Origin of the sequence: Micromonospora sp. NBS 11-29 (assembly GCF_002140155.1) — a bacterium.
Taxonomy (GTDB): domain Bacteria; phylum Actinomycetota; class Actinomycetes; order Mycobacteriales; family Micromonosporaceae; genus Micromonospora.
Window position 1 is genome coordinate 7,840 of record NZ_NAPR01000003.1, and the last position, 57,105, is coordinate 64,944.

The 57,105-nt window shown below is 72.9% G+C and carries 48 protein-coding genes and 1 pseudogene (1 of these 49 only partly in view); 22 read left to right on the forward strand and 27 right to left on the reverse strand.

Features of this window, described 5'->3' with window-relative positions; all coding sequences use genetic code 11:
• Positions 1-21: 21 nt before the first annotated feature.
• The 5 genes and pseudogenes from B1205_RS30655 to B1205_RS01320 form a co-directional block, all read left to right on the forward strand.
• Positions 22-1,680: pseudogene (locus B1205_RS30655) on the forward strand (acyltransferase domain-containing protein); the annotation flags it as partial.
• Between the two features lie 1,045 nt (positions 1,681-2,725).
• Positions 2,726-4,258, forward strand: coding sequence for an alpha/beta fold hydrolase (locus B1205_RS32680; protein ID WP_176308387.1), 1,533 nt, complete (start codon positions 2,726-2,728; stop codon positions 4,256-4,258).
• A gap of 88 nt (positions 4,259-4,346) precedes the next feature.
• The gene (locus tag B1205_RS01310; protein WP_089153941.1) at positions 4,347-5,381 is read left to right on the forward strand and encodes an ABC transporter ATP-binding protein; all 1,035 of its coding nucleotides are present in this window, start codon (positions 4,347-4,349) and stop codon (positions 5,379-5,381) included.
• Positions 5,382-5,485: 104 nt separating this feature from the next.
• Complete coding sequence (locus tag B1205_RS01315) at positions 5,486-6,262, forward strand: ABC transporter permease (RefSeq protein ID WP_441338437.1); 777 nt, start codon at positions 5,486-5,488, stop codon at positions 6,260-6,262.
• Positions 6,175-7,530: a glycosyltransferase gene (locus B1205_RS01320; RefSeq protein ID WP_089153942.1), complete on the forward strand. Its 1,356-nt coding sequence runs from the start codon at positions 6,175-6,177 to the stop codon at positions 7,528-7,530. Before B1205_RS01315 ends, B1205_RS01320 begins: the two co-directional genes overlap by 88 nt.
• Positions 7,531-7,621: 91 nt before the next feature.
• On the opposite strand, the gene B1205_RS01325 is transcribed toward B1205_RS01320, so the two are convergent.
• Together B1205_RS01325 and B1205_RS01330 are read right to left on the reverse strand one after the other, a co-directional pair.
• Positions 7,622-10,555: a helix-turn-helix transcriptional regulator gene (locus tag B1205_RS01325; RefSeq protein WP_441338429.1), complete on the reverse strand. Its 2,934-nt coding sequence runs from the start codon at positions 10,553-10,555 to the stop codon at positions 7,622-7,624.
• Positions 10,556-10,896: 341 nt separating this feature from the next.
• Positions 10,897-13,665, reverse strand: a complete 2,769-nt coding sequence (locus B1205_RS01330; protein WP_089153943.1) for an AAA family ATPase — start codon at positions 13,663-13,665, stop codon at positions 10,897-10,899.
• 1,253 nt (positions 13,666-14,918) lie between these two features.
• Here B1205_RS01330 and B1205_RS01335 point away from each other — a divergent pair.
• Positions 14,919-16,307, forward strand: a complete 1,389-nt coding sequence (locus B1205_RS01335) for an AMP-binding protein (RefSeq protein ID WP_089153944.1) — start codon at positions 14,919-14,921, stop codon at positions 16,305-16,307.
• Positions 16,308-16,359: 52 nt separating this feature from the next.
• Positions 16,360-17,022, forward strand: coding sequence for a 4'-phosphopantetheinyl transferase family protein (locus tag B1205_RS01340; protein WP_089153945.1), 663 nt, complete (start codon positions 16,360-16,362; stop codon positions 17,020-17,022).
• Here B1205_RS01340 and B1205_RS01345 read toward each other — a convergent pair.
• Complete coding sequence (locus tag B1205_RS01345) at positions 17,019-18,422, reverse strand: acyl-CoA synthetase (RefSeq protein ID WP_089153946.1); 1,404 nt, start codon at positions 18,420-18,422, stop codon at positions 17,019-17,021. The two genes, B1205_RS01340 and B1205_RS01345, sit on opposite strands and share 4 nt — an antisense overlap.
• A 319-nt stretch (positions 18,423-18,741) precedes the next feature.
• Between B1205_RS01345 and B1205_RS01350 the strand changes: the two genes are divergently transcribed.
• Entirely contained in the window at positions 18,742-19,668 is a 927-nt protein-coding gene (locus B1205_RS01350; protein WP_089153947.1) for an ABC transporter ATP-binding protein, read from the forward strand.
• Positions 19,665-20,405, forward strand: a complete 741-nt coding sequence (locus B1205_RS01355) for an ABC transporter permease (RefSeq protein WP_089153948.1) — start codon at positions 19,665-19,667, stop codon at positions 20,403-20,405. Before B1205_RS01350 ends, B1205_RS01355 begins: the two co-directional genes overlap by 4 nt.
• 63 nt (positions 20,406-20,468) lie before the next feature.
• Here B1205_RS01355 and B1205_RS01360 read toward each other — a convergent pair whose 3' ends face one another.
• Complete coding sequence (locus B1205_RS01360; protein WP_089154341.1) at positions 20,469-22,175, reverse strand: hypothetical protein; 1,707 nt, start codon at positions 22,173-22,175, stop codon at positions 20,469-20,471.
• 188 nt (positions 22,176-22,363) lie between these two features.
• On the opposite strand from B1205_RS01360, the gene B1205_RS01365 reads away from it, so the two are divergent.
• Both B1205_RS01365 and B1205_RS01370 read left to right on the forward strand, forming a co-directional pair.
• Positions 22,364-22,630, forward strand: coding sequence for a DUF5988 family protein (locus tag B1205_RS01365; RefSeq protein ID WP_254909628.1), 267 nt, complete (start codon positions 22,364-22,366; stop codon positions 22,628-22,630).
• Positions 22,631-22,648: 18 nt separating this feature from the next.
• A complete protein-coding gene (locus tag B1205_RS01370) occupies positions 22,649-23,014 on the forward strand; it encodes a VOC family protein (protein ID WP_089153950.1) in 366 nt (121 codons plus the stop codon).
• A 74-nt stretch (positions 23,015-23,088) separates the two neighbouring features.
• On the opposite strand, the gene B1205_RS01375 is transcribed toward B1205_RS01370, so the two are convergent.
• On the reverse strand, positions 23,089-23,925 hold the full coding sequence (locus tag B1205_RS01375) for a glycosyltransferase family 8 protein (protein ID WP_176308388.1): 837 nt from the start codon (positions 23,923-23,925) through the stop codon (positions 23,089-23,091).
• Positions 23,926-24,101: 176 nt separating this feature from the next.
• Entirely contained in the window at positions 24,102-24,518 is a 417-nt protein-coding gene (locus B1205_RS01380) for an ASCH domain-containing protein (RefSeq protein WP_089153952.1), read from the reverse strand.
• Positions 24,519-24,625: 107 nt separating this feature from the next.
• Here B1205_RS01380 and B1205_RS01385 point away from each other — a divergent pair, with 107 nt between their 5' ends.
• The gene (locus B1205_RS01385; RefSeq protein ID WP_089153953.1) at positions 24,626-25,162 is read left to right on the forward strand and encodes a GNAT family N-acetyltransferase; all 537 of its coding nucleotides are present in this window, start codon (positions 24,626-24,628) and stop codon (positions 25,160-25,162) included.
• A gap of 7 nt (positions 25,163-25,169) precedes the next feature.
• Here B1205_RS01385 and B1205_RS01390 read toward each other — a convergent pair whose 3' ends face one another.
• The gene (locus B1205_RS01390; protein WP_089153954.1) at positions 25,170-25,580 is read right to left on the reverse strand and encodes an MmcQ/YjbR family DNA-binding protein; all 411 of its coding nucleotides are present in this window, start codon (positions 25,578-25,580) and stop codon (positions 25,170-25,172) included.
• A gap of 169 nt (positions 25,581-25,749) precedes the next feature.
• Between B1205_RS01390 and B1205_RS01395 the strand changes: the two genes are divergently transcribed.
• The 4 genes from B1205_RS01395 to manD are packed head-to-tail and all read left to right on the forward strand — an operon-like array spanning position 25,750 to position 30,383.
• Complete coding sequence (locus tag B1205_RS01395; protein ID WP_089153955.1) at positions 25,750-26,865, forward strand: WD40/YVTN/BNR-like repeat-containing protein; 1,116 nt, start codon at positions 25,750-25,752, stop codon at positions 26,863-26,865.
• Complete coding sequence (locus tag B1205_RS01400; protein ID WP_089153956.1) at positions 26,862-27,158, forward strand: MoaD/ThiS family protein; 297 nt, start codon at positions 26,862-26,864, stop codon at positions 27,156-27,158. Before B1205_RS01395 ends, B1205_RS01400 begins: the two co-directional genes overlap by 4 nt.
• Before the next feature lie 46 nt (positions 27,159-27,204).
• On the forward strand, positions 27,205-29,133 hold the full coding sequence (locus tag B1205_RS01405; protein WP_254909629.1) for a beta-propeller domain-containing protein: 1,929 nt from the start codon (positions 27,205-27,207) through the stop codon (positions 29,131-29,133).
• A 41-nt stretch (positions 29,134-29,174) separates the two neighbouring features.
• A complete protein-coding gene (manD, locus tag B1205_RS01410) occupies positions 29,175-30,383 on the forward strand; it encodes a D-mannonate dehydratase ManD (RefSeq protein WP_089153958.1) in 1,209 nt (402 codons plus the stop codon).
• Positions 30,384-30,393: 10 nt separating this feature from the next.
• On the opposite strand, the gene B1205_RS01415 is transcribed toward manD, so the two are convergent.
• From B1205_RS01415 to B1205_RS01440, 6 genes are read right to left on the reverse strand one after another with little or no spacing between them, the layout of a single operon-like run.
• The gene (locus B1205_RS01415) at positions 30,394-32,502 is read right to left on the reverse strand and encodes an alpha-glucuronidase (RefSeq protein WP_254909630.1); all 2,109 of its coding nucleotides are present in this window, start codon (positions 32,500-32,502) and stop codon (positions 30,394-30,396) included.
• Between the two features lie 40 nt (positions 32,503-32,542).
• Entirely contained in the window at positions 32,543-33,232 is a 690-nt protein-coding gene (locus tag B1205_RS01420; RefSeq protein ID WP_089153959.1) for a DUF624 domain-containing protein, read from the reverse strand.
• On the reverse strand, positions 33,229-34,779 hold the full coding sequence (locus B1205_RS01425; RefSeq protein ID WP_089153960.1) for a GH39 family glycosyl hydrolase: 1,551 nt from the start codon (positions 34,777-34,779) through the stop codon (positions 33,229-33,231). The genes B1205_RS01420 and B1205_RS01425 overlap by 4 nt, the downstream gene beginning before the upstream one ends.
• Positions 34,780-34,785: 6 nt before the next feature.
• Positions 34,786-36,429, reverse strand: coding sequence for an ABC transporter substrate-binding protein (locus B1205_RS01430; protein WP_089153961.1), 1,644 nt, complete (start codon positions 36,427-36,429; stop codon positions 34,786-34,788).
• 39 nt (positions 36,430-36,468) lie between these two features.
• Positions 36,469-37,365: a carbohydrate ABC transporter permease gene (locus B1205_RS01435; RefSeq protein ID WP_089154343.1), complete on the reverse strand. Its 897-nt coding sequence runs from the start codon at positions 37,363-37,365 to the stop codon at positions 36,469-36,471.
• Entirely contained in the window at positions 37,362-38,288 is a 927-nt protein-coding gene (locus tag B1205_RS01440) for an ABC transporter permease (protein WP_089153962.1), read from the reverse strand. The genes B1205_RS01435 and B1205_RS01440 overlap by 4 nt, the downstream gene beginning before the upstream one ends.
• Before the next feature lie 121 nt (positions 38,289-38,409).
• Here B1205_RS01440 and B1205_RS01445 point away from each other — a divergent pair, with 121 nt between their 5' ends.
• Positions 38,410-39,390: an acetylxylan esterase gene (locus tag B1205_RS01445; protein ID WP_089153963.1), complete on the forward strand. Its 981-nt coding sequence runs from the start codon at positions 38,410-38,412 to the stop codon at positions 39,388-39,390.
• Here B1205_RS01445 and B1205_RS01450 read toward each other — a convergent pair.
• From B1205_RS01450 to B1205_RS01465, 4 genes are read right to left on the reverse strand one after another with little or no spacing between them, the layout of a single operon-like run.
• Positions 39,383-40,546 carry an SGNH/GDSL hydrolase family protein gene (locus tag B1205_RS01450; RefSeq protein WP_089153964.1) on the reverse strand — a complete coding sequence of 388 codons (1,164 nt, stop codon included), beginning with the start codon at positions 40,544-40,546 and terminating at the stop codon, positions 39,383-39,385. The genes B1205_RS01445 and B1205_RS01450 overlap by 8 nt on opposite strands.
• 51 nt (positions 40,547-40,597) lie before the next feature.
• A complete protein-coding gene (locus B1205_RS01455; protein ID WP_089153965.1) occupies positions 40,598-41,437 on the reverse strand; it encodes a sugar phosphate isomerase/epimerase family protein in 840 nt (279 codons plus the stop codon).
• Complete coding sequence (locus B1205_RS01460; protein WP_089153966.1) at positions 41,434-42,597, reverse strand: dihydrodipicolinate synthase family protein; 1,164 nt, start codon at positions 42,595-42,597, stop codon at positions 41,434-41,436. The genes B1205_RS01455 and B1205_RS01460 overlap by 4 nt, the downstream gene beginning before the upstream one ends.
• Complete coding sequence (locus tag B1205_RS01465; RefSeq protein ID WP_089153967.1) at positions 42,594-43,745, reverse strand: Gfo/Idh/MocA family protein; 1,152 nt, start codon at positions 43,743-43,745, stop codon at positions 42,594-42,596. The genes B1205_RS01460 and B1205_RS01465 overlap by 4 nt, the downstream gene beginning before the upstream one ends.
• Before the next feature lie 106 nt (positions 43,746-43,851).
• Between B1205_RS01465 and B1205_RS01470 the strand changes: the two genes are divergently transcribed.
• Complete coding sequence (locus B1205_RS01470) at positions 43,852-44,886, forward strand: LacI family DNA-binding transcriptional regulator (protein ID WP_089153968.1); 1,035 nt, start codon at positions 43,852-43,854, stop codon at positions 44,884-44,886.
• 15 nt (positions 44,887-44,901) lie between these two features.
• Here the strand turns inward: B1205_RS01470 and B1205_RS01475 are convergent, their stop codons facing one another.
• The 7 genes from B1205_RS01475 to B1205_RS01505 all read right to left on the reverse strand — a co-directional run bounded on the left by B1205_RS01475 (position 44,902) and on the right by B1205_RS01505 (position 50,816).
• Positions 44,902-45,861 (reverse strand): sugar phosphate isomerase/epimerase family protein, encoded by a 960-nt coding sequence (locus B1205_RS01475; RefSeq protein ID WP_089153969.1) that lies wholly within the window; start codon positions 45,859-45,861, stop codon positions 44,902-44,904.
• Between the two features lie 211 nt (positions 45,862-46,072).
• Positions 46,073-46,804 carry a class I SAM-dependent methyltransferase gene (locus B1205_RS01480; protein ID WP_089153970.1) on the reverse strand — a complete coding sequence of 244 codons (732 nt, stop codon included), beginning with the start codon at positions 46,802-46,804 and terminating at the stop codon, positions 46,073-46,075.
• 46 nt (positions 46,805-46,850) lie between these two features.
• On the reverse strand, positions 46,851-48,737 hold the full coding sequence (locus tag B1205_RS01485; RefSeq protein WP_089153971.1) for a DUF2075 domain-containing protein: 1,887 nt from the start codon (positions 48,735-48,737) through the stop codon (positions 46,851-46,853).
• Positions 48,738-48,865: 128 nt separating this feature from the next.
• On the reverse strand, positions 48,866-49,201 hold the full coding sequence (locus B1205_RS01490; protein ID WP_089153972.1) for a nucleotide pyrophosphohydrolase: 336 nt from the start codon (positions 49,199-49,201) through the stop codon (positions 48,866-48,868).
• A gap of 50 nt (positions 49,202-49,251) precedes the next feature.
• Entirely contained in the window at positions 49,252-49,863 is a 612-nt protein-coding gene (locus B1205_RS01495) for a DUF4352 domain-containing protein (RefSeq protein ID WP_254909631.1), read from the reverse strand.
• A 505-nt stretch (positions 49,864-50,368) separates the two neighbouring features.
• Positions 50,369-50,551 carry a helix-turn-helix transcriptional regulator gene (locus tag B1205_RS01500; protein WP_254909632.1) on the reverse strand — a complete coding sequence of 61 codons (183 nt, stop codon included), beginning with the start codon at positions 50,549-50,551 and terminating at the stop codon, positions 50,369-50,371.
• Between the two features lie 28 nt (positions 50,552-50,579).
• Positions 50,580-50,816, reverse strand: a complete 237-nt coding sequence (locus tag B1205_RS01505; RefSeq protein WP_089153974.1) for a GntR family transcriptional regulator — start codon at positions 50,814-50,816, stop codon at positions 50,580-50,582.
• A 319-nt stretch (positions 50,817-51,135) separates the two neighbouring features.
• Here B1205_RS01505 and B1205_RS01510 point away from each other — a divergent pair, with 319 nt between their 5' ends.
• A complete protein-coding gene (locus tag B1205_RS01510; RefSeq protein WP_089154345.1) occupies positions 51,136-52,017 on the forward strand; it encodes a helix-turn-helix domain-containing protein in 882 nt (293 codons plus the stop codon).
• A gap of 41 nt (positions 52,018-52,058) precedes the next feature.
• Here B1205_RS01510 and B1205_RS29465 read toward each other — a convergent pair whose 3' ends face one another.
• Together B1205_RS29465 and B1205_RS01515 are read right to left on the reverse strand one after the other, a co-directional pair.
• On the reverse strand, positions 52,059-52,199 hold the full coding sequence (locus tag B1205_RS29465) for a hypothetical protein (RefSeq protein ID WP_176308390.1): 141 nt from the start codon (positions 52,197-52,199) through the stop codon (positions 52,059-52,061).
• A 70-nt stretch (positions 52,200-52,269) separates the two neighbouring features.
• Entirely contained in the window at positions 52,270-52,887 is a 618-nt protein-coding gene (locus B1205_RS01515; RefSeq protein ID WP_089153975.1) for a DUF6879 family protein, read from the reverse strand.
• 241 nt (positions 52,888-53,128) lie between these two features.
• On the opposite strand from B1205_RS01515, the gene B1205_RS01520 reads away from it, so the two are divergent.
• Complete coding sequence (locus B1205_RS01520; protein WP_254909633.1) at positions 53,129-55,642, forward strand: GmrSD restriction endonuclease domain-containing protein; 2,514 nt, start codon at positions 53,129-53,131, stop codon at positions 55,640-55,642.
• A gap of 8 nt (positions 55,643-55,650) precedes the next feature.
• On the opposite strand, the gene B1205_RS01525 is transcribed toward B1205_RS01520, so the two are convergent.
• Positions 55,651-56,139, reverse strand: a complete 489-nt coding sequence (locus tag B1205_RS01525; RefSeq protein WP_254909634.1) for a GNAT family N-acetyltransferase — start codon at positions 56,137-56,139, stop codon at positions 55,651-55,653.
• Between the two features lie 171 nt (positions 56,140-56,310).
• Here B1205_RS01525 and B1205_RS01530 point away from each other — a divergent pair, with 171 nt between their 5' ends.
• On the forward strand, positions 56,311-57,000 hold the full coding sequence (locus tag B1205_RS01530) for a DUF6308 family protein (protein ID WP_089153977.1): 690 nt from the start codon (positions 56,311-56,313) through the stop codon (positions 56,998-57,000).
• A 1-nt stretch (position 57,001) separates the two neighbouring features.
• Positions 57,002-57,105: the 5' end (the start) of a hypothetical protein gene (locus B1205_RS01535; protein ID WP_089153978.1), read on the forward strand. It continues 148 nt past the right edge of the window; only the first 104 of its 252 coding nucleotides appear in the window; its start codon is at positions 57,002-57,004; the stop codon falls past the right edge of the window.

Sequence of the window (57,105 nt, forward strand, 5' to 3'; positions counted from 1 at the left end):
ATCATCAAGATGGTGCTGGCCATGCGGCACGGCCGGCTCCCGGCCACGCTGCACGTCGACCGGCCCACCCCGCACGTCGACTGGTCGGCGGGCGCGGTGGAGCTGCTGACCGACGCGCGGCCGTGGCCGGCGGCCGGGCGCCCCCGCCGGGCCGGCGTCTCCGCGTTCGGCGTCAGCGGCACCAACGCCCACGCCGTGCTGGAGCAGGCCCCCGAGGACACCCCGCCGCCGGCCGCCGGCCGGCCCGCCCCGCCCGCGCCGTGGGTGGTCTCCGCCCGCTCCGCGCCGGCACTCGCCGGGCAGGCCCGCCGGCTGCTCGACCACCTCGACGCGCACCCCGGGCTGCGCCCGGCCGACGTGGCGTACTCGCTGCTCACCACGCGGGCGGCGCTGCCGCACCGGGCCGCGGTCACCGGCGACGACCCGGCGGCGCTGCGGGCCGGCCTGCGCGCGGTCGCCGAGGAGCGGCCCGCCCCCGGCGTGGTACGCGGCGTCGCCCGGCCCGCCGGCAAGCTCGCCGTCCTCTTCCCCGGGCAGGGCGCCCAACGCCCCGGCATGGGCGCCGAGCTGCACCGCCGGTTCCCGGTCTTCGCCGCCGCGTTCGACGAGGTTGCCGCGGAACTCGACCGGCACCTGAGCCGGCCGCTGCGCGAGGTGATGTTCGCCGGGCCGGACACACCCGAGGCGACGCTGCTCGACCGCACCGAGTTCACCCAGCCGGCGCTGTTCGCCTACCAGGTGGCCGCGTACCGGCTGGTCACCGCGCTCGGCCTGCGCCCGGCCCACCTGCTCGGCCACTCGGTCGGCGAGCTGGCCGCCGCGCACGTCGCCGGCGTGCTGTCGCTGCCGGACGCGGCCACCCTGGTGGCCGCGCGGGCCCGGCTCATGCAGGCGCTGCCGGCCGGCGGGGCGATGCTCGCGGTCCGCGCCTCCGCCGCCGAGGTGACGCCGCTGCTGGACGCCCGGCTGTCCCTGGCCGCGGTGAACGGCCCCGAGTCGGTGGTGCTCGCCGGCGACGAGGAGGCGGTGCGCGCCGCCGGCGAGCGGTTCGCCGCGCAGGGCCGCCGGACCCGCCGGCTGCGGGTGAGCCACGCCTTCCACTCGGCCCGGATGGACGACATGCTCGCCGAGTTCCGGGTGGTCGCCGAGAAACTCACCTGGCAGCCGCCGACCGTCCCGCTGGTGTCCGACCGCACCGGCCAGCCGCTCACCGCCGCGCAGGCCACCGACCCGGGCTACTGGGTCGAGCACGTCCGCGACACGGTGCGGTTCCACCCGGCCGTGACCACGCTGGCCGCCGCCGGCACCGGCACCTACCTGGAACTCGGCCCGGGCGCGGGGCTGACCGCCCTGGCCCGCGAGTGCGTGCCCGACGCCGAAGCCGCCGCGTTCGTCCCGACGAGCCGCGGCGAGCTGTCCGAACCGGCCGGGCTGCTGGCCGCGCTCGCCGCCGTGGACCTGCGCGGCGCCGCCGTACGCTGGCCCGCGCTCTTCGCCGACACCGACGCGACCCGGGTCGACCTGCCCACGTACGCGTTCGCCCACGAGCGGTTCTGGCCCGACCCGATCCGCTTCGACCTGGCCCCGCGCCCCGCCGACCCGGCGGACGGCGAGTTCTGGGCCACCGCCGAGAACGGCGACCCGGCCGCGCTGGCCGACCTGCTCGGCCTCGACGCCGACGCGACCGGCACGCTCGACCGCCTGCTGCCCGCGCTGGCCGGCTACCGTGACCGCCACCGCCGGGCGGCCGCCCTGGACGGGTTGCGCTACCGGGCCGGCTGGACGCCGGTCGAGCCGCCGGCCGGCGCCGCCCCGACCGGGCCGTGCCTGATCGTCGGCCCGCCCGGCGACCTGCTGACCGCGGTGTCCGACGCGGTACGCGCCGAAGGCCTGGACCCGGTGCCGGTGCCCGTGCCGCCCGGCGCCGACCCGGCCGCCGCGCTGCGTGACCGGCTCGGCCCGGACACCCCGGCCCGGGTGGTCGCGCTGCCGCCCGCCGGGACCGACCCGCGCGCACCGACGCCGCTGGGCGCTCTCGCCGGCACCGTCGCCCTGGTGCGGGTGCTCGCCGAGGCCGGCGTCACCGCGCCACTGTGGTGCGTCACCCGGGGCGCGGTCACCGTCGACGCGGACGACCCGGCGCCCGACCCGGCCGCCGCCGCGCTCTGGGGCCTCGGCCGGGTGCTGGCACTGGAACACCCCCGCCTCTGGGGCGGCCTGCTCGACCTGCCCGCCGGCCCGGCTGACCTGCCCGCCGGCCCGGTCGAGCCGCCGCCGGGCGAGGCCGACCTCGCTCTGCTGGCCCGGGTGGTGGCCGGTGACGGCGCCGAGGACCAGCTCGCCGTGCGTCCCGGCGGCCTGCGGGCCCGCCGGCTGGAACGCGCGCCGGCCGGCGTCGACCGACCGTGGCACCCCCGCGGCGCGGTGCTGGTGCACGGGGACGCCCCGGTCCGCCGCCCCCACCTGCTGCGCCGGCTCGCCGAGGCGGGCGTGACCCACCTGCTGCTCGTCGGGCCGCCCGCGCCGGACACCGCCGACCTGACTGGCGTCGACGTGACCACGGTGGACGGCCCGGACGCGCTGCCCGCCGCGCTGGCCGCGGCCGGCACGCCGGTGCGTACCGTGCTGCACGTCACCGACGCCGGCGGGGCCGGTGAGCCAGCCGCGGCGGCCGNGCCTCGACGCCGCCTGCGCCGGCCACCAGGTCGACGAGTTCCTGGTCTTCGTGTCCACGGCCGCCACCTGGGGCAGCGGCGGGGCGGCGGTCGGCGCGGCCACCGGCGCCGCGCTGGCCGCGCTGGCCGCCCGCCGTCGCGCTCAGGGCCGCCCGGCCACCGTGCTGGCCTGGACGCCGTGGCACGGTGAGGTGGCCGACCCGGAGCAGCTCCGCCGCCGGGGGATCCGTCCGCTGGACCCGGGCGTCGCCCTCGACGCGCTGGTCCGGGCCGCCACCGGCGCGGACGACGAGGTCGCCGTCGCGGACGTCGACTGGCCGGTGTTCGGGTCCGCGTTCACCGCCGTCCGGCCCGCCCCGCTGCTGCGCGGTGTGTCCGACGCCGAGGCGGTGACCGATGCCGCCGCGCCGGCCGGCGAGACCGACCCCGCGCGGGCGTTGCGGGACCGGCTGGCTGCGGTGCCCGCCGACGACCGGCGGCGGATCCTGCTGGACCTGGTTCGGGCGCAGGCGGCCACCGTGCTCGGGCACGCCGGGCCGGGCGCGGTCGAGCCGGACCGGGACTTCCTGGAGTTGGGCTTCGACTCGCTCACCGCGCTGGAGCTACGCGACGCGTTGCGCCAGGAGACCGGCGCGGAGCTGTCCGCCACGTTGCTCTTCGACCACCCCACGCCGGAGGCGCTGGCCGGACACCTGCTCGGCGCGATCCTCGGCGGCCAGGCCGCCGCCGCGCCGGCGGGCACCGCGACCCCGGAGGGCGCGGGCGGCCTGCTCGGCGGGCTGTTCCGCGAACCCAAGGCCCGCGCCGACGCGGCCGGCTACGCCGAGCTGCTGGTGAAGCTGGCCCAGTTCCGGCCCAGCTTCACCGGCCCGGCGGACCTCACCCGCCCGGCCGCGATCCTGCGACTGGCCGACGGGCCCGCCACCCCGGTGGTCTGCTGCTGCACCATGTCGCTGCTCTCCGGCGCGCACGAGTACGCCCGCCTCGCCGCCGGCCTGCGCGGCCGGCGCGACGTGTGGGCGCTGCCCAACCCCGGCTTCGGCGTCGGCGAGGAGCTGCCCGCCGACCTCGACGCGCTGCTGCGGGTGCACGTCGACACGGTGCTGCGCGCCGTCGGCCCGGGCGGGTTCGTGCTGGCCGGGCACTCCGGCGGCGCCATGGTGGCCAACCTGCTCGCCGCCGAGCTGGACCGGCGTGGCCGGGCGCCTGCCGCCGTGGTGCTGATGGACACCTACCCGCCCGGCAGCGAGGTGCTCGGCGGGTGGACGTCGCAGCTGCTCGACGGGATGGTCGAGCGGGACAGCGCGTACACCCCGATGGACGACCACCGGGCCACCGCGTGGGCCGGCTACCTGCCGCTGTTCCTCGACTGGCAACCCACGCCGATGGCCGCGCCGACGCTGCTCGTGCGCGCCGGTGAACCGCTGGGGGAGTGGACCGGGGAACCCGGCGGGTGGCGGTCGGTGTGGCCGTACCCGCACGAGACGCGGGACGCGGCCGGCGACCACTTCACCATGGTCGGCGAGCGCGGCCCGGAACTCGCCGTGACCGTGGACGACTGGCTCGCGGAGCGTGGGCTGTGAGCAGCGCGCCCCTTGCGCTGCCCCTAGCGCCCCCTATCGCGGCGACGGACAACTGTCCCACCAGCAACCAGGACGGGAGCATGACGACGTGGACGAGGCAGTGGTGGTGGACGGGCTGGTCAAGAGATACCGGCCCGAGATGCCGCCGGCGGTGGACGGACTGAGTTTCTCCGTCGCCGCGGGCGAGGTCTTCGGTCTGCTCGGGCCCAACGGCGCGGGCAAGACCACGACGATCGGGGTGCTGACGACCCGGGTGCGCGCCACCTCGGGCCGCGCCCTGGTCTGCGGCGCGGACGTGTCCCGCGCGCCGGCCGTGGCCCGGCAACTGCTCGCGGTGGTGCCGCAGCGGGTCAACCTGGACCGGGCGCTCACCGTCCGGCAGAACCTGCTGTTCCACTCGGCGTACCACCGGGTGTCCCGGGCCGAGCGGTCCCGGCGGGCCGACGAACTGCTCGACCAGATGGGGTTGACGCCCTTCGCCAAGGCGCGGACCGACTTCCTCTCCGGCGGCCTGGCCCAACGCACCATGATCGCGCGGGCGTTGATGCACGCCCCCCGGGTGCTCTTCCTGGACGAGCCGTCCGCCGGACTGGACCCGCAGTCCCGGTTGTTCGTGCACGACCGGATCGCCGAGCTGAAGCGCTCCGGCGTCACCGTCGTGGTGACCACGCACGACATGGAGGAGGCGGAGAAGCTCTGCGACCGGGTCGGCATCGTCGACCACGGCAAGCTGCTCACCCTGGACACGCCGGCCGCGTTGACCCGGACCCTGCCGGGCAGCAGCACGCTGACCCTGGTGGTCGCGCCGGGCGCGCCGGTCGAGGCGGTGCAGACCGCGCTGACCGACGTGCCGGACGTGGAGCGGGTGGAGCGGCTGCGCGCCGGCGGCGCGGCGGAACTGCCGATGTTCCCCGGCATGCCGCCGATGCCGGCCCCGGACGCCCCCGCCGACCCGGACGCGCCGCTGTCGTTCCGCGTCTACACCGCCGGCGCGCCGGCCAACGCCGTGCCGATGGCGTTGAAGGTCCTCACCGACCTCGGCTGCGAGGTCCGCGACCTCAGCGTCGGCCAGCCCAGCCTGGAGGACGTCTTCATCCACCTGACCGGAAGGGAACTTCGGTGACCGTCACCGCCCCCGCCGCGCCGGCCGTGCCGGCCGTCACCGCACCCCCGCCGGTACGCCTGCGCGACCAGCTCACCACCTTCCGGGCGGTGCTCTGGCGCGACATGTTCGTCACCACCCGCGAGGTGGGCGCCTTCCTGGCGCAGGTCTTCCTCCAGCCGCTGTTCATGCTGTTGATCTTCGGCAAGGTGCTCAAGGACCTCGGGTACGCCAGCGACGACTTCGGCAACGTGCTGCTGCCCGGCATCATCGCGCTCAACGCGTTCCTGATCGGGCTGGAGAACACCGCGCTGCCCATGGTGATGGACTTCTCCTTCACCCGGGAGATCGAGGACCGGCTGCTGTCGCCGATGTCGACCCCGCTGGTCGCCTTCGAGAAGATCGTCTTCGGGGGGATCCGCGGCCTCTTCGCCGGCCTGGTGCTCATCCCGGTCGGCATGCTGATCCTCGGCGTCACCTGGCCACTGTCCACGCTGCTGCCGGTGATGGGCGTGCTGGCGGCCGGCGCGCTGGTCGGCGCGGCGCTGGGCCTGACCTTCGGCACGCTGGTGCCGCCGCAGCGGATCCAGATCATGTTCACCGTGACGTTGACGCCGCTGATGTTCACCGGCGCCACCCAGTTCCCGCTGCGGGNGTCAGTGAGGGCACCCGGTCGCTGGTCGGCCCGGCCGGCGTGGAGTCGGTGCCGCTCTGGCTGGACCTGCTGGTACTCGCCGGGGTGTTCGTGGTCTTCACCGTCATCGGCATCCGCGGCTTCATGCGCCGGGCGATGGACTAGGAGGCCGGCCGCGATATGCGCACCGACGACGGACCGCTGCTGCTGGTCAGCTCCGGCAGCGCGGGGCTGTTCAACCCGCTGCTCACCCTGGCCGGCGAGCTGAAGCGCCGGGCCGTGCGGCCGGTCCGGTTCGCCTGCACCGACGAGCGTCGGGCCGAGATCGAGGCGCTGCCCGGCGACGGCGACGTGCGCTTCGTCTCCCTCGGACCGCCGAAGGTCGAGGTGCGCCCGGAGCACTGGGACGACGAGACACACCGCCGGATGTCCACCGGCTCGCGGGTGGTGAACTTCGCCAGCTACATCGACGCCTCCACCGACTTCGACCACCTGCACGAGCTCTACGAGCGTTGCCTGGTGGTGTTCGACGAGGTGCGCCCGGCGCTGGCGGTGGTGGACTCGTTCGCGTCGTTCGGCATGGACGCGGCCACCACCCGTGAGGTGCCGTTCGTCATCAGCGTCACGGTGCCGCCGTCGAACTTCCTCCAGGACAGCCTGCCGCCGTCGTACCCGATGTCGCTGTCCGGGCTGCCGCTGGCGATGAACCCCAGCCAGCGGGCGGCGAACGACCGCTACCGGGCGGCGCTGCTGGCGACGCTGACCGAGCCGGACCGGCTCGCGCGCAGCACCGCCGCCGCGCAGCGGCGCGCGGACGCCGGGATCAGCAACGCCGAGCTGCGCCCCTCGCAGTACGCCGAGGCCGCGCGGGCGCTGCTGGCGTACACCGTGTTCGGGCTGGAGTACCCGTTCGACACCGCGCCGGCGAAGCTGCGCACGGTGGGCTCGATGGTGCCCCGGGAGATCGTGCCGAGCCCGGCCGGCACCGACCTGCGGGCCTGGCTCGACGCCCACGAGTCGGTCGTCTACGTCGGCTTCGGCACCATCATGCGACCGACGGCCGCCCAGGTGGCCGCGCTGGTCGAGGTGGCCGCCCGGCTCGGCCCGGAACACCAGGTGCTGTGGAAGCTGCCCGCCGCCCGGCACGCGCTGCTGCCACCGGCCGACGAGCTGCCGGCCAACCTGCGGATCGAGTCGTGGCTGCCCTCGCAGGTGGAGGTGCTGGCGCATCCGCACGTACGGGTCTTCTTCAACCACGCCGCCGCCAACGCGATCCACGAGGCGGCCTGGTTCGGGGTGCCGCAGCTGGTGATGCCGTTCTGGTTCGACTGCTACGACGGGGCGGTGCGGGTGGTCGACGCCGGGGTGGCGCTGGCGGTCGAGCACGAGGACCCGCTGGACGTGGACGACGTCGTCGGTAAGCTGCGCCGGCTGCTCGCCGAGCCGTCCTTCACCGACCGCGCCGCCCGGTGGCGCGACTGCCTACGTCGGGCCGGCGGCGTGACCGCCGCCGCCGACCTCGTGCTGAGCTTGTAAGGAAGGGCCCCTTATTAACGCATCCGGTATAGGAAGGGCCCCTTGTTAACGCCTGGCGTGGCGGTGTTAACAAGGGGCCCTTCCTATCACCTCAGGCGGATGCGGTCTGGATCTCCTCGGCCAGCGGCTCGGCGTACGCGACCAGCCGCGCCGGCAGGTCGGAGCGCCGCTTGACGTCGAGCTTGCGGTAGACCCGGGTGAGGTGCTGCTCGACCGTGCTCACCGTGATGAACAGCTTGCTGGAGATCTGCCGGTTGGTGTGGCCCTGCGCGGCCAGCGCCGCCACCCGCCGCTCGGCCTCGCTCAGCCCGTCCTCCGGCTCCGGTGTCTCGGCCGGCGGGCCCACCGGCACGCTGCCCGGCTCACGCCGGACCAGCCGCTGCGCCAGCACCGACGCGCCGCAGTCCTGGGCGAGCTGGTACGCGCGGCGGACCAGCAGCCGCGCCTGCGCGGAGTCGCCCGCCCGCTGCAGCGTCTGCCCGGTGTCGCCGAGCGCGCGGACCAGCTCCAGCCGGTCGCCGCAGCCCTGGAGCAGGTTCACCGCCTCGGAGAGCAGCTTGCGCCGATGGTCCGGCGCGGTGGCGCCGGCGAGCAGCCGCAGCGTACGGCCGCGGGTGCGGTCGTCCACCCCGTGCGGCACCCGTAGCTGCTCCTGGAGCAGTTGGGTGGCGTGCGCCTTGTTGCCCACGGCGAGCTGCACCCGGGCCAGTTCGAGTCGCCACGGCACCAGCCCGGCCGTGTCCACGCCCCAGGCGCGCATCAGCTCGCCGCACCGGCGCAGGTCGGTGGTGGCCGCGTGGGCCCGGCCCAGCGCCAGGTGGTGACGTGCCCGGGCGGCCAGGTAGTGCAGGCCCAGCGGGGTGCGGAAGGCGCCGGCCGGCACGCTCTGTGCCAGCCATCGGTCGGCCTCGGCGTAGCGTCCCGACTCGGTGGCGGCGGCGATCAGCGTGGCGAGCGGACCCGCCGCGACGACCCCCCAGGCGGCCACCGGCAGGGCGTCNGGGCCTGCTGCTCGGCGACGGTCAGGTCGCCCAGGCGCAGCGCCGCCTCGGCGCGCAGGGCCCGCAGCACCGCCCGCCAGAGCGGGGCGTGCCGCACCGCCGGCCGGTCCAGCAGCGCCGTCGACCAGGCGGCCACCCGATCCGCGCGGCCGGCCCAGAGCAGGGTCAGCAGCGGCGCGGCCAGCAGCGGCAGCATCCCGTCCTCGCCGTGGTGCCGGTGCAGCAACTGCTCGGCGCCGGCGACCGGGTCGTGGTCCCCGGTCGGGGCCAGGGCCGCGCCGAGCAGGGTGAGCGCCTGCACCGGCGAGGAGCCGGCGGCCAGCAGCGCGCTCCGCGGCGTGCCGGGCGTCTCCCGTACGGCGGTCAGGTGTTCGGGGTGGGAGAGTCCCAGCAGAAGCTGCATCGCCCGCCGTCGCCCGGCGGTGGCCGGGTGGGTCTGCTCGTCGTCCGCGGCGCAACCCGCGATCGCCTCGTCGGCCTCCTCGGCCCGCCCCTGCCACAGCAGGTACGGCACGGCGGACAGGGCGGTGCNGCCAGCCGCCCGCCCGGGCGGCGCCGACCAGTTGGTCGAGCTGGCCGTTGACCGCCAGCGGGTTGACCTGCCAGCGGGCGCTGACCACCATCGCGGTGGTGGTGTCCCGCTGCTGGTCGTCCACGTCGGCCCGGCCGACCAGGCGCAGGCAGCCGGCGGCCACGTCGGGTCGACCGGCGGCGAGGGCCTGGGCCGCGGCGTCGTGCAGCACCGACACGGTCCAGCCGGCCTCCGCCCATCCGGCGGCGACCAGATGCTCGGCGACCGCGCCCGGCTCGGCGCCGTGCTCGTGCAGCACCTCGGCGGCCCGCCGGTGCAGGTGGTGCCGTTCGTCGACGGACATGTCGGCCAGGATGGACCGCCGGATCCGCGGGTGGCGCAGCCGGTCCTGGTCCAGCAGGCCGGTGGCGCGCAGCACCCGGACCATCGGCGCGACGGACTCCGGCACCACGTCGAGCAGGTGGCCGAGCAGTTCCGGTGGGCCCGGCCGGTCCAGCACCGCCAGCGCCTGGGCCACCCGGCGTACGCCCGGCTCGTGCCGGTATAGGCAGCCGAGCACGGCCTGGTCGAACGAGTCGCCAAGGATCACGTCCGGGGCCGGTTCCTCGTCCGTGCCGGTCGGTGGCCGCTCGTCGATCAGGGCCCGGGTGAGCAGTGGGTTGCCGCCGGTCATCCGCAGGCACCGCTCGGCGGTCTCCCGGGCGGCCGGCGCGACGTCGTCGTCGACGAGGCGGGCGATCGCCTCGACGGTCAGCGGCGGCAGGGTGATCCGGGTGAAGTGGGGTTGACTGAACAGTTCGGCCCGGAAGTGGGGGTGCGACGGGCGCAGGGTGCGTGCCTCGGCGAGCACCACCATGATCGGGGTGTGCCGCAGCCGCCGGGCGACGTAGAGCAGACAGTGCAGCGACGCCGGGTCGGCGTGGTGGACGTCGTCGACGGTCAGCACGAGCGGTCCCGACTCGGCGAGGTCGAGCAGCGTGTTGAACAGTCCGTGCAGCACCGGCGCCCACACCTGGTCGTCGCCGGCGGGGCCGTCCGGGGCGTCGTGTCCGGGCTCGCGCCGGGAGGGCGGCGCGTCGCGCAGCAGGTTCTGCACCCGCGCGCCGGCCTCGGGGTCCAGCCGGGCGCCCTGCAGGAGTTGGCCGAGCACTCCCAGGTGCAGGCCGCGTTCGGCGCGGGAAGCGGTCGCGCTGAGCACCCGGCCCCCGGCGCCGGCGGCCCAGTCGCCGAACGACTCCAGCACGCTCGTCTTGCCGCTGCCCACCGCGCCGGTGACGAGTGAGACGTGCCCTCGCCGCTGCCGTTCGCAGTTCCGGAAGGTCTCCCGGAGCAGGGTGAGTTGTTCCTCTCGCTGTACCAGCACGTGTCCTGTCAGCCCTTCTCGTCCGCGGTGCCGAAGCGGGGTCACCGCCGCCGGCACGCCGCTCCGTCCGGTGCCGCGGGCGGCCCCCTCACCACACCCCTCGATGACGCGGGAACAGGGGTGCAGCACTGGCCGCCGGGCCGGTCGGAGCCGTTCTTCCTTGACCAGAACGTCTCGTCGCCTGAAAATTTCCGACTGCAGGCGAGTCTGGCACCGGCTCTGGCGTGCGACAACGGTCGCGGGACCCCACCGTTTCGGCGGCAAACCTGCGGTGTCAACCGACGCTTAGGGGTTGCGCGGCTGACCGGAAGGGGGGCGGGGTCGGGCCGGGTGACGGACGGGTTTCGCCACGATGGACGGGAGGTGACGTCGATCGAGGTGATGAAAACACATCTCGGCTGGTCGCGCACGCCCGAGTGGCCGGTCGGGGTCGACCGGTGGGCGGATCGGCGTTGGCCGACCGGGTGGGCTCAGCGCTCGAAGCGGAGCCGGGCGGCCAGTTCGCTGCGGGAGTTGACGTCGAGCTTGCGGTAGATCCGGGTCAGGCGCTGCTCGATGGCGCTGACGGTGAGGAACATCCGCTCGGCGATCTCCCGGTTGGTGTGTCCCTGCGCGGCCAGCGCGGCGACCCGCGACTCGGCGTCGCTGAGACCGGTGAGCAGCACGGCGGAGTCGGCACCGGGGTCGGGCACGGCGGGCCGGCCGGTGGCGGGCCGACCGGTGGCGGTGGCCGGCCGCAGCACCGGGATCCCGCACTCCTCGGCGAGGTCCCGCGCGGCCCGGGACGTGCTGCGTGCCTGACGCAGATCACCGGCCTGCTGCTGGGCCTGGCTGAGATCGCCGAGGGCGTGCGCCAACTCGACCCGGGCGCCGCACTGGCGCAGCAGCCGGACGGCCTCGCGCAGGTGTCGGATCCGCTCCGGACCCCCGCGCAGGGCGGCGAGCACCCGCAGCGCCGCGCCGCGGTACCGCAGGTCGGTCGGGCGGAGTCGGTCCAACTCCTCCCGCACCAGCTTCTCGGCCTGCTGCGGGCGACCCAGCCGCAGCAGCGCCCGGGCCGATTCGGTACGCCAGGGAACCAGCGGCGCCAGGTCCAGTCGCCAGGCGGTCATCAGCTGCCCGCACAACTGGAAGTCGGCGAGTGCCGCCTCGGGCCTGCCGGTCGCGAGCGCGTGCAGCCCTCGGGCGTGCAGGTAGTGCAGCCCGAACGGCGATTCGAACAGGACCTGCGGCACCGGCGTACGCAGGCAGGCCGCCGCCTCCTCCCACTGTTCGAGCAACGTCAGCGTCAACAGTTGGATGGCCAGCGGTGCGCCGATGGCGACGCCCCAGCCCTTGGGAGACAGCCGGTGGAGCGCCGACTCGGCCAGTTCCCGGGCCCGGGGCAGGTCGCCGAGCCGGCAGACCGCCGTGGCGGCGACCGAGGCGAGCAGGGCGCGCGGCGTACGGTGCTGGCGCTCGGCGGCGATGCGGTCCAGCCGTTCGCACCAGTCGGCGGCCAAGTCCAGGCGGTCGGCGTAGATCATGGCGATCACCGCGCAGACGGCGCTCCACATGCTCGGCTCGTCGTCCAGCCGCAGCGTGCCGAGGGTGCGCTCGGCGTTCTCGACCGCGCCGAGGTCGCCGCGTTCGAGCACGGTGCCGAGCAGGAGCACCCCGCGCAGCCGGTGCCGGACCCGGGCCAGGACGAGCGGGTCCCGGGTGGTGCCCGGCGGGGTGGGCCCGTCGATCGGCAGTCCCGGGTAGAGGGTGATCATCCAGCCTTTGATGATGAACAGGTCGGCGGCCGAGTTCCCGTCCAGGTCGGTGCGTTCGCCGAGGTGGTGGATGAGGTCGAGGGCCCGGCCGATCTGGCCGTGCCAGAGCAGGTACTGGATGGCCCCGGCGGCCTGCCGGGTCCCGAGGTGTCCGGCGCGTACGGCGGTGGCGACGTCGAGCATGTGGGGGACGGCGCCCTGCGGGTCCAGCCGCCACTCGGCGCGGGCCAGGGCGGACCGGATCCGCGCCCGCAGGCACTCACCCGTGGCTTCCCGGTTGGCCCGACGCAGGTAGCGCAGTGCGGCGTCCACGTCGCCGTCGCTCAACGCCTGCCCACCCGCGTCGAGCAGGGTCTGCGCCATCCAGGGCTCGGTCAGTTCGTCGGTGGTCAGCAGGTGCGGGGCGACCCGGGACGGCGAGGCACCGTCGTCGTGCAGCAGGTGCGCGGCGGCGCGGTGCAGCCGGGCGCGTTCGGCCACGGTCATGCCGTCGAGCACCGCCCGGCGTACCGCCGGGTGCCGCAGCCCGTCGGCGGTGACGAGGCCACCGCTGGTGGACGCGTCGACCGCGTGCAGGTTCAGCGCGGAGGGCAGGTCGATCAGGTGCGGAACGGTCGGGCCGTGCAGTGGCTCGTCGGTCACCGCGAGCACCCGCGCGGTCTTCAGCACCAGGTGTTCACAGCGGTAGAGGCAGCTCAGCACCGCCTCCCGGAACGCCTCACCGGGCATCGGCGAGTCGGCGCCGGCGGGGTGGTCGTCGGCCAGGGCGTGCACCAGCAGCGGGTTGCCGCCGCTGACCAGGTACGCCTCGTCGGTGATGCGGCGCGCGACCGGCACGCCCAGCCGGTCGGCCAGGATCTGGTACGTCCCGTCCGCGGAGAGCAGGGGGAGCCGGACCCGGTGCAGCCGGGCCGGTTGGAGCAGTTCGGCGTAGGCGGTGGGGTGCCACGGCCGGGTGCGCGGCGCCTCGGTGAGCACGATCAGCACGGGCAGACCGGTGATCCGCCGGGCCAGGTGGTCGAGGCAGTGCAGGGACGGCGCGTCGGCGTGCTGGACGTCGTCGACCGCCACCACCACGGGGGCGCGTGTGGCGAGTTCCAGCAGCTCACCGCCGATCGCGGCGGTGAGGGGGGCGAGCGCTTCCTCGTCGACGGACTCGCTCCAGTGCAGTACGGCGCGGTCCAGCAGCCGGCCGACGCGGTCCCGGTCGTCGTCGGTCATGGTGGCACGGCGGACGATCTGCCGGATCACCTCCAGCGGGACGGTGCGTTCGCTGCGGGACGCGCTCGCGCCGAGGAAGGCGACCCCGGCTTCGGCGCACCGGTGGGCGAAGGAGCGCAGCAGGGTCGTCTTGCCGGCGCCGACCGGCCCGCTGATCAGGGTGATCGGATTCGAGACAGGGGTGGGGGCGTCCGGGCGGAGCAGATCGCCGAGCCGATCGGTCAGGACGTCGAGCTGCCGGTCCCGTTCGGCTGTCGTCATCGGGCGGGCCTCCGCCCGACCCCGGCCTGCGGGTGAGCGGGTCGCCGTGGTCTCCGGTGACACCCGACCCAGTCAGAGACCCACAAATCCTCGACCCATTCCATTGGCGAATACCGACAACGATGGTACGGCGTGGACGATTCATCGAACGTCGCACCCGGTCTTGTGCGCCTAATCCGCCTCGCTGCTGTCCCACTATTCGGGGCGGACCGGCACGGTCCGCCACGATCAATCCCGATTCATGGGGTGGAGTATGTCAGCCCGGCAATTGGGCGGCAAGTCGGAGGATGTAAAGGATGAGCAAACATGGCACCTCCCGGACGCCGGACGCCGGACGCCGCAACGGAAAGTCATCTGACTGATCCGGAACGTGACCGCCGCCGTCCCATCGGCCGTTTGGTAACGTTTTCCACGCTTGCCGGTAATGAGTGGGGACGAACGGGTCGGCGAGCGAGCGCGCGGATCTCCGGGAAACCGCCCGCTGTCGATGCTTGGGCGTAGGTGAGAGAGCGTTCTCCCTGTTCACCGGCGAATAGCGGGAGCGGGTGCCATCGGACCGACCGGTCGGGCCCGGCGCGTGGCTGATGGGCCGGTTTCCCGCCGATCGGCACACCGGCGTCCGGGTGGCGGCGGCCGGCGGCGGGCGGCAGGTGCATTGGCGGATTGTCACGTCGAGGCGTCGGTGCCGATTCCCACGCGCCGTCGAGCCGTTTCAGCCCCGCGTCCCACTTGCCCGTTTAGATCCGTCTGGAAGCGCTTTGCTGCAACTTGTAGTTAAAGAAGAAGAAATTCGCCGCGCGATGGTTCGTGAAACGGTGAACTTCGCGAGAGAAGTGCCGTAGGTAACTGTGCGGAAACGAATCGCAAATCACATTAGCCGGCGCCTGGGAGGCCCATTGCCGGCGGGCTCCACAATGATTAGCCCATCGATTATCACCCGGACGGGCCGGTTACCCGCCGGAACGTGATGATCAACAGGAGGTTTCCCCGTCCGTCGCGCGTCCTCCCGTCCACGACCTGCCGCTGCGGCCACACCCGCAGCTCGCGGGCGGGTTCGGCCGCGCCATAATCCGGGCACTGGTAGGGGTTGTCCACCCCCCGGCCGGCGGCCTAATTTCGGACTGTCCGCCGTTGCCTGCGGAGGACAATCCGCCGCACCGACGGGGAGAGCGGCCAAGGGCCGCGTACGCCCGGGACGTGAAGGGTTCGTGCGTGATCTGCCAACCACCGCCGAGATTCCGGGACCAGGTCGGATGAGGCTCCTGCCCGGGCTGCGGGGAACCGGGGCGGACCGCTCCGACGCGCTCCGGGTCGCCGACCGTACCCTCTCCGCCGAAGCACTGCTGGGTTGCGCCAACGCGGTCGCCGGCCGGATCCGTGGCGCGCGGGCGGTCGCGGTCGAGGCCGGGCCCAGCCTGGAGGCCATGGTGGGGATCGTGGGCGCGGTGCAGGCCGGTGTGCCGTTGGTGCCACTGCCCCCCGGCGCCGAGCCGGGCGAGTGCAGCCGGATCCTGCGCGAGTCCCGGGCCGACGTCGTACTCGGACGCGCCACCGCCGGCTGCGACCTGCCGGTCGTCCCGGTGGACCTGCGGCAGCGCTCCTGGACCACCCATCCCGAGCCGCCGCCGGCCGCCGACGCGGTGATCCTCTACACCGGCGGCGTCGGTGGGCTCTCCCGTGGCGTACGCATCTCGCATCGCGCCATCGCCGCCGACCTGGACCTGCTCGCCGCCGCATGGTGCTGGACCGCCGAGGACGTCCTGGTCCAGGGCGCGCCGCTGTTCCGGGCGTACGGGCTGGTGGTCGGGCTGCTCGGCGCGTTGCGCGTGGGCAGCCGCTTCGTCCACCTGGACCGGCACGCGACCGCCGGCCCGGCCGGCACCATCTACCTGGCGCTGCCCGAGCAGTGGGCGCGCATCGCCCGGGACACGGCGCGGGCGCGCACCCTGGCCGGGGCGCGCATGCTGGTCTCCGGCGACGCGCCGCTCGCCCCCGCGGTGGGGGAGCGGCTGCGGTTGCTCACCTCGCACCGCCCGGTGGACGGGTACGGCACCACCGAGACGCTCGTGGTGCTGACCGGTCCGGCCGGCGCCGCCGGCGCCGTGCTGCCCGGCGTGCAGACCCGGGTGCTCGGTCAGGACGGCCGGCCGGTGCCCGCCGACGGCGACTCGGTGGGCGAGTTGAGCGTGCGGAGCCCGACGCTGTTCAGCGGCTACGTCGACCGGCCCGGGTCGGCGCCGCCCGCCGACGGCTGGCACCCCACCGGGGACCTGGCCACCGTGGACCCGGCCGGCGGCCACCGGATCCTCGGCCGCGGCGGCACCCACGTGGTGCGCTGCGGCGGTCGCCCGGTGCCCGCCCACCAGGTCGAGGAGGTGCTGCTCACCCACCCCGGGGTGCACGAGGCGGCGGTGGTCGGCGCCCCGCACCGCACGCGCGGCGAGCAGGTCGTGGCATACGTCGTCGCGGCGGCCGGGCTCACCGCGCAGGCGCTCATCGACCATGTGGGCCGGTTGCTCTCGGCGGCGGCGCGTCCCCGACGGGTGCACTTCGTCGACGAACTGCCGCGCAGCGCGCAGGGGCGGGTCCGCAGGTCGCTGCTGATCCGACGCAGCGCGCACACCCCCCTGCGCGACCCCTGACGACGGGCCGCCGGCCGGACACACCGGTGCCGCACGCCCTAGCATCCCGGATGTGATCGAACGGATCCTGCCGCCGGCCGTGGTGGTGGAGGAGTGCTTCACCGACCCGGCCGGGCTGCGCCTGCACCCCGAGGAGGAGCGGGTCGTCGCCAACTCGGTGGCGAAACGCCGCCAGGAGTTCACCACCGTCCGGCACTGCGCCCGGCGGGCGCTGGCCCGGCTCGGCCTGCCGCCGGCGGCGATCCTGCCCGGCGTCCGCGGTGCGCCGTCCTGGCCGACCGGCGTCGTCGGCAGCATGACCCACTGCGACGGCTACCGGGGCGCCGTACTGGCCCGGGCCGGGGCGGTCGGCGGCGTCGGGGTGGACGCCGAACCACACGCGCCGCTGCCCGACGGGGTGCTGGACGCGATCGCCCTGCCCGCCGAGCGGGCCCGCATCGCGGCGTTGCGCGCCACCCACCCGGAGGTCTGCTGGGACCGGCTGCTGTTCAGCGCCAAGGAGTCGGTCTACAAGGCATGGTTCCCGCTGACCGGGCGTTGGCTGGACTTCGCCGAGGCGGACATCGTGGTCGACCCGGCCGGCACGTTCGCCGCCCGGCTGCTGGTGCCCGGGCCGCGCCTCGGCGGCGTGGAGCTGACCGGCTTCGACGGCCGGTTCCTGGTGGAGCGGGGGCTGGTGCTCACCGCGATCACCGTCCCGGCGCCGGAAGCCTAGGTCAACCGGCTCTTCTGCACCTTGCCCATGGCGTTGCGCGGCAGCGCGTCGACCAGCCGCACCTGCCGGGGCCGCTTGTGCACGGAGAGCTGCCGAGCCACGAAGTCGATCAGCTCGGCCTCGCCCAGCCCGTCGCCGACCACGTACGCGGTGACCTGCTGCCCCAGGTCGGGGTGGGGGGTGCCGACCACCGCCGCCTCCCGGACCCCGGGGTGGGCCAGCAACGCGTCCTCCACCTCACCCGCGCCGATCCGGTACCCACCGCTCTTGATCAGGTCGGTGGCCGCCCGGCCGACGATCCGGTGCCAGCCGTCCGGGCCGACGGTCGCCACGTCACCGGTGCGGAACCAGCCGTCCGCCGTCCGGGTGGCCGCGTCGGCGTCCGGCCGGTTCAGGTAGCCGTCGAAAAGCGTGTCGCCGCGCACCTGCAGCTCGCCCATCGCCTCGCCGTCGGCGGGCAGCGGTGCGCCCTGCTCGTCGACCACCCGGGTGCGCACGCCGGGCAACGGCACGCCCACGGTGCCCGGTCGTCGGGGCCCGTCCGCCCGGGCGCTGACGGTGATCAGCGTCTCGGTCATCCCGTACCGCTCGACCGGCCGGTGGCCGGTCAGCTCGGCGAGCGCGGCGAAGACCGGCTCGGGGAGCGCGGCGCTGCCCGACACCAGCAGGCGGGCCCCGCGCAGGGCCCGCGCCGCCGCCGGCTCCGCCGCGATCCGCGACCAGATCGTGGGTACGCCGAAGTAGAGCGAGCCGGCCGCGGCCGCGTACCGGTCGGGGCGGGGCCGGCCGACGTGGCGCAGCCGGCTGCCGATGCGCAGCGGGCCGAGCACGCCGAGCACCAGCCCGTGCACGTGGAACAGCGGCAGCCCGTGCGCCAGCACGTCGTCCGGTGTCCACGCCCAGGCGTCGGCGAGCCCGTCCAGGCAGGCGGCCACCGCGTCCCGGGACAGCACGGCGCCCTTCGGCGCACCCGTGGTGCCGCTGGTGTAGAGGATGAGCGCGGTGGCCGCCGGGTCGGGCTCGGGATGCCGGGTGTCCGAGCGCCGGGCCGGGTCGACGGGCACGACCGGTGGTCCGGCCGGAGCGTCGACCGGCCGGTCGCCGGTCGTCGCCAGCAGCACCTCAGCGCCGGAGTCGCGCAGGATGTGGTCGCGTTCCACCGGCCCGGCGTCCGGCGGCACGGGCACCACCGCGGCACCGGCCAGCAGGCCGCCGACCACGCCGACCACGGTTTCCAGGCTGGCCGTGGCGGGCACCGCCACCCGGGCCGCCCCGTTCAGGTCGTCGGCGACCGCGGCGGCCGCGCGGCGCAGCTCCGTCCAGGACATCGACCGCCCGTCGACCCGGATCGCGTCCGGACGCTCGTCGGTGGACTCGACGAGCCAGCTCAGCAGCGGCACGGGCGCCCCTCTCGCGTCGGGCCGTCGCCGGCCCGCGAGGCACGTCCGGCGTCCCGACCGTAACCGGGCCGTCGCACAGCGGCCACCCCTACCGCCGGGTACGGCGCGTCGCCGGCCGCCCCGACACGCCCGGTGACCGGCCGACACCCCTGGTGGGCGGCGACGCCCCCGATTCATCGGCCGTCGGGTTGAACCGGCCCCCGGTTGCCCGGATGATGGGGCGGCGTCGACCCGCGGGTGCGGGCGGCGCGTTCCCGCACCTGACGCCGCGACACCCCGAGGGCCCGGCGGCACCCGTACGTGACGGAGGAACCCGCCGATGCCGGTCATCGAGGTCGAACACCTGCACAAGAGATACGGCGACAAGGTGGCCGTCGACGACGTCTCCTTCACGGTCGAACAGGGCGAGATCTTCGGCGTGCTCGGCCGCAACGGCGCCGGCAAGACCACGACGGTCGAGTGTGTGCAGGGTCTGCGGCGGGCCGACCGCGGCACCGTGCGGGTGCTCGGCCTCGACCCGGTGCGTGACCGCACCGAGGTGCGCCAGCGGGTCGGTGCCCAGTTGCAGGAGAGCCAGCTCCCGGACAAGCTGCGGGTACGCGAGGCGCTCGACCTCTACCGGTCGTTCTACCGCAACCGCGCCGACATCGACGAGCTGCTGACCGACCTGGGCCTGGCCGAGCAGCGCAACACCGCGTTCCACAAGCTCTCCGGCGGTCAGAAGCAACGCCTGTCGGTGGCGTTGGCGCTGGTCGGCCGGCCGGAGATCGCCGTCCTCGACGAGCTGACCACCGGGCTGGACCCGAAGGGTCGGCGGGACACCTGGGACCTGGTCGAGCGGATCCGCGACCGGGGTGTGACGGTCGTGCTGGTGACCCACTTCATGGCCGAGGCGGAGCGGCTCTGCGACCGGCTCGCCCTGATCGACGCCGGCCGGGTGGTGGCCATCGACACGCCGTCCGGCCTGATGTCCCGGGTGGACGCCGAGCACCGGGTGCACTTCCGCCCGCTCGATGAGTTCGACGACGCGGTGCTGTCCGTCCTGCCCGAGGTCGGCTCGGTCCGGCGGGACGGCGACGAGGTCACCGTCACCGGTCCCGAGGAGGTGCTCCAGGCGGTGCTGTCGACGCTCGCCGAGCAGAAGATCCGCTATTCCGGCCTGCGGGTCGAGCAGCCCACCCTGGACGACGCCTTCGTCTCCCTCACCGGTCACCCCGGCACGCCGTCCGACGGAAGGTCATCGTGAACGCCCTGTCCAAGCTCGTCGCCGTCGAGGCCAAGCTGTTCCTGCGCGAGCCGGTCTCGCTGTTCTTCGTCTTCGCCCTGCCGCTGGGCCTGATGCTGGTGTTCGGGCTGCCGCAACGCGGCGCCGACCCGGGGGCGGCCACCGGGCAGCACGGCGAGCAGACGTTCCTGCCGTCGATCGCGTTGTCCCTGACCATCGGCATGCTCGCGCTGTTCACGCTCCCCATGGCGCTGGGCATCTACCGCGAACGCAAGGTGCTGCGGCGGTTGGCCACCACCCCGGTCAGCCCGGCGCTGCTGCTCATCGCCCAGGTCGTGGTCAACCTGGTCATGGGCGTGGCCGGCGCGGTGGTCACCGCGCTGGGCGTACGCCTGCTGCTGGACCAGCCGGCGCCGGCCAACGTCGCCGGTTTCGTGGTGGCGTTCCTGCTCGGGGTGGCCTGCCTGTTCGCGATCGGCCTGCTGATCGCGGCGCTCGCCCCGTCCGCGCGGTCGGCGCAGTCGATCGGGCCGACGCTGTTCTTCCCGCTGCTCTTCCTGGCCGGCGCCTGGCTGCCGCGCGACCAGATGCCCACGGTGCTGGCCCGGATCGGCGAGTACTCGCCGCTGGGCGCGACCGTGGACACCATCTCGGCGGCGTGGGCGGGGCAGAACCCCGCCGTGCCGCAGTTGCTGGTGCTGGCCGGCACCGCCGTCGTGGGCTGCCTGCTCGCCGCCCGTCTCTTCCGCTGGGAGTAGGCCCGACCAGCGGGTCCGGCAACGGGCGGCACTGGCCGCCGACAACAAACCCACCGCTGATGGTCAGGGGCGTAGCAGGTAGATCCGCCAGTTGGCGACGATGACCACATCGAGCGCTCCGGGTTCGGGGCCGAGCTGCTGGTCGAGCCGGGCAGCCATCGGTGAGCCGACCGGCGCGACCCAGACCGCGCCGGGATCGGCCGCCACTGCGCGGCGGTACAAGGGCAACCGGTCGAATCCTGGGCGTAGCTCGTCGTCGACGACTGCGCAGAGCACGTTCTCCCGGGTGGCGAAGGCAAGGCGGTTGCAGGTCCAGTAGCCACCGTGCACGCGCCGTATACCCAACTCGCGGAGGGTGGCGACGAGTGCGCGATGCTGCTTGGCCTCGGCGTGGGTGGCCGGCACGGTGCGGAACGCCGCGACGGTCGCCGCCCCGGCTGTGCCGAGGACTGCCGCTAGGACGGCGGTCGCCGCCACGCGAAGGATGCCGGCGGGCTGGCGGGCCATCCGCCACAGTGGCCAGAACAGGGCGGGGACGGCGACGGCGAGGCAAGAAAGGTATCGGGAGCTTTCCACCGGCGTCCGTGCGGCCGCGCTGCTGACGCCATATGCGACCAGAACCCCCGCCGATCCGGCTAGCAGCGCCAATCGTACCGCCGCCTGTACCCGCCGCTCTTCCCCGGCCGCGAGATGCGCGGATGTCGGGCGGTCGTCGTTGTCACGCTCGACCCACAAGGGTCCGGGAGCTGCGGCGAGTGCACCCGCCGCGGGCGCGGGGATCAGGGACGTGCGGTGTGACGCGGGCGGCTTCCACGTACGAAGGGTGCGCCAGGCGGCGGCTGCCGCGAGGAGCAACAGGATCGGGAAGGCGAGTGCCCACCAGAGCTGCCAGGTACCGCAGTGGCTCGGCGAGCAGAAGCCCATCCCGAGTGGCGGCCCCAACACCAGGCCGCCGTAGAGCCGCTCACCCCAGCCTGCCGGCGAATCACCACCGCTGGCGGCCATGACCGCGGCAATGGGGTTTCGGCCGTGCCGGAGGCTGTCCAGAAGCATCGGGGCTGCGCCGAGCAACAGCGCACCAGCTACAACCAGCCCCGCCTGGCCGGCAAACTCTCGCCGCCGTCGGACCACGAGCACCGTGCCGGTCGACAGGACGTACGGCAGCAGCAGCGGATCGACCCAGAGCATCAGCCCGGAGATCAGACCCCAGGTAGCCCACAGGGGCAGCCTCACGCCTGACCCACCGGCGCACAACCCAACGGTGAGCAGCGCGAGCGCCACTGCGGCCGGGTTCAGCTCGGGGTAGCCACCTGCGGCGATGAGCTGGTTTTTGATCACCCGATCCGAGCCGAACGCGAGGAAGCCGACGACCAGCAGGGCGAACCAGCGATCTCCGCCGAGCCGGCGGGTGAGCCGCCAGGACAGGACGAGGAACAGTGCGTACAGCGCGAGGGCGGGCAGCCGCAACGCCAGCACCGACGGCCCAGCCAGCGCGAACAGCGGCGCAGCCAGATACGCCTCGAGCGTGCCCATGTACGCCTGCCCATAGAACCAGACCGGGAAATCCTCCCCACGGGCAATATGAAGGGCGGCCAGTCCCATGGTGGCCTCGTCGCTGTTGGTGGGCGGGGCGTCGGCGAGCAACAGCATCAGCCGGTACCCGACAGCGGCCAGCCCGACAAGCAGGGCGAGCAGCACCGGCAGGCGGAGACGCCAGGGCGCATACGCGTCGGCGTCTCTGCGTGAGTCCCGGCGCACCTCGACGGTCATGTTTGTGATCATTGCACTCGGTGACGTCAACGAACTGAACGGCAGGCCCTAAGCGGGCCGCCCGGTAGGGGGCGGCTAAGGGTTCATCGGAAGTGTGAGCTGGATTACGTTCGGATCGCACGGCAGGTGGCGCGGCGAACGTGTCGCGCACCTGGCCAGGCGGAACGACGAGCGACGGAGGTCGTGCCATGACAGCTTCTTCCGATCCCGCCCCGACCGTTGCGCCGGTGACGGCGATGGGCGCGGATGCCATCGGCATCGTCGAGGCGGTGCTGGAAGGCGGGCCGGCGACGCTGCCGGTCGAGCTGCGCAGCCACCGGGTGTCCCCGGTGGAATCCAAGATCAAGGTACGCCACTACGGGGGCTACGAGCACTTCGAGCGGGACACCGTCGGGGCCGCGGACGACGCGCCCGCGGTGTTCCGCTGGACCGGCCGTACCCGGATAGCGGAGTGAACGAGAGGCGGTAGCGCGATGGGCGGCGGCGATCCGCGCGACGATGCGCACCTGACGGTGACCGACGTGGCCACGGTGACCGCGTTCTACGCGGAGGTCTTCGAGGCCCTGCCGGTGCAGCGGGAGTGTCTGCTGGACGGCCGGGTCCTGCACGCCGAGCTGCTGGTCGGCGGTCACCGGCTCACGGTCAGCGAGTGGTCCGACCGACCGGCCGACCCGGGCGGCCCACCCGCACCACTGGCGCTCACCCCGGCCGACCCGGACCTGCTGGTGCGGCGGGCGCTGGCCGCCGGCGCGACGATCGAGCCGACCGACGGCGGCCCGCCGACGGGCGTGGTGTTCCGGGACCCGGCCGGCCTGCGCTGGGCGGTGCCGGGGGCGTAGGCCGACAGACGACGAACGGCCCCGCCACCGACGAACGGTGGCGGGGCCGTTCCGCGTTCCGCGCGCGGTGCCGGTCAGCGCCGCAGCGTCGAGCCGAGGCCGCCGCCGCTGCGCCGCCGGTGCTGCCAGTAGAGTTCCCGCCGGGCGCCCTGGGGGAAGCCGGGCTGCCAGGGCTTGACCGGGCCGGCGGTGTGGAGGATCGCCGAGTCGCTGAGCTTGCCGCCGAACTCCGGCTCCCGCCGCCAGGCCATCAGGTCGTTCCACCGGTGCGACAGCCGAAGCCAGTTGCCGTGCACGGCGAAGTTGAGCGCGTCCTGGTCCGGGTAGCGGGACTCGTGCGCGTGCCGATGCAGGTACGCCAGCGACACCTCGGTGACCTCACACTCCTTCCACCGCGGGACGTCGATCAGCAGCACCCCGGAGTTGAAGTAGTGCGCGTACGGGTCGAGGTGGTCGTAGCCGGCCAGGCCGGGAATGCCGCCCATGTCCAGCAGGCGGCGGTTGAACGGGTCACGCACCCCGCCGAGCGGCACCCCGCCCATGTCCACGTCGAACAGCGGTCGCAGGCTGTTCACCACCAGCGTGTCGCAGTCCAGGTAGAGCAGCCGGCGCACGTCCGCCGGCAGCGCGGCCGGCACCAGCAGCCGCAGGTACATCGCCGGCGACAGGTACGCCATCAGCGGGTCGCTGCCCTTGGACAGGTTCACCTGGGTGGCGTCCACCCGCAGGTACTCCACCGTCGCCCGCGGCCCGGCGATCCGGGTCAGCGTGGCGCGGGCGCTCGCCGGCACGTCATCGGCGGCGACCAGCCAGTACCGGAGCTCCTCGCCCGGGTTCGACTCGGCGACGGTCGACATGACGACGGCGGCGTGCGCCGCGTACGTGTTGTCGAAGGTCAGGGTGAGGTCCACGGGTGCTCTCCTTCGCGGCGGTGCGTGAGCGCAACGTCCAGAAAAGTAGCCGCGGATTTGTCGGGCCGGCAAGGAATGCCAATTCGCTCAGGGGTTTGGCAAAAGAAACCCCTGAATATGCCCCTCACTTCAAACGAGATCGGCGGCGCCTGCCGTTCCCCTGACGCGGGCGGCGCTCAGAGCGGCTCGACGAGCCGGAAGCGTTCCAGCACCGCGAGGGTGTCGTCATCGACGGTGAACTCCGGATCGCCGAGCCATCCGCGATAGTCCGGGCCGTGCCAGTAGTCCTCGTGGCCGGTCCGCCAGGCGGCGACCGTCACGTGTCCTTCGCCCTCGTCCCGGGCGTGGTCGAGGTCCACGTCGCCGAGGCGGGCCACCCGGACCTCGACCAGTTCGATCACGGCCACCGGCCGGCCGGCGGAGTCGACCACCGCGAACCGGGCGCCGACCGTCGGCAGCGGCTCACCCTCGATGTCGTAGTCCTGCCGCAGCCCGGTGGTGCTGGTCTTGCTGCCGTCGAGCACGGCGGCGACCAGCCGGTCACGCAGCGGGCCGGGAAAGGCGAACTCGTAGGTTGGCAGCTCGGCGGTCATGCCGGGCAGCGTAGTCGCGGCAGTGCCGGAGCATCGGGTCACGCCCGGCCGGCTTCGGCATCCTGCGTACGCTGTCCCGGTACGCCGCCGCGACCGTGGAGAGCCCGATGACCAGCCCCGAAACCCGTACCGTCCGGGTCGCCCGGCCCGCCGACGTGGCCGCCCTGGTCGACCTGATCGAGTCGGCCTACCGGGGTGACCGCGCCCGGGCGGGCTGGACGCACGAGGCGGACCTGCTCGACGGGCAGCGCACCGACCCGGAGATGGTGGCCGCGGCGGTCACCGGCGACGACGGCGTGGTGCTGGTGGTGGAGCGCGACGGCGAGCTGCTCGCCTGCTGCCAGTTGGAGCGCCGCGACGACCACGCGTACTTCGGCATGTTCGCGGTCTCCCCGGCCCGGCAGGGCGGCGGCCTGGGCCGGGAGCTGCTGGCCGAGGCCGAGCGGTACGCCCGCGAGCGCTGGCACGCCGGTGAGCTGCGGATGACCGTGATCGTCCAGCGGGCGGACCTGATCGCCTGGTACGAGCGGCGTGGCTACGCCCGCACCGGCGAGTTGAGCCCGTTCCCCTACGGCGACGAGCGCTTCGGGGTGCCGCGCCGGCCGGACCTGGCGTTCGAGACGCTGCGCCGCAAGCTCGGTTGAACGCGCCTCACCCCGGCCGGTCGACGAGCGTGACCAGCTTCTTCGGGGCCAGCACGCAGTAGCTCTCGGTGAGCAGCTCGGCGACCTCGGCCCAGTCGGTCGCGTCGTCGAGCATCAGCCCGACCACGTCGGCGCCCCAGTCCGGCTTGAAGAAGTGCGGGCCGGCGGCGAGCAGCCCGGCGATCTCGTCGCCGGGGGAGCGGAACGTCAGCACGCAGATCGGCTCGTCGGTGGCGGCGGCCCGCGCGTACGCCACCTGGTGGTCGGGGTCGACGGTGAGCACATGGGCGAACGTGCGCTTGCGGACCCGCCAGCGGGTGCCCACCCAGGCCGCCTCCTCGTAGGTCTCCGGCAGGCCGAGGCAGATCGGCCGCAGGCGGTCGAGGTGGGCGGGCGGGACGTCCGCGGGACCGGTCATGCGCGCAGGCTAGCGCCCCCCACCGACATTCCCTGGTGGCCGGCGCGGCGTCCTTGCCGCGGCCGGCGCGGACGCCGATTGTCGTACCCGGGGAGTACGACCACAGCGATGAGTCCCGGCCCGGTGCGCGGTCAGACCCGGTGCAGCTTCGGACGAAGGATGAGGACACATGAGCGCAGTACGAGTACTCGTCGGCACGCGCAAGGGCGCGTTCACCCTGACGTCGGACGGCCGCCGCGGCGACTGGACGGTCGACGGCCCCCACTTCGGCGGTTGGGAGATCTACCACCTGACCGGTTCGCCGGTCGACCCGGATCGGCTCTACGCCTCCCAGTCCGGTGGCTGGTTCGGGCAGCTCATCCAGCGCTCGGACGACGGCGGCCGGAGCTGGACGACGGCCGGCAACGACTTCGCCTACGCCGGCGACGTCGGGGAGCACCTCTGGTTCGACGGCACCCCCCGCCCGTGGGAGTTCAAGCGCATCTGGCACCTCGAGCCGTCGCGGCACGACCCCGACACGCTGTACGCGGGCGCGGAGGACGCCGCCCTCTTCGTCTCCACCGACGGCGGTCAGAAGTGGTCGGAGCTGTCCGCCCTGCGCCAGCACCCGAGCGGCGGGGCCTGGCAGCCCGGCGCGGGCGGGATGTGCCTGCACACGATCATCCTGGATCCGGCGAACCGCGACCGGATCTTCGTCGCGATCTCCGCGGCCGGGGCGTTCCGCAGCGACGACGGCGGGGCGAGTTGGCTGCCGATCAACAAGGGCCTGCGCTCGGGGGAGATCCCGGACACCGACTCCGAGGTCGGCCACTGCGTGCACCGTCTCGCCCAGCACCCGTCCCGGCCGGACACGCTCTTCATGCAGAAGCACTGGGACGTGATGCGCAGCGACGACGCCGGTGGTAGCTGGCGGGAGGTCAGCGGCAACCTCCCGTCGGACTTCGGCTTCCCGATCGCGGTGCACGCGCACGAGCCGGAGACCATCTACGTGGTGCCGATCACCAGCGACTCGATGCACTACCCGCCGGAGGGCAGGCTGCGCGTCTACCGCAGCCGCACCGGCGGCGAGCACTGGGAGCCGCTGACCGAGGGCCTGCCGCAGTCGCACTGCTACGTCAACGTGCTGCGCGACGCGATGGCGGTCGACACGCTGGACCCGTGCGGCATCTACTTCGGCACCACCGGCGGTCAGGTCTACCACTCGGCGGACGGCGGTGACAGTTGGGCGCCGATCGTGCGGGACCTGCCGGCGGTGCTCTCCGTCGAGGTCCAGGTGCTGCCGTGATCCGGGTGGTGCTGCCGGCCCACCTGAAGACCCTGGCGCACGTCACCGGCGAGGTACGCGTCGAGGTGGCCGGGCCGCCCACCCAGCGCGAGGTGCTCGACGCGCTGGAGACCGCGTACCCGATGTTGCGGGGCACGATCCGTGACCGCCGCAGCGGCCAGCGCCGCGCGTTCGTCCGCTTCTACGCCTGCGAGCGGGACCTGTCCCACGAGCCGCCGGACGCGCCGCTGCCCGAGGAGGTGGTCGCCGGCCGGGAGCCGTTCATCGTGCTCGGCGCGATGGCCGGCGGCTGACGCCGGCCGTGGGAACCGTGCCCGGGGCGGGCGCGTCTGACGCTCCATGACAGGTCGCCGATCCCGCGCCGTCGGCTGGACGATGGTCGCCGCGCTGACGCTCGCCGGTTGCACCGCCCGACCACCCGCCCCGCCGCCGCGGGATCCGGGGGTGCCGGCCGGGGCGCTGCGGTTGGTCGCGTTCGACTCCTGCGACGAGGCGTTGCGCCAGCTCAGGGCCGCTACGAAGGCGTCGGTCGGTCCCTGGGGCCTGGGGCCGGACGGTGACATCGTGCCGCTCGCGGCCGCCGAGCGGGCCCCGGTCGGTGCCGTCGCCAAGGACGCGGGGGCCTCCCCGGCGGGCTTTTCCGGCACCACGGTGCACGAGGCCGGCGTGGACGAACCGGACCTGGTCAAGACCGACGGGCGGCGGATCGTCACGGTGGCCCGGGGTGTGCTCTCCGTGGTGGACCCGGCGAGCCGCCGCCTGACCGGCCGGCTGGTCCTCGACGCCACGGCGCGCGGCGGCGCGGCCAACCTGCTGCTGCACGGTGACCGCGCGCTCGTGCTGCTGCCGACGCGGTGGGACACCGCACCCTCCGTGCCGAAGGGGCGGGTGGCGCCGGCGGTCGCCGAGGCCCGGCTGGTCCTGGTCGACCTCGGCGGGGCTCCGACGGTCATCGGCGAGTACCGGATCGACGGCCGTCTGGTGGACGCGCGTCAGGTCGGGGCGACCGTCCGCGTGGTGGTCCGTTCCGCGCCCCGGCTGGCCTTCCCGCAGCCGGCCCGGGCCACCGACGCGCAGCGGATCGCCGCCAACCGGGCGGTCGTCGACCGGGCCACGCTCGACGACTGGCTGCCCCGCTACGAGGTGCGGGAAGGCGGCCGGAGGACCACCGGGCGGGTCGACTGCGGACGGGTCAGCCGGCCGGCCGGCTACTCCGGCGCCGCCCTGGTGAGCGTGCTCAGCTTCGACCTCGGCGCGAGCACCCTCGGCGCGGGCGACCCGGTCACCGTGGTGGCCGACGGCGAGACCGTCTACAGCAGCGGCCCGCGGCTCTACCTCGCCAACGACCGTCGGTGGCGGCCCCGGTCGGCCACCGGGTCGCCGGACGACACCACCGAGATCTACCAGTTCGACACCGCGGCGGGTACGCCGCGCTACGTCGCCGCCGGGTCCGTGCCCGGCTGGCTGGTCAACCAGTACGCGCTGTCGGAGTGGAACGGTCACCTGCGGGTGGCCACCACCACCGGTGACCCGTGGGCGGGCGGGCGGCGGTCCAGCTCCGGGGTGTACGTGCTGCGTGCCGACGGCGCGACGCTCACCCGGGTCGGCGCGGTCACCGGGCTGGGCCGGGGCGAGCGGATCTTCGCCGTGCGCTTCCTCGGCGGCACCGGGTACGTGGTGACGTTCCGGCAGACCGATCCGCTGTACACGGTGGACCTGCGGGACCCGGCCGCGCCCCGGGTGACCGGCGAGCTGAAGATCAACGGCTACTCGTCGTACCTGCACCCGGCCGGGGACGGCCGGCTGCTCGGGGTCGGGCAGGAGGCGACCGACCGGGGGCGGGTCCAGGGCACCCAGGTGTCGTTGTTCGACGTCGTCGACCCGACCCGGCCGACCCGGCTCGCCCAGCATCATGTGCCGCAGGGCTGGTCCGACGCGGAAGGGGACCCGCACGCGTTCCTCTACTGGGCGCCGGAGCGGCTGGTGGTGATCCCGGTGAACCGGCCCGGCGTGGCCACCGACCGGGCCGGCGCCGAGGGGACCCGGGGTGCGCCGGGCAGTGGGCTGCTGGCCCTGCGGGTCGGCGACGGCGGGTTCACCGTGGCCGGCACGGTCGAACACCCGCCGGCCCTGGCCGACGGGGCCGAGTGGACGCCGATCAACCGGTCGCTGGTGGTCGACGGTGTGCTCTGGACGGTCTCCGACGCCGGCCTGAAGGCGACCGCCCTGGCCGGCTGGCGGACGCTGGCCTGGGTGCCCACGACCTGACCGACGGGCTGCATCGACACCCGTCTGTTAAGGTCGGCGCGGTGAGGATCGTCGACGCCCGAACCATCGTGACCTGCCCCGGCCGCAACTTCGTCACCCTCAAGATCGTCACCGACGAGGGCGTCACCGGCGTCGGCGACGCCACGCTCAACGGCCGGGAGCTGGCCGTCGCGTCGTACCTGCGCGACCACGTCGTGCCGCTGCTGATCGGGCGCGACCCGGCCCGGATCGAGGACACCTGGCAATACCTCTACCAGGGGTCGTACTGGCGGCGCGGCCCGGTGACGATGAGCGCGATCGCCGCCGTGGACACCGCGCTCTGGGACATCAAGGGCAAGGTCGCCGGGCTGCCGGTCTACCAACTGCTCGGCGGCCGCTCCCGGGACGGTGTGACCGTCTACGGGCACGCCAACGGCGAGACCGTCGAGGAGGTGCTGACCGAGGTCGCCCGCTTCGTCGACCTCGGCTACCGCGCGGTGCGCGTGCAGAGCGGCGTGCCCGGCCTGCCCCGCACGTACGGCGTCAGCGCCGACAAGATGTTCTACGAACCCGCCGACGCGGCGCTGCCCAGCGAGACCACCTGGTCGACGGAGGCCTACCTGGCCCATGTGCCGGGCGTGTTCGCCCGGGTCCGCGACGAGTTCGGCCCCACCCTGCGGCTGCTGCACGACGTGCACCACCGGCTCACCCCGATCGAGGCCGCCCGGCTCGGCAAGAGCCTGGAACCGTACGCGCTGACCTGGATGGAGGATCCGGTGCCGGCGGACCTGCCGGAGGCGTTCCGGCTGATCCGGCAGCACACCACCACCCCGATCGCCGTCGGTGAGGTCTTCAGCAGCGTCTTCGACGCCGCCCAGCTCATCCGGGAACAGCTCATCGACTACATCCGGACCACGGTGGTCCACGCCGGCGGGCTCACCCACCTGCGACGCATCTTCGACCTGGCGGCGCTGCACCACGTCCGCAGCGGCTCGCACGGCGCCACCGACCTGTCCCCGGTCTGCATGGCCGCCGCGCTCCACCTCGACCTCGCCATCCCGAACTTCGGCCTCCAGGAGTACATGCGTCACACCGAGGCCACCGACGAGGTCTTCCCGCACGGCTACCACTTCGCCGACGGCTACCTGCACCCCGCCGAGACCCCCGGCCTCGGGGTGGACATCGACGAGGAGGCGGCGGCCCGCTTCCCGTACGCGCCCGCCTACCTGCCGGTCAACCGGCTGACCGACGGCACGGTGCACCCGTGGTGAGCGCGCCGGGTCAGTGGATGCGCCGCCCGCGCGCGTCCGGCACCCCCGACTTGCGGAAGAAGTACGCGTTGACCTGGTCCCGCCACTCGGTGGCACAGCGGAACTGCTCATCGAGCCGGTCGGCCACCCGCTCGTACACACCCGGGTCGAGCAGGCCGGCGAGCGTGCGCCACCGCTCGCGCATCGCCGCCACCTGCTCGACGCCGGCGAAGTGCGTGTCGTAGATGTGCTGGATCACGGTGCTGCCGCTGTGCAGGACGTGGTCGTAGGGGACATGGTGGAAGAAGAGCAGCAGCTCGTCCGGGCACCGCTCGCGTGACTCGTACCGCTCCGCCCACGGCGACGGGTACTGGCCGGTGAAGCCGGTCCCGGTGGCCCGGGTGCGGTCCACCCCGACGCCGTCGCGGTCGGCGAAGTGGTACGTGCCCCAGGCGGTGTACTCGTAGCCGTCCACGTCGGGCCCGTAGTGGTGCCCGGGTCGCACCATGAAACCCACACCCAGCGGCGCGGTGTAACGCTCGTAGGTGCGCCACGAGTCGTCCATGACCTCGTGCAGCGTCCGCCGCACCCGCTCCGGGTCGCCGCTCGTCGGCAGCCAGGTCAGCTCGATCCACTCGTCGAGGACCGTGGCGGGGTCCAGGCCGGGGTCCCAGGCGAGCCGGCCGAAGGCGTACAGGTTGGCCTGGGCCAGCGGGTGCCCGGTCCAGAACGGGTCGTCGCCGGTGTTGGCGACGCCGACCAGGCCGCCGCCCGTCGCCCCGGCGACCACGTCGGCGATCGTGCCGCGCCCCTCGCCCCGGGGCGCGAACCGCAGCACCTCGCTCCACCAGGGACCGAGCCAGCAGACGTGCCGCTGCTGGCCGGTGTACTCCTGGGTCACCTGCACCTCCACCGCCAGGCAGGTGGCCGGCATCGCCGCGAGCAGCGGCGACACCGGCTCGCGTACCTGGAAGTCCACCGGGCCGAACTTCACCTGGAGGACCACGCCGTCGGCGAACCGCCCGTCCAGGGGGACGAAGTGGTCGTGGGCGGCCCGGGCCCGGTCGGTCGTGCGGTCCCGCCAGTCCTGGTGGTGGTCGTAGACGAAGGCCCGCCAGTGCACCACGCCGCCGTGCGGGGCGAGCGCACCGGCGAGCAGGTTCGCGCCGTCGGCGTGGTCGCGCCCGTACGTGAACGGTCCGGGTTGACCCTCGGAGTCGGCCTTCACCAGATAGCCGCCGAAGTCCGGGATGCGCTCGTACACCCGCCGGGTGGCGCCGTCCCACCAGGCCCGCACCCGGTCGTCGCGCGGATCGGCGGTGGGCAGGCCACCGAGGACCACCGGGGCGGCGAACGTCACCGCCAGGTGCACCCGGACACCGTACGGGCGCAGCACGTCCGCGATCTCCGCCACGTCGTCCAGCCGGTCGGTCAGCAGCCGCGCCTCGGTGGCGTGCACGTTGACGTTGTTCACCGCGACCGCGTTGACCCCGCAGGCGGCGAGCAGCCGTCCGTAGTCGCGGATCCGGGCCACGTCCCGGCGGGCGACGCCGTCCCGCCAGAAGATCGAGCCGCCGGCATACCCCCGCTCGATCTGACCGGAGACCGGGTGCACGGCCACGTTGTCCCAGTGGTCGAGCATGCGCCGGGTCAGCGCCGGGGCGTCCCGCCGCGCCGGCCGGTCGACGCCGAAGGCCGCCGCGCCGAGCCGGACCACGTGGAACAGCCCGTACAGCAGCCCGGCCGGCGTGTCGGCCAGCACCACCGTCACGCCGGCCTGCCGGGCGGTCAGGAACCCCTCCGCGCCGAGGGACCCGTCGGTGCGCCCGTTCACCGCCGTCGTCGCGGCGAGGCGGACGGTCTCCGCCGTCGCGTTCGCCAGCGGCCCGGCGTCGCGCAGCGCGAGCACCAGGTCGGCGTCGACGTCCCAGGACGGGGAGCGCCACACCCGCCCGCCGTACCGGGCGCAGGCCCGCGTCACCTCGTCCAGCACGGTGTCCACGAGCAGGCCGTGGCCGTGCACCAGGACGCTGCGGGCGCCGATGGCCCGGAACGCCTCCGGCGGCAGCCAGGCGGCGTGCCAGGCCGGCTCGTCGACCCCGACCGACGCGGGGCAGCCGAGCGGTTCGATGCCGGTCACCGGCCCGCCCGCCGCGCCGGGTCCCCGATGTCCCCTGTGCTCATGCGGTGAACTCCTTCCGGATCACGCCGATCATCGGTTCGCCGATCCGCAGCAGCGCCAGCACGAAGACCACGGCCAGGAGTGCGAGCGCCGCCTCGGAGAAGACGGCGGTGACGCCGACGGCGGCGGCCAGCAGCAGGGCGTTGCCGACCGTGACGCCCGGCGTGCGCACCAGGAAGTACACGGCGAGGCGGGCCACGTCGCGGGTGCGGAAGGTGAACAGCGAGACGATCACCAGCGCGTTCGCCCCGGCCAGCACGACCCCCGCACCGACCAGCGCCAACGGCACCGCCCACCAGGACGGTACGGCCGCGGCGGGCAGGTGGGCGAGGTTCACCGCGACGACGGTCAGCCACAGCAGCGTCGGCCCCCACACCCGCAGCACGCCCGGCAGGTTGGCCCGGTAGGCCCGTCGGAACGCGCGGGCCGGCCGCAGGTCCGTCGGGTCGGGCCGCTGGTGGCGCAGGGTGTGCAGCGCGGCCGAGACGGCCGGGCCGACCGGCAGCAGGCAGAGCGCGACCAGCGGCAGGTTGCTGGCGTCGCGGTCGAGCAGCACCAGCGCGGCCAGCACGGGCACGGTGGTGAGCAGGAGGAACAGTTCGACGACGAGCAGGATGTGCACGGCCGCGGCGGCCCGCGACAGCAGCCCGTCGCCGAACTCCCGCCGGCGCTGCGCGGTGCCGTTCACGACTGCCCCGGCGGGTCCGCCGGCGCCGTGTCGTCGGGCCCGTCGAGCAGCCGGTCGTCGTCGCCCCACGGCGGCGTCTCGTCCACCACCGGGGTCAGCTCGACCAGGGTCACCTCGTGCCGGGCGAGGGTGAGGTCGACGTCGATCCGGCCGGCGGTGACCGGCAGGGCGCGGTGGGTCCGGGCCGGCTCGGCGGCCTCCCGCAACGCGTCGAGCTGCCGGGGCCGGGGGGAGTGCGGGCTGCCCATCTCCCGCCAGGCCGCCCGGACGTTGCCGGCGTCCTCGCTCACCGACGACCGGAGCTGGAACGCCGAGGTGGTGCCCGGCGGGCCGAGCGGGACCGACAGCGCCAGGGTGTGCCGCTCGGGTGTCGGCTCCCGCCCGGTGACGTCCACCGGGGCCCAGGCCAGCACTGCGACCCGGCCGTCCGGGTGACGGGTGACCAGGTGGTCCGGCCCGCGGGCGAGCACGTCGTCGCCGAGCCGGGCCATGAACGCGTACAGGTGGTAGGTGGGTTTCTTGAGCTGCCGGTGGGCGAGCAGGCCGAAGCCGCCGTGCAGCGGCGCGGTCGGCACCCCGACCTCCTCGAACACGTCGCTGAAGGTCCAGTACGAGAACGAGTCGACCAGGTCACCGCCGCCGGCCAGCACCGGGGCGAGGTAGGCGGCGTGGAACGCGGTGTCGTGGATCGGGTTGTCCGGCCGGTAGGAGGAGTTGAACTCGGTGATGTGCACCGGCAGGTCCGCGAGCGCGGTGCCGGCCAGGTGGCGGCGCGGCGCGGCGAACTGGTCCAGCAGCTCCGCCGCCGGGGCCAGGCTCTGCCGGGTGCCGAACGGCACCTGCCGGGCCGGCCCCGAGGTGTACGCGTGGCGGCTGACGAAGTCCACCGGCACGTCCCGCGCGGCGACGAACTCGGCGAACGGGGCCAACCACTCGTCCGCGCCGGGGGAGATGGCCGGGCCGCCCACCTGGAGTGCCGCGTCGACGTCCTTGACCGCGTGCGCCGACACCTCGTACAGGCGGTGGTAGGCGTCCCGGTCGGCGTCGCGCCAGAACGCGGTCAGGTTCGGTTCGTTCCACACCTCGATCGGCCAGCCGCGCACCTCGTCGAGGCCGTACCGGTCGACCAGGTGGGCCACCGTGGCCCGGACCAGGTCGGCCCATTCGGAATGGGAGCGCGGCGGGGTGACGTTGCCCCGCCACCAGAAGACGGTCTGGTCGCCGGAGGCGAGTTCCGAGGGCATGAAGCCCAGCTCCACGAAGGGCCGGATGCCCAGGTCGAGGTAGGCGTCGACGACCTGGTCGACGTACGTGAAGGCGTGCCGCACCCGGCGTTCGCCCCGGTGCTCGTACGGTCGGTGCACGCCGACGCCATCGCTGAGCAGCCCGTGGCCGCGGATGTGCCGGAAGCCGACGTCCCGCTGCACCAGCGCCAGCGAGTCCTGGTAGTCCCGGCGCAGGGCCAGGTCGAACCGCCCGGTGCCCACGCAGGTGCGCCAGGCGTCGGTCAGCCGGCCGGTGGGCCGGTCGTCCACGGTGATGCGCATCGCCGGTCAGCCGTGGTTCTTCCGGTACCGCTCGTACGCCTTGTTGACCAGATCGGTGTACGCCTGCGCGTTCTTGCCCTTCAGTTCGGTGACGTAGGCGTCCCACTCGCTCAGCGGGCGCTGGCCCAGGGCGAACTTGAGGGTGTTCTGCGTGACGTAGTCCTTCAGCGCCGTGGCCCACAGCGTGGTCTGCTCGCGCTCATCGTCGGTGAGCGGCGCGGGCGGCGGCGTCACCCAGGGCGCCGCCTGGCGGCCGTTCATCTCCCGCTGGAACTCCATCTCCTCGGGCGAGAAGAACGACTGCACCAGGTCCAGCTTGCCGCCGTAGGCGAACACGCCGTTGGCGAAGCCGAAGTCCTTCTGGAGGTGCTTGGTGCCCTTGGGGTTGAGCCCGACGATGTTCACGTCCGGGGCGAGCGTGCGCTTGCCAGCGCCGTCCCTGGTGTAGGTGGTGCCCTCGACGCCCCACTTGGCGAACTCCTGGCCGGCGTCGGAATACCAGAGCCAGTCGATGAACTGCATCATGGCCACGAAGTTTTTGCCCTCGCGGGCCTTGCTGGAGATCATCACGCCGTTCTCCAGGCGGCTCGCCGGGTTGACCGGGCCGGCCGGGCCGATCGGGAACATGATCTTTTTCAGCCGGGCGTTCGGGTTGATCTTCGCGATGTCCGGCCGGTAGTCGTTGACCAGGGTCTGCGCGTTGGTGCTGATCACGAACGACTTGCCGCTGGCGAGCTTCTGCCGGGCCTGGTCGTCGGTCTGGGTGAACGTCTCCGGGTCGAGCAGCCCCTCGGCGACCAGCTTGTGGAGGAACTCCACCACCTGCCGGTACTGCGGCGAGGCCGCGGTGAAGACGTACTTTCCGGCGCCGGAGTCCCAGCTCGTGGCGTGGTAGTTCCAGCCGGCGCCCCCGAGCCCGTACGACAGGGCGAGCATGTTCAGCAGGTTCCCGGCGGGGTTGGGCTTGCCGAACCGGTCGGAGAACGGATAGACGTCCGGGTGGGCCGCCTTCATCGCCTTGAGCATGGCGTACACCTCGTCCCAGGTGGTCGGGGACGCGATGTTCAACTGCTCCAGGATGTCGGTGCGCACCGCCAGCGTGTACTCCTGCCACGGCTTCTCGTGCAGGCCGGGCAGCAGGTAGAACTTGCCGTCCTCCTGCCGCAGCGTGTCCATCTCCGGCCCGAGGTTCCACTTCTCGATCTTGTCCTTGAAGTGCGGCATCAGGTCGAGGTAGTCGCTGACCGGCAGGATGGCGCCGGAGGAGACGTACGCGTCCTCCTGCGGGTGGTAGGTCTTCGGAATGATCAGCGGGGCGTCGCCGGAACCGACGAGCACGCTGCGCTTCTGCTCGTAGTCGCTGAGCGGGACCGCGACCGGGTCCAGCTTGACGTTGGTCCGCTTCGCCAACTCCGACCAGAACAGCCACTCCGGCTTGAGCGGGTAGTTCGGGTGGTTGTTGTAGAGGATCGAGAAGGTGACCGGCGCGGTGGCGGTGAACTGGTCGCCGACGCCGTACTTCTCCATCGCGCCGTCGCGGTTGCGGTCGAGGTCCTTCTTGTCGGGGGTGTCGTCGCCGCAGCCGGCCAGCGAGACGACGGCGGCCGCGCCGGTGGCGAACAGCACCTGGCGGCGGGACATCTGGACCATGGGGCTTCCTCTCGGTGGTGGGTGGTGGCGCGGGCGCGGCTATCCCTTCACGGAGCCGAGCAGGATTCCGGAGACGAAGTAGCGCTGGATGAAGGGATAGACCGCGAGGATCGGCAGGACCGTGAGCACGATGGTCACGGACTGGATGGTCGCGGCGGACTGCACGACGTCGTCGGCGCCGAGGCCGCCGCCGGTCTGGGTGGCGTCGGTCGCGCCCACGATGAGGTTGCGCAGGTAGACCGTCACCGGGAGCAGGTCCTGCCGGTCCATGTAGAGGAACGCGGCGAACCAGGAGTTCCAGAACGACACGGCGTAGAACAGCACCATCGTGGCGACCATCGCCTTGGACAGCGGCAGGACGACCCGCAGCAACGTCCCGTACGTGTCCAACCCGTCGACCGCGGCGGCCTCCTCCAACTCGACCGGCAGGCTCTCGAAGAACGCCTTCATGACCAGCAGGTTGAACACGTTGATGGCGTTGGGCAGCGCGATCGCCCAGACGGTGTTCTTCAGGCCCAGGCTGGTGACCAGGACGTAGTTGGGGATCAGCCCGCCGGTGAAGAACATGGTGAACACCGCGATCCCCACCAGCGCGGTCCGGCCCCGCAGGTGCCGTTTCGACAGCACGTACGCGTAGCAGGTGGTCAGCACGATGGAGACGATCGTGGCGACGACCGTGTAGACGACGGTGTTGCGGTAGCTGGTCCAGAACGCCGGGTCGGACGTCACCACCCGGTACGCGGTGAGGTTGAACCCGCGCGGCACCAGGTTGACCTTCCCGGCGACGATGTACGCGTTGTCGCTGAGCGAGCGGGCCACGATGGTGAGGAACGGGTACACCGTCACCACCACCACGCCGGTCAGGACGACGGCGTTGACCGCCTGGAAGATCCGGTAGCCGCGGCTGGGCCGCACCCCGCGCGCCCGGGTGGTCACCACAGGCTCGTTCCCACCGTGCGCCGGGAGATCGCGTTCGCCGACAGCACCAGCGTCAACCCGATCACGGCCTCGAACAGGCCGATCGCCGCGCCGTAGCTGAGGTTTCCGGAGACGATGCCCACCCGGTACAGATAGGTGGAGATCACGTCCGCGGTCGGATAGGTGAGCGGGTTGTAGAGCAGCAGGATCTTCTCGAAGCCGACGGCCATGAACGTGCCGATGTTGAGGATCAGCAGCGTCATCATGGTCGGCCGGATCCCGGGCAGCGTGACGTGCCAGGTCTGCCGCCACCGGTTGGCACCGTCGATCCGGGCCGCCTCGTACAGGTCACCGTCGATGGTGGTGAGCGCGGCGAGGTAGAGGATGGTGCCCCAGCCGACGGTCTGCCACACCTCGGACGAGACGTAGATCGACCGGAACCAGCCGGCCTCCTGGATGAACGGAACCGGCTCCGCGCCGACGGCGCCGATGAGCTGGTTCACCGTGCCGTCCACGGACACCAGTTGCATGACCATCGCGGCCACGATCACGATCGACAGGAAGTGCGGCAGGTAGGACACCGACTGCACGAACCGCTTGAGGACGCGGCTGCGGACCTCGTTGAGCAGCAACGCGAGCACGATCGGCAGCGGGAAGCAGAACAGCAGCGTCAGCGCGCCCAGCACCAGGGTGTTGGTGAAGACGTCCCAGAACGTGGGGTCGGTGAAGAACAGCCGGAAGTAGCGCAGCCCGGTCCAGTACTCGCCGAAGATGCTGCCGCCGGGCTGGAAGCGCCGGAACGCGATCACGTTGCCCAGCATCGGCAGGTAGCGGAAGACCAGGAAGAACAGCAGCGGCAGGACGGCCAGTGAGTAGAGCTGCCAGTCCCGGCGCAGGGCCCGACGCCAGGGGCGGCGGCGTCCTGCGGTCTGGGTCGTCATCCTCGCCCCCACCGTGGCCGTCGAAAACTTCCGGTAACGCTCCACAAGCTTTCCGGAAATTTATGGTGATCGCTAGAACAATGTCAAGGAGATCGATGCACCATCCCGCCCTGGAGGATCCATGCCCTTCGCCGACCTTCCTCTCGACCAGCTCCGGTGCTACCGGCCCGCCGTCGCCGAACCCGCCGACTTCGACCGGTTCTGGCGCACCACACTCGCCGCCGCGGCGGCCGCTCCGGTGCTCCTCGACGTCCGGCCCGAGCCCACCGACCTGCGGCTGGTGCAGTCGTGGGACGTGACGTACGCCGGCTTCGACGGCGAACCGGTGCGGGCCTGGTACACCCGCCCCACCGACGTGGCCGAGCCCCTGCCGGCGGTGGTGGAGTTCGCCGGCTACGGCCGCGGCCGGGGACTACCGGGTGAGCGGCTGACCTGGCCCGTCGCCGGCTACGCCCACCTGCTGATGGACAACCGGGGCCAGGGCGGGCTGTACGCCCCCGGCGACACCCCGGACCCGCACGGCGCGCCGGGCGGCCCGAGCCCCGCGACCCGGGGCATCCTGGATCCGGAGAGCTACCACTACCGCCGCCTGATCACCGACGCGGTCCGCGCGGTCGACGCCGCCCGCGCCCTGCCCGGGGTCGACGCGACCCGCGTCGTCGCGGCGGGCAACAGCCAGGGCGGCGGGCTCGCCCTCGCGGTGGCCGGCCTCGTCGACGACCTCGCCGCGCTGCTGGTCACCGCACCGTTCCTGTGCCACATGGCGCGGGGCGTGGCCCTCTCCGACGCCTCACCGTACGGCGAGATCGCCCGCTACCTGGCGGTGCACCGGGAGGCGGAGGAGGCGGTGTGGCACACGCTCTCCCACGTCGACGGGGTCGCCTTCGCCCGCCGGGCGAGCGCCCCGGCGCACTTCGGGATCGGCCTGCGCGACGACGTGTGCCCGCCGAGCACCGGCTTCGCCGCCTACAACCAGTACGGCGCCGCGACCGGCCGGCCGGTCGACCGGCAGATGCACACCTACCCGTTCAACGGTCACGAGGGCGGCGAGGCGGTCCACGTCCGGCGTCAACTGAGCTGGCTGGACGCCCTCCTCACCTAGAGCCGAACGGGCCGTCGGGGCCGAACGCCAGCGCGGCGAAGCGCTCGCCGATGCGGCGGTCCGCGACCGGGTCGGGGTGCAACTGGTCGGGCAGGGGCAGCTCGGCGAAGTCCGCCTCGCCGTAGAGCGCCAACCCGTCCAGGTAGTGCAGGTGCGGGTCCTCGGCGGCCCGCGCGGCCACGATCCGGGCCAGCTCGGCGCGGATCACCCGCAGGGTGAGCTTCCCGGCGGCCTGCTCGGCCGGGTCGCCGGTGGCCCGGAACTGCACCGTGCCGGTGCTGAAGTCGACGGCACCCGGGCCGGGCGTGTCCTCCTGGATCGGGCAGAGAATGGGCGACACGACCAGCAGTGGTGTGTCCGGGTGCCCGTCGCGCAGCGTGTCGAGGAAGCCGTGCACCGCCGGGGTGAACGCGCGCAGCCGCATCGCGTCGCTGTTCACCAGGTTGATGCCGATCTTCACGCTGATCAGGTCCGCCGGGGTGTCCCGCATCGCTCGCGCGGTGAACGGGTCGAGCAGCGCGCTGCCGCTGAACCCGAGGTTGACCAGCTCCACCCCGGCGAGACCGGCGGCGACCGCCGGCCAGGTGCCGGTGGGGCTCTCCGCGTCCGAGCCGTGGCTGATCGAGCTGCCGTGGTGCAGCCACACCCGCCGGCCCCGGTCGCCGAGCGGTTCGACCGGCGCGTCGGTGCGCAACGCCACCAGCTCGGTGATCTCCCGCTGCGGCAGCCAGATCTCCACCTCCTTGTCGGTGGCGGGCAGGTCGGCGAAGCGGACCGCGGCGACCGGCCCCAGCGCGGTGGTGGTCGCGCCGGTGGTCAGGTCGATGGTGAGCACCTTGCCGCCGCCGGCCGTGCCCTGCCCGGCGAGACGGCCGTCGACCAGCAGGTCGTAGCGGCCGTCCGGGCGCGGCGGCGCGCCCGGGTAGACCATCTTGGTGGCGAGCACGTCCAGCTCGACGGCGGTGGCCCGGGTGCGGAACACCAGCCGTACGCCCGAGGGCATCGCCTCCGCCGTCGCCACCTGCGGATCGGTGTTCTGCGCCCGGGCCCGCGCGGGCAGCCGGTGCGGCAGCACCCCGTGCGCGGTGCGTTCCAGGTCGAGCGCGCCGCGCAGCAGGTCGGGGGTGATCGGGGTGGTGATCGAGGCGGACGTCATGATCCGATCCTGCCCCGGTCGTCGGCCCGGCGGCCACCCGATTCGCCGCCGTCAGTCGGCCAGCACCAGCTCGACGTAGCGGGCGACCATGGTGGCGAGGACGCGGTCCGGGTCGGTCGCCCACACCTCGGCGTTGAAGATCTCCACCTCGGTGTCGCCGGTGTAGCCGGCCGCCTCCACGGCGCGGCGCAGCGGCGGGAAGTCGATGTGCCCGTCGCCCATCATGCCGCGGCCGAGCAGCACGTCGGCCGGCAGCGGGGTGAGGAAGTCACAGACCTGGAAGCTGGCGATGCGGGCCCCGGCGCGGGCGATCTGCCGCCACACGTCCGGGTCCCACCAGACGTGGAACGCGTCCACCACGACGCCGACCTGCGCCACCGGGAACGCCTCGGCCAGGTCGAGCGCCTGCCCGAGCGTGGACAGCACCGCCCGGTCGACGCAGTACATCGGGTGCAGCGGCTCCAGCGCCAGGCGCACGCCGCGCTCGCCCGCGTACGGGGCCAGTTCGGCCAGCGCGTCGGCGACCCGTCGCCGCGCGCCGGGCAGGTCGCGGGAGCCGGGCGGCAGGCCGCCGACGACCAGCACCAGGCAGTCGGTGCCGAGACCGGCGGCCTCGTCGATGGCGCGTCGGTTGTCGGCCAGCGCCTCGGCCCGCCCGGCGTCGTCGGCGGCGGTGAGGAACCCGCCCCGGCACAGCGACGACACCCGCAGCCCGGCGTCGGCGACGAGCTTCGCCGCGGCCGGCACCCCGATCTCGGCGACCGGCTCGCGCCACAGCCCGATCGCCGGGATACCGGCCCGCACGCAACCGTCGACCGCCTCCCGCACCGACCAGCGCTCGGTGGTGCGCTGGTTGAGCGAGAGCTTCGCCAGCCGGGGGTCGGCGGTCATCCGGTCACCCCCGCCACGGCCAGGTAGCCGCGCATCCGGTCGGCCGCCAGCTCCGGGTCGAGCAGCAGCCCGGCGGCGTCGGCCAGCCGGAACGCCTCGACCAGGTGCGGGACGCTGCGCCCGCCGTGCAGGCCGCCGACCATGGTGAAGCCGGGTTGCCGCCCGTTGAGCCAGGACAGGAACGCGATGCCGGTCTTGTAGTACGGCGTCGGCGGGGCGAACAGGTGCCGGGACAGCGGCACGGTCGGGTCGAGGACCGCCCGGAATCCGGCCGGGTCGCCGTCGTCGAGCCGGCGCAGCGCCGCCGACGCGGCCGGGGCGATGGCCGCGAACGCGCCGAGCAGCGCGTGGCTGGACCGGGTGCCGTCGCCGGCGATCAGCTCCGGGTAGTGGTAGTCGTCGCCGGTGTAGACCTTCACGGTCGGCGGCAGCAGCTCACGCAGCCGCACCTCCCGTCTAGCGTCCAGCAGGGAGACCTTCACCCCGTCGATCACGTCGGCGTGGGCGTGCACCAGCGCGACGAACGTGGTGGTGGCCTCGTCCAGGTCGGTCGAGCCCCAGTAGCCCGCCAGCGCCGGGTCGAACATGTCGCCGAGCCAGTGCAGCACCACCGGCGCGTCGGCGGACCGCAGCACCCGGTCGTAGACGCGCCGGTAGTCGTCGGCTCCGGCGGCGAGCGCGGCGAGCTGCCGGCTGGCCATCACCACCGCGACCGCGCCGCACCCCTGCACGAACGCGACCTGCTCGGCGTACGCGGCGGCGACCTCGTCGAGCGTGTCGGGCACGCCGGTGAGCTGGTCGGTGGCCGCCCCGGCGACGATGCGCCCACCGCAGGCGGCGGCCTCGGCGGCGCTGCGCCGGATCAGCTCCCGGGTGGCCGCCCAGTCCAGCCCCATGCCGCGCTGCGCGGTGTCCATCGCCTCGGCCACACCGAGCCCCCAGGACCAGAGGTCGCGCCGTACCGCGAGCGTGGCGTCCCAGTCCAGCCGCGCCGGAGCGCCGGGGGCGTTGTCCGCGTGCGGGTCGGCGACGACGTGCGCCGCCGCGTACGCGATCCGGCTGGTCGGTGGCGCGGACGGCCGCTGCCATCCGGCCGGCTCGCGCAGGGTCAGCGCCTCGGTGCCGCCGCCCGGGACGGGCAGGGTGATCCGTGCGGTCACCGGTCGATCTCCTCGATGGCGACCCGCCGGCCCTCGCGGGCGGAGCGCAACCCGGCCTCGGCGAGCTGCACGCCGCGCGCCCCGGCCAGGAAGTCCCACGGGAACGGCTCGTCGTCGACGACGTGCCGCAGGAACGCCTCCCACTGCACCTTGAAGCCGTTGTCGTAGTCGGCGTTGTCCGGCACGGTCTGCCACTGCGCCCGGAACGGCTCGGTGACCGGCAGGTCCGGGTTCCACACCGGCATCGGGGTGGTGCCTCGGTGCTGGATGCGGCACTCGCGCAGCCCGGCGACCGCGCTGCCGTGCGTGCCGTCGACCTGGAACTCGACCAGCTCGTCCCGGTACACCCGGACCGCCCAGGAGGAGTTGATCTGGGCGATGACACCGCCGGCCAGCTCGAAGATGCCGTACACCGCGTCGTCGGCGGTGGCCGGATAGGCGACACCGGCCTCGTCGACCCGCTCGGGGATGTGCGTGGCGGTGACCGCGGTGACGGCGGCGACCCGCCCGAAGATCTGCTCCAGCACGTAGTGCCAGTGCGGGAACATGTCGACGGTGATCCCGCCGCCGTCCTCGGCGCGGTAGTTCCAGCTCGGCCGCTGCGCGGCCTGCCAGTCGCCCTCGAACACCCAGTAGCCGAACTCGCCGCGCACCGACAGGATCCGGCCGAAGAAACCGCCGTCGACCAGCCGCTTGAGCTTGCGCAGCCCGGGCAGGAACAGCTTGTCCTGCACCACGCCGTGCTTGACGCCCTTGACGGCGGCGAGCCGGGCCAGCTCCAACGACCCGGCCAGCCCTTCGGCGAGCGGCTTCTCGGTGTAGACGTGCTTGCCGGCCTCGATCGCGGCCCGGACCGCCTTCTCCCGCTGCGCGGTCACCTGGGCGTCGAAGTAGACCTGGTGGGCGTCGTCGGCGAGCGCCGCGGCCAGGTCGGTGGTGTAGGACGTCAGCCCGTGCCGGGCGGCGATCTCGGCGAGCCGGGCCTCGTTGCGGCCCACCAGGGTCAGCTCCGGCCAGATGCGACTGCCGTCGCGGGCGGGCAGTCCACCCTGCTCGCGCAGGGCGAGCAGGGACCGGACGAGGTGCTGCCGGTATCCCATTCGCCCGGTCACGCCGTTGAGGATGATCCCGACCGTTGTGCGCTCCACGTGTGCCCCTCCCGGCCCTGAATGCGCTTTCAGTAAGCGCTTTCAGAATGTTACGGTAGCCACGCCCGCACACCGGGTCAAGACGTTCGGCGGGGGAGACACATCGATGCAGTCACGCACGCACGTGACGTTGGAGGACGTGGCCAGGGCGGCCGACGTCTCGCTGGCCACGGCCTCCCGGGCGCTCAACGGCATGCGGGTCACCCCGCAGCTGCGCGACCGCGTCCTCGCCGCCGCCGCGCGGCTCGCGTACACCCCGAACGCCCACGCCCGCGCGCTGGCCGGCGCCTCCCACCGCACCGTCGGCGTGATCTGCCACGACGTCACCGACCCCTACTTCGCCGCCGTCGCCGGCGGCGTCATGCGGGTCGCCGGCGCCAACGACCTCCTGGTCATGCTGGGCAGCACGTTCCGCGACCCGGAACGGGAGATCGCGTACGTGTCGATGCTGCGCGCCGAGCGCGCCCCGGCCATCCTGCTCATCGGCTCCGGCTTCGAGGACCCGCGCTGGGAGCGGGCCCTGGAGGCCGAGCTGAAGCCCTACCTCGACGGTGGCGGCCGGGTCGCCGTCGTCAGCCGGCACCGCAGCCTCAAGGTCGACAGCGTGCTGCCGGAGAACCGGGCCGGCGCCGCGGCCCTGGCCCGCGCGCTGCTCGGCCTGGGCCACCGCCGCTTCGCGGTGCTCGCCGGCCCCCGGGCGCTCACCACCGTCACCGACCGGTTCGGCGGCTTCCGCGACGAGCTGGCCGCCGCCGGTGTCACGCTCGACCCCGCCCAGGTGGTCGAGGGCCCGTTCACCCGCGACGGCGGCTACCAGGCCATGACCGCGCTGCTCACCCGCGGCCTCGACGCCACCTGCGTGTTCGCGCTGACCGACGTGATGGCCATCGGCGCCTGCGCGGCGCTGCGCGACCACGGGCTCGCCGTGCCCGATGACGTCTCCGTCGCCGGCTTCGACGACATCCCGATCGTCCGCGACCTCACCCCGGCGCTGAGCACCGTGGCGCTGCCGCTGCACCAGCTCGGCGAGAAGGCGATGGAGATGGCGCTGACCGAGAACACCGGCCGACGCCGGCGGATCCTGCGCATGAGCGGCGAGGTGGTGCTGCGCGGCAGCACCGCCAAAGTGGACGCGCGCTGACCCGCCGCCGCCCTGTCAGTAGGTCAGGTGGCGCAGGTAGCGGTAGCCGACGGCGGCGGTCTGCTGCGGGGTCACGTCGGGGGTGTCGTTCTCCACGATGTACTCCCGCACCGGATGGGCGCGGAAGATCCGCGCGAAGTCGATCGTCCCGGTGCCCAGGTCGGCCATGTCGCCGGTGGCCGGGTCGCGATCCTTGACGTGGTACTGCAGGACCCGCTGCGGCGCGGACCGGATCACGTCGAGCGTGAAGCCCTCCGGGTCCCGCGCACCGTCGCCCGAGGTGATGCCGCCGGTGACCGCCCAGTAGATGTCGATCTCCAGATGGACCAGCCGGGGGTCGAGTTCCTCGATCAACACGTCCCACGGCCGCCGGCCGTTGCCGAGGTCGGTGGTGAACTCGTGCGCGTGATTGTGGTAGCCGTACCGCAGGCCGGCCTGGCGCGCGGCGGCGGCCTCCACGTTCATCTGCTCCGCCCAGCGCTTCCAGTCGTCCTCACGCTCGGAATTCAGGTAGGGCACCACCAGGAACCGCTGGCCCAGCGTACGGGCGTTCTCGATCTTCTGAGCCAGCCCGGCGGCGTCGGCGGCGATCCCGTCGTGGCTGGAGCTGGCCCGGATGCCGATGCCGTCGAGGAAGCGGCGTAGCTGTCGCGCGGTGCGGCCGAAGTAGCCGAGCGCCAACTCCACCCTCGGATAGCCGATCCGGGCCAGGTGGGCCAGCGTCGCATCGTAGCCGGGGGAGCCGTTGAGCGCGTCGCGGACCGTCCAGAGCTGGAGGCTGATCAGCTCCTTCGGCACATGCCGCCGGCCGTGTGGGTGCCCGCCGCCGGCCTGGGCCGCGGTCGCGCCGAGCCCGGTCGCGCCGAGCCCCGCCGCCAGCCCGACGCCGGCCAGCGCCGCCAGCGAGCCGCGCAGCAGGTCGCGCCGGTCGAGGGACCGCCGTAGCGCGGCCTCGCCGTCGAATCCGTAGCACATGACGGTGCTCCTTTCGCCGGATGCTGCGCCGACGCTACAAAAGACATGTCGATACGTCTATGCCTTTCGGTGTGTCGGTACGGACTTTCGACGCCAATGGCGGAAAGTGCGGTCGGTCATGGCTGCTCGTCCTGACCGGCCGGTAGGTGGCGTGGATGGTCGCTGTCGAGCTGACAGCACGAACAACTCACGCGCGCACCCGGCGCCGTCGTCAGCGCACGACCAGCAGGTCCAACGCGTCCACCACCGGCCCGGTCTCGACGCGGGCGGCCCCGCGCAGGCGCGCGACGCCGGCGGCGTACTCCTCGTCGGTGATCAACTGGAGCGGCGTGTGCGCCTCCCGGCGCAGCTCGACCGCCGCTTCCCGCAGCGACGCCGCGGTGACCTGCGGAACCGGCTCGACCGTCGAGGTGGCGAAACCGGCCTCGGCGAACGCGGCCGAAACCTCGTCGACGCCGGGATAGGTGTCGAGCACGCGGACGGCCTCCGGGAAGTAGCGGAACAGCGTGATCCCCGCGTGCCGCCCGGCGAACGCCGACCGGATCAGCACTGGAGCGCCGGGCCGCACCACCCGGCGCAGCTCCCGCGCCGCGGCGGCCAGGTCCGGCACGTGGTGGATCACCGTGGACAGCCACGCCCCGTCGACGCTGCCGTTCCGGAGCGGAAGGTGTCCGGCGTCGCCGGCCAGGACCGGCCGGAACGTGGCGCGGGCGCGCATGGCCGCCGACGGCTCCACCGCTACGACGTCCAGGCCGGGGAACCAGGCGGTGAACGCTTGGGCCCAGCTTCCGGTGCCGGCGCCCAGGTCCAACAGGCGCCGACCCGGCCCGGGGACGAGGTGCCGGGCGACGGCGGCCCGCCAGGCGGTCAGCCCGTCGTCGGTGAGGTGGCGGGTCGCGGCGAACGCTTCCGCGTCGGTGTCGTCGTACGCGATGCGAGCCATGCAGATGAGCCAACTACCAGGCGGAGTCGTCGTGCAAGGGCATGCGTCACCCTTCGTACACGGTCTCCAGACCTCGCCGCACCCGGACCAGCGACCTGAGCCAGTGTCGCGTCTCCGCGTCGGTGGAGTAGAGGATGGTGCCGCGCATCCCTCGGGTCAGCAGCACCTTGTAGGTGTTGCGGATCAGACGGTCGGCCTCAGCATCGTCGAGCGACTTACGGCTGCGGAAGGCCGGGTCCTTCGACTCCGTCCGCTGGGTGACCAGCCGTCCATCCCGAGCGACCAGGTCCGGTCCCAGGATCACGCCGGACCACTCGTACTCGAAGCCCTGCGCGGTGTACACGCACCCGACCTGCCCGAACCCGTCGGGGTCGGTGGCCCAGAACGCGCTGCCGGGAGCGTCGCCGACGCTGCGGTCGCTCTTGACGTTCCACGGCCGCGCCCAACTGCCGATCCGCACATCCCGCACCAGGGACTCGTCCGGTAGCGGATCGCTCCAGGGCCAGCAGTAGCCGGCCGACATGCGGGCCGTCTCCCCGGCAGCCTGCCTCGCGGCGAGGAACGTCTCCATCTCTTCCGGCGACTCGGCCAACCGCAGGTCGAAACGTCCGTCGCCGGTCCAAACGGAGGGCTGACCACCGTCGAGGCCGAGCAGGTCGAGGACCCATTCCTCGTACGCCTCACTGCCGCCGCACCGGAACTGGTCGTGCAGCGACACCACTTCGACGTCCAGGTTGAGTTGCTTCGCGTACGCGGAGATGACCTCGACGTTGCCCAGCTCGCCCGGCTTGACCACCTGGTGTTCGTCGAGCAGGAAGACCGGCACCCGGGCGGCGGCGATCAGCTCGTCGATCTGCGGGCGGGCCCGCTCCCGCTTCGCCTTGGGGGTGAACCGGTTGACCGACGTCTCGCGGATGCGGTGTGCCTCGTCGCAGATCAGCACGTCGAGGCCGTTGCGCTCGGCGGTCATGAAGCTGTTGAAGTAGCCGAAGAGGCTTTTCAGGCGGGTCGAGCCCTTGCCCGCGTAACGACGGAGCGTCTGCGTGAACGACCGTGAGCCGGTGGCGTGCATGACCGAACGTTGTTGCCGGGCGAGTTCACCGAGTACCGACAGTGCGATCACACTCTTGCCGCTGCCCGGCCCGCCCGAGACGACCACGACCGACTTGCGATCCGCGCTCCGCGAACGCTCCACGGCGTGCAGCACCAGTTCGTACGCCAATCGCTGCTCGCCCAGCAGCGTGAAGTGGGACCGTTCCTTCAGCTCCGCCGCCGCGTACGACAGCAGGTGCCTGCTCGGCCGGACCGAGCTGGTGAGGAAGCGGTCGGCGGCGGCCGCCCCGGACGTCGCAGCGAGGTGGCTGCGCAGGTAGTCGAGGAACTGACCCCGGCGCTGTTTGGTGAAGAGCCGGCTCTGCTCCGTCGGCCGCCGCAGAAGGAGGTCGGACACGTCTCGGTCGACCGCGTTGTGCAGGTATGCGGCACCGGCGATCGGGTTGCGGGCGTGCGCGAGCACGCCGAGGAAATCGGCGAGGTATTCGCAGTAGTCCGCGACCTGCACGCCGGGATGCAGCCGGGGGCCCGGGGCGTGCTCGACCAGGACGAGGCGGTCTGAGTCCTCGTACGACTCGGCTCGGGACCACTGCTTCAGCTCGACCACCACGTAGGAGTCCTCGCCGGTCCTCGGGTGTGTGCCGGCGAGGACCACGTCGATCCGCTTGCTGGTCAGCGGGAGTTGGTACTCCACCAGCATCTCGACCTGCCCGAGGCCGGCGTCCGCCAGGTCCTGCCCGAGCACGGGCAGGCTGCGCTCCCAGGACCGGCGTTCGGCTGGGCTCACATGATGTCCGATGTGCTCCGCGATCCGGTCGGCCAGGCCGCCGCCGGTCGCGTAGCGCAGTAGACCATCGGCGGAGGTGCGGAACGCTGACAAGACTTGCCCCCGGGCAGCACGAAGTGATCGTGCGCATGGGGGGCATGTCCGGCCGCGACCGGAAGCCCGTCGTTACGCGCCTGTACGGGTGGGACTGTAGCGAAGAGATCAACTCTCCGCACGCTCCGCTACCGCTTGGCTGCGGAGCCGCGGACCTTCTCGGCCGGATAGCGGACGGCGACCTCGGTCAACTTGGCCAGGGCCGCCTCCTCCAGATCGATGTCGAGGACGTCCGCCAACCGGGTCAGGTAGATCATGACGTCGCCGATCTCCGCCCGGACCCGGGCGCCAGCCTCGGCGTCGTCCATCACCGCACCCGCCTGCTCAGGCGTCAGCCACTGGAACTCGGCGACCAGCTCGCCGACCTCGCCGGCAAGCGCCATGACGAGATTCTTCGGCTTGTGGAACTGCTGCCAGTCACGTTCCTCGGCGAACGCTCGTACCCGAGCCGTCAGGTCGTTCATCCCCGCAGTCTGGCACGGGCGAGACGAACGACCTGACGGGAAGCGGCCTGTCACAGGGTCACGACGGCGTCCTTGGCGAGTGTGAAGAGACCGGCGTCGAAGGTGATCGTCTTCAGCTTTGTCCCCTTCGGTACGTCAAAGAAGACATTCGCCTTCACGGAGTTGCCGGGGTTGATCTCATCGAGGAAACCGCTGCCGTCCTTGTTCCCGTAGATGCCGGCCTCGCCATCGGCGCTGTACTTCCGGCCACTGGCATCCTGTGCCGTGATCGTTCCGTCAGCATGGAACAGGTGCGGGGACTTCGTCACGTTCTTCACCGTGATGGTGATCCGGCAGAAACTACCCTGCGCCTTCTGGTTCAGGAACGAATCACCGACCTGGCTGATCCCGCACTTCAGCCCGTTCACCGTGAACTCGAAGTCGCCGCCACGAACCTTGTCGCCGATCCCGTAGGCCTTGGGTCCGGCCACGGAGGGCTTTGACGGTGCTGCCTTGCCAGGAGGGGCTGCACTGCTTTCCGGCGCGACCGTGGAGGACGTCGTCGAGTCGGGTGAGCCTTTTGCCGCCTGCGCCTCCGCCACCTGGTTGGACGTCTTGTCGGTTGGTGCTGAATCCCCTGTGACGGCACCAACCACGCCCAGCCCGCAGCAGAGAGCGACCATGGCTCCCGCGCCGACAAGAACGGGGATCAGCCAGACCGGTCGACGGGGAGCCGTCGGTGCGGCGGAGGGCGGCATCATCGGAGGCGCGCCGACAAGCGGCGGTGGCCCCCCGGGTGGTGGCCCGTACGGTTGATTCTGGCTCGGTTGGCCAGGAAAGGTCATGATGAGATCCCCACAAGTCGCCTGCGACACCGTGCCGCGAGTCCCGTCGACGGTATTGGCCGTGCGGGCCTCGTAACCGGCCTTGTCAGGTTGGAGACAAGGGTCAGGGTCGGAACTGTCTTCATGGGCAGATCGCATTCCTGCGGAAGTGGCGGCGTGACCGCCGATCGGCCGGCTGGACAGCCGTGCTGATCACCCGATGCGAACCGGGAGGGCATCGCCTGCCGACTGCCGTGCCTCGTCCACGGGCAGACCGGCCTACCTCGTGTAGCAATGTGGAAGAACTCGCCAGGCGGAGCGGGGGAGGACATCGTCGCTGGCCCGGGTTGGCGTGCTGGAACGCCTACTTCGAGCCGTCTTGAAGGTCGGGGCGGTGGTCGCGGATCCACCGTTTTACGTCCTCGGTCAGCCAGATGCGGCCGACGGACAGCACTGCCACCGGATCGGGGAACGTCTTCGAGTTGGTGATCTGGTAGGCGCGCGTACGTGAGACGCCAAGCATGTTCTGCACCTCTTGGCTCGCCACCAGCGAAAGTATCTCCACGGGCAGAGGCCTACGGCCTCTGTCCCGTACTGCCGGCGACGAAGACGCCGATGCCCTGTCGGCCCTCCAGGACGCCCGACTCGATCAGGATGTCGATGGCCTTTCTGACGGTCACGCCCGAGGTGTCGTACTGCTCAGCAAGCTCCCTGGTCGTCGGCAGTTTGTCGCCGGGCTTGAGGAGTCCGGCATCGATCCGGTCCAGGATGTCCTGCCGGATTCTTCGCCACAGCGGCACGTACGGCACCATGCGCCGACTCCACCACAGCCAACACGACGTCATGCAACCTATGCCATGTTTAAAGTCTATAGCATGTTTGACTTGTTTAATTGTAAAGTGGCCCGAGGTGGATGGTCGTGGAAGGGCGCCGTCGAGGCGGCGGGGCCTGCCGTACCCGAAGAGATCGTGACCTCGCGGTGCGACGGTGCGGAGGTCTACCAGCGGGCCGAGCGGTCATTGGCGGCTGCGGCGCGCAACCAGCGTGTGGACCGCTATCGCCCGCGGGCGTCCCGCAGGCGGCCCGGCGGATCGTGCCGGGGGAGTGGTCCGGCCGAGGGGAGGCGTGCGGATGGCTGAGCTGGCGGGCTCGTCGGTGCCGCGCCGGGCGCTCGGGCGGACGGTGCGGGAGCTGCGCACCGAGGCACGGATGACGCTGGACGGCGCGGCGGCGGCGTTGGAGTGCAGCCGGCAGAAGGTGTGGCGGATCGAGAGCGGCCTCGGCGTGGTGCGCGGGGTCGACGTGCGAGCCATGTGCGAGCTGTACGACGCGCGGCCCGAACTGACCGCCGGACTCGTCGCCCTGGCCGGGGAGACGCGGGGAAAGGGTTGGTGGCACGCGTACGGCGAACCCGTACCCGAGTGGTTCGACCTCTACGGCGGCCTGGAGTCCGCCGCATGCCGGCTGCGCGAGCACGCCGGGGCGCTGGTCCCCGCACTGTTGCAGACCCGGGGGTACGCTGCCGCGACCCACCCGCCCCACCCCGACGCGACCGGCGAGGAGCGGGAACGGCTGCTCGAGGCGCGGCTGCGCCGGCAGGACCTGCTCCGGCGGCGGCTGCCCCGACCGCCCCGGTTCGAGGTGATGCTCTGCGAGGCGGTGCTGCTGCGGCAGGTGGGCGACATGGCGACCATGGCCGGGCAGCTCCGGCACCTGGCCGACGCGGGCCGGCTGCGGCACGTGTCGATCCGGGTGCTGCCGCTCGCCGCCGGTGGGCACGCCGGGGCGGTCGCCGGCCCGTTCGTGCTGCTGGACTTCCCGCCGGGGCTGCGCGTCGACCCCGACCCGCCGGTGGTCTACCGCGAGTCGTTGACCGGGGCGCTCTATCTCGACCGGCCGGCGGAGTGGGCCGCGTACGAGCGGGCCTGGGCCAGCCTGGATGCGCTGGCGCTGAGTGAGGAGGAGTCGCGCCGACTGATCCTCAAGACGGCCGAGGAGCTGCACCCCGGTTGAGAGGAGGAACCGCGAGCCCGTTGCTACCGGCCGATCCGGGCTCACAACGTCTGCTCGACCTCGCGCGTTTCCTCACGCACCAGGTAGTCGCTCGGATCCAGGCCGAGCGTCTTGCGGCGCTCCGAGGCCCAGTAGGCGGCGTTCGCCTCCTCGAACGACTCGGGCCCGTCGTAGGAGATCACCCAGATGTGCTGGCTGCGCGCGTGGTCCTTCCGCGAGNGATTTGTGCGGTTCTTGCCATGCCCGGCACCCTCATCGAGCTGTCAGCCGAGGTGGCTTCAGGGGTGCCACCGCGCGGGCGAAGAACTCGTCGAGCGGCTCACCATCGCGGTAGAGCGACTCGATGAACGCCTGGCAGCGCGCTGCCAGTTGCGGGTCGAGCCAACGCCGGGCCGCCGTCAGCACCCCGTCGGCGTCGTAGATGGCTTCGTACATGACCTCGGTGCCGAGGGTGTAGAGCTCCGGAAGGACGCCCTTCTTCTCGGCGGGGGCGATCGCTGCCGCGTCCACCACACGGGTCAGGCCGCCGTACTCGTGGCGCAGCCGCAGCACGTGCAGCTCCCACTGGAGGTAGGGCGTCAGCGGCTCGTCGACGATCCGCACCCGCCGGGTGGCGAAACCGCTGTCCTTGATGCGTCGGTAGTACTCCGCGAACTCGGCGCGGCGCCCTTGGAGGAGCTGTAGCGACTCCTCCCAGCGGCCGGCCGCGAAGGCGCGCCAACCCTCGTCCGTGGGCTCCTTGAAGGTCTGCTGCCGTTCCAGCTTCCAGAACCCGGGACCGGTCGTCCTCCAGAACCTGTCCTCGAAGTCAGCCCAGTAGTCCGTCAGGTCGAGTCGATTTGCGGAGTCCCCGCTGCGAAGTTCGAGCATCGGGAATGCCCTGGCCGGCTCCCCACGTCGTCCACTCAACTCGGCCTCCGGGTGGGAACTGCTCGGCGCTCGTCGTGCGGAACAACGAGTGACCTGAGCGTCGCCTGGCTGGCTGTCGACTATCCGACGCGGCAACCCTCTTCGCATGTTGCCCTCGGTCGCTTCGATCTGGTTGTCTTGCCGGCTCAAGGGCGGGTCCAAACGGGACGGGTGCGGGATGGTCACGGCGCAGGAAACCACTTTGCAGGCTCTGCTGGAGGGGGCGAAGCAGTATCACGTTCCCCTCTACCAGCGGACCTACTCGTGGACCGAGCTCCAACTGAAACGGATCTGGGACGACGTCTGCCAGCTCGCCAGGGACCGGGCCGAGCATCCGTCCGCCACCCATTTCATCGGCTCGCTGGTGCTCGCGCCGAGCCCGGCCATGGGTCCGGTCGGTGTCGCCGAATACCTCGTGGTGGACGGCCAGCAGCGGCTCACCACGCTGACCATCCTGCTCTGCGCCATCCGCGACCGCCGGGCCGAGCATGAGAGCGAGAAACACCGGCTGCGGCTCGACCAGCAGTACCTGACCAACCCGTTCGAGGAGCAGCGCTGGCTGAAGCTGGTCCCCACCCAGGCCGACCGGGACGCGTACGTGGCCTGCGTGAGGTCGACGCCGCAGGCCGGCGGCGACAACGCGGTGGGTCGGGCATACCGGTTCTTCGCCAAGGCGCTGGACGGCCTCGGCGCCGCCGAGGAACCGATCGCCATCGAGCGGATCGAGAGCGCCGTGATCACCGGGCTGGCGTTGGTGGCGATCACCGCCAAGCCAGGCGACAACGTCTACCGGATCTTCGAGTCGCTGAACAACACCGGGCTGACGCTCACCCAGGCCGACCTGCTGCGCAACTACATCTTCATGCGGCTGCCCAACCGGGGGCAGGCCGTCTACGAGTCGCTCTGGCTGCCGTTGCAGCAGCGGTTCACCCCGACGGAGCTGGTCCTGCTCTTCTGGCTCGACCTGGTCCATCGCGACCCGAAGGTCAAGCAGACCGACACGTACGCGAGCCAGCAGGCCCGCCTCGAGAAGCTACGGACCGAAGCGGACGTCGAAGCCGAGGTGCAGCGGTTCAGCCGGCTCGGCGCCCTGCTGCGGGTGATCCTGCACCCCGCCGAGGAGCACGACCCGGCCGTACGGCAGCGGTTGGAGCGCCTGAACGCGTGGGGCACCACCACCGTCTACCCGGTGCTGCTGCACCTGCTCGACCGGCGGGACCGGGGCACGGCGACCTCCGAGCAGATCGCCGCCGCGATGCTCTATCTGGAGAGCTTCTTCGTCCGGCGGCTGCTGATCGGCCGGAGCACGATGAACATCAACCGCATCCTGCTCGCCGTGGTCACCGAGATGGACCGGGACCTGCCGGTCCACGAGGCGGTGCGGCGATACCTGTCGACGGGCCGCAAATACTGGGCCGCCGACGCGAGCCTGCGAGTTCTGGTGCGGACCATCCCGTTCTATCTCAACGGCCGGGCCAGCCAGCGCAACCTGGTGCTGCGCTGGCTGGAGGAGTCCCACGGCAGCAAGGAGCCGGTGGCGCTGGAAAAGCTGACCATCGAGCACGTGCTGCCGCAGACCCTCAGCGACGAGTGGCGGCAGATGCTCGCCGCCGACCTCGACACCGACGAAACCCCCGACGAGGCGCACGACGGGCTCGTGCACACGCTGGGGAACCTGACCCTCACCGGCTACAACTCGGAGCTGAGCAACAAGCCGTTCGCCGCCAAGCGAATCGCCCTGGCGAAGAGTGGCATCCAGTTGAGCCGGGACATCGCCGACCGGCAGCGCTGGGGCTGCTCGGAGATCCTGGCGCGGGCGGACGCCCTCGCCGACCGGATCATCGCCATCTGGCCCGGTCCCACCGAGGAGACCGGCAACCAGTCCGACGTGCCCTGGGACGTGCTGGCGAAGGCGCTCGCCGAGCTGCCGGCCGGTTCGTGGACCACCTACGGCGACCTGGCCGCCCTGATCGGCACGGCCCCGCAGCCGGTGGGCAACCGGCTGGCCACCCACCCCACCTTGAACGCCCACCGGGTGCTCCAGGCGGGCGGGGTCGTCGCGGGCAACTTCAAGTGGCTCGAACCCGGCCGCACCGACGACCCGCGTGACGTGCTGCGCGCCGAGGGCGTGACGTTCGACCAGAACGGCCGCGCCGACCAGGCCCAGCGCCTCACCGTCGAGGAGTTGGCGCAGCTCGCCGGGGTGACGGCGCCCGACCTGCCCGAGCCGCGACGTCGCGCCACCGGCGACGTCGACCGCGCCGCACGGTTCATGGAACAACTCACCGCAGCCCAGACGCCGGCGGTCGCCACGGCCACCGCCGTCGTGCTCGACGCGTGGACCACCATGGGCGGGATCCTGGGCTACGGCGACGGCGACGAGACCTCCTGCTTCCTCCTTGCCCGGGGGAAGGAACACGAGTACGGCAACATCTGGCCGGTGACGCTCTATCCCAGCAGCGGGAAGTGCGAGGTCGTCTTCCAACACCTCAGCATCCGGACGCCGTTCGACGCGGTGGCCCTGCGGGAGGAGCTGCGGCAGCGGTTGAACCAGTTGCCGGGTGTCCAGATCGCCGCCGCCAAGCTCGCCCTGCGACCGGGCTTCCCGCTGACCGTCCTCGCCGACACCGACGCCCGCGAGGCGCTGCTCGACCATTTGCGCTGGTTCTACGGCCAGGCCCAGGTGCCCGCCTCGGACGAACTGGTCGTCGACTGACAGCCGCGTCAGGACCGCCCGTTGAGCAGCAGCTCGTAGACGGCGCGGTCCTTGCCCGGCCCCTTGAAGTTCGACGACACCTGCATCCCCTCGACCTCCCGGTCGCCGGGGACGTTGCGGAACCCGAGCGTGAGCCACGTTCCGTGCGCCGCCCGGTTCCCCGGCTCCGAGGTCAGGTAGAGCCGGCGGCACCCCCACCCCACCGCGCGGGCCCGCACCGAGTCGAGGAGCAGCCGGGCCACGCCCCGCCGACGGAAGTCGGGATGGACCACCACATCCTGCACGTAGACGTCGGTCGGGTCGTCCTGGCTGCGGAACGCGATCGCCGCGCCGGCCATGGTGCCCTCCGACACCGCCACCGGACACGTCGACGAGAAGAGCCGCGCGTACAGCCAGTACTCCGACGAGGTGCGCGGACGCACGTACGGCTCCCCGAGCGCCATCAACCGTTCCACGTCCCCGGTCGCCTCCGGCCGTAACGGGCTGACGATCACCATGCCTCCTCACCTCGGTTACCACCAGGATGGCCCAACACGACCCGGTCGCTACGGGCGACCGGGTCCACGACCAGTCGCGTTCCTGACTGACTACTTGATCCACTCCGCGGGTCTGGTTGGCTGGCCCGATTGCATCCCGCATGACCGGAGCGAACGCCCCGAAGGAGACCCATGAGCCAACCCCGCACCCTCGCCGAGATCGTGGCCGTGCTGGACGCGCCCGACTCGGTCGGCGATCTCCGTCGCTATTTTCACGGAGCCGATGGTGCGTCGTTCACCGGCGGCCAGTTCGACCTGCTCGGTGGCGGCGGCTCCCGCCCCGAGGTGGCGAACACCGTCACCGCCGAGGACCTGGTCGCGGTCGAGCTGCTCGGCGTGGCCATTCCCGCGCCCCAGCGGCTCGACCTGCTGCAAGGTCCGCTCGGCCGCAAGGTGTCAGCGGAACTGCTCGCGATCCCCACGGACGTCGAGTTGGGTGAGGACGACGCGCTCGCGTACGTCATCGGTGGTGGCCCGGCGGACGCCGCGTGGCATCTGTTGCGTGACACGCCCCGCATCGGCTGGGTCATCGCCGGCAAGCTGCTCGCCCGCAAGCGTCCGAAGCTCGTGCCGGTGTACGACGCCGTGGTGTCCTGCGCCTACGGCACGCGCAGCGGTTTCTGGGAATGGCTGCACGGCACGCTCCGCGAGGACGACGGCGCCCTGGCACGACGGCTCGACGCCCTGCACCGGGAGGCCGAACTGCCGGCCGGGGTCAGCCGGCTGCGGGTGCTCGACGTCGTGTTCTGGATGCGGCACCGACCTGACCACCGCGCCAGCGGCTGCCCCGGCCTGCGGCTGCCCGATCCCGTGGAGCGATGACATGCGCGAGATCACCATCCGCGTCGAGTGCGCGGACCCCAATCGCTACGCGGACATCGCCAATGCCGTCTGGGCGCAGATGAACGCGACCGGCTGCGACTTCAG

Excerpts from the sequence above, each read along its gene's own strand:
- B1205_RS01455 (WP_089153965.1), bottom strand. The coding sequence starts at position 41,437 with ATGACCGCCGACCCCCGGCTGGCGAAGCTCTCGCTCAACCAGCGCACC.
- B1205_RS01385 (WP_089153953.1), top strand. The coding sequence starts at position 24,626 with ATGACCAGCCCCGAAACCCGTACCGTCCGGGTCGCCCGGCCCGCCGAC.
- B1205_RS01430 (WP_089153961.1), bottom strand. The coding sequence starts at position 36,429 with ATGGTCCAGATGTCCCGCCGCCAGGTGCTGTTCGCCACCGGCGCGGCC.
- B1205_RS01395 (WP_089153955.1), top strand. The coding sequence starts at position 25,750 with ATGAGCGCAGTACGAGTACTCGTCGGCACGCGCAAGGGCGCGTTCACC.
- B1205_RS01335 (WP_089153944.1), top strand. The coding sequence starts at position 14,919 with ATGAGGCTCCTGCCCGGGCTGCGGGGAACCGGGGCGGACCGCTCCGAC.
- B1205_RS01475 (WP_089153969.1), bottom strand. The coding sequence starts at position 45,861 with ATGTGCTACGGATTCGACGGCGAGGCCGCGCTACGGCGGTCCCTCGAC.
- B1205_RS01360 (WP_089154341.1), bottom strand. The coding sequence starts at position 22,175 with ATGACCGTCGAGGTGCGCCGGGACTCACGCAGAGACGCCGACGCGTAT.
- B1205_RS01510 (WP_089154345.1), top strand. The coding sequence starts at position 51,136 with ATGGCTGAGCTGGCGGGCTCGTCGGTGCCGCGCCGGGCGCTCGGGCGG.
- B1205_RS01405 (WP_254909629.1), top strand. The coding sequence starts at position 27,205 with ATGACAGGTCGCCGATCCCGCGCCGTCGGCTGGACGATGGTCGCCGCG.
- B1205_RS01390 (WP_089153954.1), bottom strand. The coding sequence starts at position 25,580 with ATGACCGGTCCCGCGGACGTCCCGCCCGCCCACCTCGACCGCCTGCGG.
- B1205_RS01365 (WP_254909628.1), top strand. The coding sequence starts at position 22,364 with ATGACAGCTTCTTCCGATCCCGCCCCGACCGTTGCGCCGGTGACGGCG.
- B1205_RS01380 (WP_089153952.1), bottom strand. The coding sequence starts at position 24,518 with ATGACCGCCGAGCTGCCAACCTACGAGTTCGCCTTTCCCGGCCCGCTG.
- B1205_RS01445 (WP_089153963.1), top strand. The coding sequence starts at position 38,410 with ATGCCCTTCGCCGACCTTCCTCTCGACCAGCTCCGGTGCTACCGGCCC.
- B1205_RS01425 (WP_089153960.1), bottom strand. The coding sequence starts at position 34,779 with ATGCGCATCACCGTGGACGACCGGCCCACCGGCCGGCTGACCGACGCC.
- B1205_RS01480 (WP_089153970.1), bottom strand. The coding sequence starts at position 46,804 with ATGGCTCGCATCGCGTACGACGACACCGACGCGGAAGCGTTCGCCGCG.
- B1205_RS01515 (WP_089153975.1), bottom strand. The coding sequence starts at position 52,887 with ATGCTCGAACTTCGCAGCGGGGACTCCGCAAATCGACTCGACCTGACG.
- B1205_RS01505 (WP_089153974.1), bottom strand. The coding sequence starts at position 50,816 with ATGGTGCCGTACGTGCCGCTGTGGCGAAGAATCCGGCAGGACATCCTG.
- B1205_RS01350 (WP_089153947.1), top strand. The coding sequence starts at position 18,742 with ATGCCGGTCATCGAGGTCGAACACCTGCACAAGAGATACGGCGACAAG.
- B1205_RS01525 (WP_254909634.1), bottom strand. The coding sequence starts at position 56,139 with ATGGTGATCGTCAGCCCGTTACGGCCGGAGGCGACCGGGGACGTGGAA.
- B1205_RS01370 (WP_089153950.1), top strand. The coding sequence starts at position 22,649 with ATGGGCGGCGGCGATCCGCGCGACGATGCGCACCTGACGGTGACCGAC.
- B1205_RS01490 (WP_089153972.1), bottom strand. The coding sequence starts at position 49,201 with ATGAACGACCTGACGGCTCGGGTACGAGCGTTCGCCGAGGAACGTGAC.
- B1205_RS01440 (WP_089153962.1), bottom strand. The coding sequence starts at position 38,288 with ATGACGACCCAGACCGCAGGACGCCGCCGCCCCTGGCGTCGGGCCCTG.
- B1205_RS01530 (WP_089153977.1), top strand. The coding sequence starts at position 56,311 with ATGAGCCAACCCCGCACCCTCGCCGAGATCGTGGCCGTGCTGGACGCG.
- B1205_RS01495 (WP_254909631.1), bottom strand. The coding sequence starts at position 49,863 with ATGGTCGCTCTCTGCTGCGGGCTGGGCGTGGTTGGTGCCGTCACAGGG.
- B1205_RS01470 (WP_089153968.1), top strand. The coding sequence starts at position 43,852 with ATGCAGTCACGCACGCACGTGACGTTGGAGGACGTGGCCAGGGCGGCC.
- B1205_RS01450 (WP_089153964.1), bottom strand. The coding sequence starts at position 40,546 with ATGACGTCCGCCTCGATCACCACCCCGATCACCCCCGACCTGCTGCGC.
- B1205_RS01330 (WP_089153943.1), bottom strand. The coding sequence starts at position 13,665 with ATGACGACAGCCGAACGGGACCGGCAGCTCGACGTCCTGACCGATCGG.
- B1205_RS01320 (WP_089153942.1), top strand. The coding sequence starts at position 6,175 with ATGCGCACCGACGACGGACCGCTGCTGCTGGTCAGCTCCGGCAGCGCG.